This window comes from Vibrio sp. R15-SG3-ISO1B, from assembly GCF_059833835.1.
The window spans coordinates 1-45577 of the sequence record NZ_JCBDGG010000016.1; the positions used below are offsets into that span (position 1 = coordinate 1).

At 49.8% G+C, this 45577-nt stretch carries 43 protein-coding genes and 1 riboswitch; of the genes, 30 read left to right on the top strand and 13 right to left on the bottom strand.

The window, feature by feature from the left end; all coding sequences use genetic code 11:
- Positions 1-22 precede the first annotated feature (22 nt).
- The gene (locus tag AC6R0S_RS04920) at positions 23-157 is read left to right on the top strand and encodes a helix-turn-helix domain-containing protein (RefSeq protein ID WP_500637374.1); all 135 of its coding nucleotides are present in this window, start codon (positions 23-25) and stop codon (positions 155-157) included.
- Complete coding sequence (luxU, locus tag AC6R0S_RS04925) at positions 157-501, top strand: quorum-sensing phosphorelay protein LuxU (protein ID WP_500632941.1); 345 nt, start codon at positions 157-159, stop codon at positions 499-501. The genes AC6R0S_RS04920 and luxU overlap by 1 nt, the downstream gene beginning before the upstream one ends.
- Here the strand turns inward: luxU and yvcK are convergent.
- Positions 487-1374 (bottom strand): uridine diphosphate-N-acetylglucosamine-binding protein YvcK, encoded by an 888-nt coding sequence (yvcK, locus tag AC6R0S_RS04930; protein ID WP_500637353.1) that lies wholly within the window; start codon positions 1372-1374, stop codon positions 487-489. The genes luxU and yvcK overlap by 15 nt on opposite strands.
- 170 nt (positions 1375-1544) lie before the next feature.
- Positions 1545-1685: riboswitch (molybdenum cofactor riboswitch) on the top strand.
- On the opposite strand from yvcK, the gene moaA reads away from it, so the two are divergent.
- The 5 genes from moaA to moaE all read left to right on the top strand — a co-directional run bounded on the left by moaA (position 1674) and on the right by moaE (position 4457).
- On the top strand, positions 1674-2663 hold the full coding sequence (gene moaA / locus AC6R0S_RS04935) for a GTP 3',8-cyclase MoaA (RefSeq protein WP_500637354.1): 990 nt from the start codon (positions 1674-1676) through the stop codon (positions 2661-2663). It overlaps the preceding riboswitch by 12 nt.
- A gap of 90 nt (positions 2664-2753) precedes the next feature.
- Positions 2754-3266: a molybdenum cofactor biosynthesis protein B gene (moaB, locus tag AC6R0S_RS04940; RefSeq protein ID WP_487903400.1), complete on the top strand. Its 513-nt coding sequence runs from the start codon at positions 2754-2756 to the stop codon at positions 3264-3266.
- A 9-nt stretch (positions 3267-3275) separates the two neighbouring features.
- Complete coding sequence (gene moaC / locus AC6R0S_RS04945) at positions 3276-3758, top strand: cyclic pyranopterin monophosphate synthase MoaC (RefSeq protein ID WP_334552727.1); 483 nt, start codon at positions 3276-3278, stop codon at positions 3756-3758.
- On the top strand, positions 3751-3996 hold the full coding sequence (moaD, locus tag AC6R0S_RS04950) for a molybdopterin synthase sulfur carrier subunit (RefSeq protein WP_334552725.1): 246 nt from the start codon (positions 3751-3753) through the stop codon (positions 3994-3996). The genes moaC and moaD overlap by 8 nt, the downstream gene beginning before the upstream one ends.
- Positions 3997-3998: 2 nt before the next feature.
- On the top strand, positions 3999-4457 hold the full coding sequence (moaE, locus tag AC6R0S_RS04955; RefSeq protein ID WP_500637355.1) for a molybdopterin synthase catalytic subunit MoaE: 459 nt from the start codon (positions 3999-4001) through the stop codon (positions 4455-4457).
- A gap of 13 nt (positions 4458-4470) precedes the next feature.
- On the opposite strand, the gene AC6R0S_RS04960 is transcribed toward moaE, so the two are convergent.
- Complete coding sequence (locus AC6R0S_RS04960; protein WP_500637356.1) at positions 4471-4731, bottom strand: hypothetical protein; 261 nt, start codon at positions 4729-4731, stop codon at positions 4471-4473.
- 150 nt (positions 4732-4881) lie between these two features.
- Between AC6R0S_RS04960 and AC6R0S_RS04965 the strand changes: the two genes are divergently transcribed.
- A complete protein-coding gene (locus AC6R0S_RS04965) occupies positions 4882-5298 on the top strand; it encodes a CBS domain-containing protein (protein ID WP_334552721.1) in 417 nt (138 codons plus the stop codon).
- A 300-nt stretch (positions 5299-5598) separates the two neighbouring features.
- The gene (gene udp, locus AC6R0S_RS04970) at positions 5599-6357 is read left to right on the top strand and encodes a uridine phosphorylase (RefSeq protein ID WP_334552719.1); all 759 of its coding nucleotides are present in this window, start codon (positions 5599-5601) and stop codon (positions 6355-6357) included.
- Between the two features lie 163 nt (positions 6358-6520).
- On the opposite strand, the gene AC6R0S_RS04975 is transcribed toward udp, so the two are convergent.
- Complete coding sequence (locus AC6R0S_RS04975; protein ID WP_334552717.1) at positions 6521-7333, bottom strand: hypothetical protein; 813 nt, start codon at positions 7331-7333, stop codon at positions 6521-6523.
- Positions 7334-7539: 206 nt separating this feature from the next.
- A complete protein-coding gene (gene metG, locus AC6R0S_RS04980) occupies positions 7540-9615 on the bottom strand; it encodes a methionine--tRNA ligase (protein ID WP_500637357.1) in 2076 nt (691 codons plus the stop codon).
- A 223-nt stretch (positions 9616-9838) separates the two neighbouring features.
- On the opposite strand from metG, the gene apbC reads away from it, so the two are divergent.
- The 3 genes from apbC (at position 9839) to AC6R0S_RS04995 (ending at position 14063) form a co-directional block, all read left to right on the top strand.
- On the top strand, positions 9839-10912 hold the full coding sequence (gene apbC, locus AC6R0S_RS04985) for an iron-sulfur cluster carrier protein ApbC (protein ID WP_500637358.1): 1074 nt from the start codon (positions 9839-9841) through the stop codon (positions 10910-10912).
- 198 nt (positions 10913-11110) lie between these two features.
- A complete protein-coding gene (gene udk / locus AC6R0S_RS04990) occupies positions 11111-11752 on the top strand; it encodes a uridine kinase (protein ID WP_334552711.1) in 642 nt (213 codons plus the stop codon).
- Positions 11753-11891: 139 nt separating this feature from the next.
- On the top strand, positions 11892-14063 hold the full coding sequence (locus tag AC6R0S_RS04995; protein ID WP_500632268.1) for an AsmA family protein: 2172 nt from the start codon (positions 11892-11894) through the stop codon (positions 14061-14063).
- A gap of 94 nt (positions 14064-14157) precedes the next feature.
- Here AC6R0S_RS04995 and cobO read toward each other — a convergent pair whose 3' ends face one another.
- Positions 14158-14769, bottom strand: coding sequence for a cob(I)yrinic acid a,c-diamide adenosyltransferase (cobO, locus tag AC6R0S_RS05000; protein WP_500632267.1), 612 nt, complete (start codon positions 14767-14769; stop codon positions 14158-14160).
- A 259-nt stretch (positions 14770-15028) separates the two neighbouring features.
- Here cobO and AC6R0S_RS05005 point away from each other — a divergent pair, with 259 nt between their 5' ends.
- The 3 genes from AC6R0S_RS05005 (at position 15029) to AC6R0S_RS05015 (ending at position 16784) form a co-directional block, all read left to right on the top strand.
- The gene (locus tag AC6R0S_RS05005) at positions 15029-15823 is read left to right on the top strand and encodes a family 16 glycosylhydrolase (RefSeq protein WP_500637359.1); all 795 of its coding nucleotides are present in this window, start codon (positions 15029-15031) and stop codon (positions 15821-15823) included.
- A 110-nt stretch (positions 15824-15933) separates the two neighbouring features.
- Complete coding sequence (locus AC6R0S_RS05010; protein WP_334552704.1) at positions 15934-16182, top strand: DUF3297 family protein; 249 nt, start codon at positions 15934-15936, stop codon at positions 16180-16182.
- Positions 16183-16322: 140 nt separating this feature from the next.
- Complete coding sequence (locus tag AC6R0S_RS05015; protein WP_500632265.1) at positions 16323-16784, top strand: low molecular weight protein-tyrosine-phosphatase; 462 nt, start codon at positions 16323-16325, stop codon at positions 16782-16784.
- On the opposite strand, the gene AC6R0S_RS05020 is transcribed toward AC6R0S_RS05015, so the two are convergent.
- The 3 genes from AC6R0S_RS05020 to sodB all read right to left on the bottom strand — a co-directional run bounded on the left by AC6R0S_RS05020 (position 16781) and on the right by sodB (position 18879).
- Positions 16781-17443, bottom strand: coding sequence for an SDR family oxidoreductase (locus tag AC6R0S_RS05020; protein ID WP_500637360.1), 663 nt, complete (start codon positions 17441-17443; stop codon positions 16781-16783). The two genes, AC6R0S_RS05015 and AC6R0S_RS05020, sit on opposite strands and share 4 nt — an antisense overlap.
- 219 nt (positions 17444-17662) lie before the next feature.
- Entirely contained in the window at positions 17663-18172 is a 510-nt protein-coding gene (locus AC6R0S_RS05025) for a VC2046/SO_2500 family protein (RefSeq protein ID WP_334552698.1), read from the bottom strand.
- 122 nt (positions 18173-18294) lie between these two features.
- Positions 18295-18879, bottom strand: coding sequence for a superoxide dismutase [Fe] (gene sodB / locus AC6R0S_RS05030; RefSeq protein WP_334552697.1), 585 nt, complete (start codon positions 18877-18879; stop codon positions 18295-18297).
- Between the two features lie 340 nt (positions 18880-19219).
- Between sodB and AC6R0S_RS05035 the strand changes: the two genes are divergently transcribed.
- From AC6R0S_RS05035 to AC6R0S_RS05085, 11 genes are all read left to right on the top strand, one after another.
- Positions 19220-19555: a Grx4 family monothiol glutaredoxin gene (locus AC6R0S_RS05035; protein ID WP_334552696.1), complete on the top strand. Its 336-nt coding sequence runs from the start codon at positions 19220-19222 to the stop codon at positions 19553-19555.
- A 95-nt stretch (positions 19556-19650) separates the two neighbouring features.
- The gene (locus AC6R0S_RS05040) at positions 19651-21597 is read left to right on the top strand and encodes a DNA topoisomerase III (RefSeq protein ID WP_500637361.1); all 1947 of its coding nucleotides are present in this window, start codon (positions 19651-19653) and stop codon (positions 21595-21597) included.
- A gap of 311 nt (positions 21598-21908) precedes the next feature.
- A complete protein-coding gene (locus AC6R0S_RS05045; RefSeq protein WP_500626032.1) occupies positions 21909-23252 on the top strand; it encodes a carbohydrate porin in 1344 nt (447 codons plus the stop codon).
- Positions 23253-23414: 162 nt separating this feature from the next.
- Positions 23415-25415: a methyl-accepting chemotaxis protein gene (locus AC6R0S_RS05050; RefSeq protein WP_500637362.1), complete on the top strand. Its 2001-nt coding sequence runs from the start codon at positions 23415-23417 to the stop codon at positions 25413-25415.
- A gap of 288 nt (positions 25416-25703) precedes the next feature.
- Positions 25704-26711: a LacI family DNA-binding transcriptional regulator gene (locus AC6R0S_RS05055; RefSeq protein WP_500632261.1), complete on the top strand. Its 1008-nt coding sequence runs from the start codon at positions 25704-25706 to the stop codon at positions 26709-26711.
- A 39-nt stretch (positions 26712-26750) separates the two neighbouring features.
- Complete coding sequence (locus tag AC6R0S_RS05060) at positions 26751-27995, top strand: extracellular solute-binding protein (RefSeq protein ID WP_487903507.1); 1245 nt, start codon at positions 26751-26753, stop codon at positions 27993-27995.
- An 88-nt stretch (positions 27996-28083) separates the two neighbouring features.
- A complete protein-coding gene (locus AC6R0S_RS05065; RefSeq protein WP_420378211.1) occupies positions 28084-29049 on the top strand; it encodes a carbohydrate ABC transporter permease in 966 nt (321 codons plus the stop codon).
- A 2-nt stretch (positions 29050-29051) separates the two neighbouring features.
- Positions 29052-29948, top strand: a complete 897-nt coding sequence (locus AC6R0S_RS05070) for a carbohydrate ABC transporter permease (RefSeq protein WP_334552683.1) — start codon at positions 29052-29054, stop codon at positions 29946-29948.
- A 13-nt stretch (positions 29949-29961) separates the two neighbouring features.
- Entirely contained in the window at positions 29962-31311 is a 1350-nt protein-coding gene (locus AC6R0S_RS05075) for a GH1 family beta-glucosidase (RefSeq protein ID WP_500637363.1), read from the top strand.
- A complete protein-coding gene (locus tag AC6R0S_RS05080) occupies positions 31311-32402 on the top strand; it encodes an ABC transporter ATP-binding protein (protein WP_500629012.1) in 1092 nt (363 codons plus the stop codon). Before AC6R0S_RS05075 ends, AC6R0S_RS05080 begins: the two co-directional genes overlap by 1 nt.
- Before the next feature lie 86 nt (positions 32403-32488).
- A complete protein-coding gene (locus AC6R0S_RS05085) occupies positions 32489-34900 on the top strand; it encodes a glycoside hydrolase family 94 protein (protein WP_500637364.1) in 2412 nt (803 codons plus the stop codon).
- A 39-nt stretch (positions 34901-34939) separates the two neighbouring features.
- Here AC6R0S_RS05085 and AC6R0S_RS05090 read toward each other — a convergent pair whose 3' ends face one another.
- The gene (locus tag AC6R0S_RS05090) at positions 34940-35890 is read right to left on the bottom strand and encodes an aldose 1-epimerase (RefSeq protein ID WP_500637365.1); all 951 of its coding nucleotides are present in this window, start codon (positions 35888-35890) and stop codon (positions 34940-34942) included.
- 66 nt (positions 35891-35956) lie between these two features.
- On the opposite strand from AC6R0S_RS05090, the gene AC6R0S_RS05095 reads away from it, so the two are divergent.
- The 4 genes from AC6R0S_RS05095 (at position 35957) to AC6R0S_RS05110 (ending at position 41692) form a co-directional block, all read left to right on the top strand.
- Positions 35957-39049, top strand: a complete 3093-nt coding sequence (locus AC6R0S_RS05095) for a GH116 family glycosyl hydrolase (RefSeq protein ID WP_500637366.1) — start codon at positions 35957-35959, stop codon at positions 39047-39049.
- Between the two features lie 167 nt (positions 39050-39216).
- Positions 39217-40233 (top strand): LacI family DNA-binding transcriptional regulator, encoded by a 1017-nt coding sequence (locus AC6R0S_RS05100; protein ID WP_500637367.1) that lies wholly within the window; start codon positions 39217-39219, stop codon positions 40231-40233.
- Between the two features lie 62 nt (positions 40234-40295).
- Positions 40296-41207, top strand: coding sequence for a histone deacetylase family protein (locus AC6R0S_RS05105; protein WP_500637368.1), 912 nt, complete (start codon positions 40296-40298; stop codon positions 41205-41207).
- A gap of 2 nt (positions 41208-41209) precedes the next feature.
- Positions 41210-41692: an NUDIX domain-containing protein gene (locus AC6R0S_RS05110; RefSeq protein WP_500637369.1), complete on the top strand. Its 483-nt coding sequence runs from the start codon at positions 41210-41212 to the stop codon at positions 41690-41692.
- A 76-nt stretch (positions 41693-41768) separates the two neighbouring features.
- On the opposite strand, the gene AC6R0S_RS05115 is transcribed toward AC6R0S_RS05110, so the two are convergent.
- From AC6R0S_RS05115 to AC6R0S_RS05130, 4 genes are all read right to left on the bottom strand, one after another.
- Entirely contained in the window at positions 41769-43037 is a 1269-nt protein-coding gene (locus AC6R0S_RS05115) for a DUF3526 domain-containing protein (RefSeq protein WP_500637370.1), read from the bottom strand.
- Positions 43034-44470: an ABC transporter permease gene (locus tag AC6R0S_RS05120; protein WP_500637371.1), complete on the bottom strand. Its 1437-nt coding sequence runs from the start codon at positions 44468-44470 to the stop codon at positions 43034-43036. Before AC6R0S_RS05120 ends, AC6R0S_RS05115 begins: the two co-directional genes overlap by 4 nt.
- 2 nt (positions 44471-44472) lie before the next feature.
- Positions 44473-45189, bottom strand: a complete 717-nt coding sequence (locus AC6R0S_RS05125; RefSeq protein WP_500637372.1) for an ABC transporter ATP-binding protein — start codon at positions 45187-45189, stop codon at positions 44473-44475.
- A 130-nt stretch (positions 45190-45319) separates the two neighbouring features.
- Positions 45320-45547 (bottom strand): diguanylate cyclase, encoded by a 228-nt coding sequence (locus AC6R0S_RS05130; RefSeq protein ID WP_500637373.1) that lies wholly within the window; start codon positions 45545-45547, stop codon positions 45320-45322.
- Between the last annotated feature and the right edge of the window lie 30 nt (positions 45548-45577).

Sequence of the window (45577 nt, forward strand, 5' to 3'; positions counted from 1 at the left end):
GCATGAGATTTTTCCGTTATGGTTGACTGAGAAAAACGCCATTGAGCAGGCGATCGCCGCATGTGATGGCAATATCCCGAAAGCCGCAGGGTATTTGGATGTCAGCCCGTCAACGCTCTATCGAAAATTACAAGCGTGGAACGCTAAGGAAAGCTAATGGAACCTGTTTTGAATCAGGCTAAAGTCGATAAGTTGGCCGATGAAATCGGCCAAGAGAACGTCCCCGTGCTATTAGACATCTTTTTAGGGGAACTGAGCAGTTACATTGAGCATCTCTCCGATGACGGTGCAACGGACGTGTTAGAGTACCTTAAAGAGATCAGCCACGCGTTGAAAAGTAGCGCCGCCAGTTTTGGCGCCGATGCCCTGTGTCATCTCTCTACGCAAATAGATACCAAAGCCAAAACCGGGGCGGAGTTGGACGTAGAGCAATCAAAGCATGCCATGATTACTTTGTTGCACGAGACCAAGCAAAGTTACCACTCGTTATTGGTCAACTAAATGTTCAATGGCGCGCTGTAATTTCACCCGGTCGTGACGCCAGTCGCGATTGGGTGAGGCAAGGGGCGTCGTCACACAGTTCCACTCGCTGAGCTCAGGGTGAGGCGTATCACCGAGCACCACATCAATCCTACGCCCTTGGCATGCGCGTTCACACCATTCGAGTTTTTCCTTTAAGGACATTTTCCCCGCAGGACCATGCTCCTTGGATAAGTTTTCGACGAAAATCAGTGTCGCTTTGCGATTGAGCGCGATGGCTTTGCTTAATTCAGGCAGCAGCAACGGGGGCATAATACTGGTCAGAAAACTGCCAGGGCCAAGTATGATTGCATCCGCCTGTTCAATAGCGAGGACGCCCTCTTTCGTCGCCGGTACCTCAGGCTCTAAGTCTAAACGAATCAACTTATCTGGCATTTCATCGACACTGGTTTCACCGGTGACCCAGCGTCCGTTAGGTGCAAGGGCTTTCAAGTCAGAGGGGTGCTCAGACATGGGGATGATATTGACATCCACTTTAAGCATATTGCGAATGAGATTGGTCGCCTCTAGTGGGCGCACGGACAGGTTATCCAGTGCCGTGAGCATTAGATTGCCAAGGTTATGACCATCGAGCTCTCCCGCGCCTTTGAAGCGATATTCGAACATCATTGAGCTGATGGAGGGTTCGGTGATCAATTGGTTGATACAGTTACGAGTGTCGCCCCAGGCAATGCCGCCTTGGCAGTGGCGAATACGCCCAGTTGAGCCACCGTTATCTGTCGTCGCCACGATCCCCGTGGCGTTACTACCGAAATCTTTTAGAGCCGCCAACATGCGCCCTAGACCGTGACCGCCGCCAACTGCGACCACTTTTTTTGTATTGTATAACGTCATGTGTGTGTCATTGTTATTATCACTATGGACTACAATGTAGAGTAATCGAGGCGCCGCAAGTACTCAATAGTGGGTATTTTGGGCGCGAGATTCGGTTTTTTTACGCCAAAGGTAGAAAGGCCCACAAATTTTAAGTATTTTATCGCTTAGCTGCTGGTTCAAAACGGAATCAGTTGCCATAACTCCGAGCTTATCGGGCTAAGTTTTCAACAAGAGAATAAGCGCGCTAAGCCAGTGACATAAGGTCACAAGGGCTTGATTGGAAATGGTCATGCCTCCCGTGTTTGGAAAGGTGTTTCGTGGCGCAACAATTCGAAGATAGTTTTCAACGCAAGTTTTACTACTTGCGTCTCTCTGTTACAGATGTCTGTAACTTCAAATGTACCTACTGCTTGCCTGATGGTTATCAATCTGCGGGGCGTCGCAGCTCGTCTTTTTTATCGATAGAAAAGATCCAACGGGTCGTCAATGCGTTCGCCGAGTGCGGCACTAACAAGGTGCGCATCACAGGCGGAGAGCCCAGCTTACGTAAAGACTTCACGGATATCATTCATACCGTCTCAAGTACGCCGGGCATCAAGAAAGTCGCCACTACCACTAATGGCTACCGGATGGAGAAGCAGGTTGAACAGTGGAAGCAAGCCGGGTTAACTCACATTAACGTTAGCGTCGATAGCCTTGACTCGCGCATGTTCCACCAGATCACCGGTGAGAACAAGTTTACCCAAGTCATGGCGGGCATTGATAAAGCGTTTGAAGTGGGGTATTCGCAGGTCAAAGTGAACGTTGTGTTGATGAAAGATCTCAATGCGCAAGAACTGCCGGCGTTTCTCGCTTGGATAAAAGACCGGCCAATCCAGTTACGTTTCATTGAATTGATGAAAACGGGTGAGATGGATGAGCTGTTTCAACGACATCATGTCTCCGGTGTGGCGATTCGCAATCAGCTTATCGCCAACGGCTGGCTGCTCAAGGCTCGAGCCAGTAACGATGGCCCCGCTCAGGTGTTTATTCACCCAGATTACCAAGGTGAAATTGGTTTGATCATGCCTTACGAGAAGGATTTTTGCCAAAGTTGCAATCGTCTACGAGTCTCGGCAATTGGTAAATTGCACTTATGTCTGTTTGGCGAAGAGGGGGTGGATCTGCGAGATTTGCTCCAAAGTGATGGCCAACAAGCGGCGCTGACGTCGCGTATTCAGCAAGCACTTCAAACCAAATCCGTCAGTCACTTTCTTCATGATGGCAACTCAGGTGCTACACCTCATTTAGCCTCTATCGGTGGATAGTCACGTCAGAATGACGAAAGCGAAATTGTGATCACGGGGGGACACTCGTGATGGAAAAAAAACAACGTAAATTATGTGAAAGGTGAACAAATGGGTCACGCAGAAAGCAAATTTCAACCGGCGACAATCGCGGTGTTAACCGTGTCGGATACCCGTAACGAAGAAAACGATACCTCGGGACGCTACTTGGTCGAGCAAGCTCAAGAGGCAGGACACCAAGTGGTTGATAAGCAAATTGTGATTGATGACATGTATAAGATTCGTGCCATCGTCTCTCAGTGGATTGCGGATGAGTCAATCCAAGCGGTGATGATCACCGGTGGTACGGGGTTTACTTCTCGCGATAGTACGCCTGAAGCACTGAAGCCTTTATTTGACAAAGAAGTGGAAGGGTTTGGCGAGCTATTTCGCATGGTCTCTTTTGAAGAAATCGGCACTTCAACGATTCAGTCTCGCGCCATTGCTGGCTTTGCCAATCACACCGTGATTTTTGCCATGCCGGGTTCGACAGGCGCGTGTCGCACAGGCTGGACTAAGATCATCAAGCAGCAGTTGGATGCCAGCCATCGTCCTTGTAACTTTATGCCTCACTTATCAGTATAAGGGGATCGCATGAGTGAACTGACTCACATCAATGCTTCGGGTGAAGCGAATATGGTCGATGTGTCGAGCAAAGCAGACACAGTGCGCGAGGCGCGCGCTGAAGCTTTTGTTCACATGGCGCCAGAGACGCTGCAACTGATTCTCTCTGGAGAGCATCACAAAGGTGACGTGTTTGCCACCGCTCGTATTGCCGGTATTCAAGCCGCGAAAAAAACTTGGGACTTGATTCCGTTATGCCACCCGCTGCTCCTGTCCAAAGTGGAAGTACAGTTGGAAGCGCTGACCGAAAAGAGTCAGGTGCGCATCGAGTCGGTGTGCAAGCTCGCCGGTAAGACCGGTGTGGAGATGGAAGCATTGACCGCGGCTTCAGTGGCGGCGCTGACCATCTACGACATGTGTAAAGCGGTTCAAAAAGACATAGTGATCGGTTCGGTGCGGCTTTTGGAGAAAACGGGCGGAAAATCCGGGCATTTCAAGGTGGATTATGATTAACGTATTGTTTTTTGCGCAGACGCGCGAGTTGGTTGGCGTTGATACATTAACGCTCCCTGACCAATTTGACACCGTGGAGTCATTGCGTGCGCATCTTGCGCAGCAAGAGGGCAAATGGTCTCTCGCACTTGAAGCGGGTAAACTGCTCGCAGCGGTGAATCAAGCGATTGTCCCGCTTACCCATCCGCTGAAAGATGGCGATGAAGTGGCCTTTTTCCCACCAGTGACTGGGGGCTAACGATGACGGTTCGTATCTCTGTTCAAGCGGATGATTTTGATGTCGGTGAGGAGTATGGTCAGTTGGCGAAGGGCGCCAGTATTGGCGCAGTGGTGACCTTTGTCGGCAAGGTTAGGGACATGAACTTGGGCGACCAAGTGACCGGTCTTACCCTTGAACATTATCCAGGAATGACGGAGTCATCGCTGCAAAAGATTGGCGACAGCGCATTGGCGCGTTGGCCGCTGGATTGTGTGCGTGTGATTCATCGTGTTGGCGATCTTGATATTGGCGATCAAATTGTGTTTGTCGGCGTAACGAGTGCGCATCGCAAAGCCGCGTTTGAAGCGTGCGAATTTGTGATGGACTACCTCAAGACACAAGCGCCGTTTTGGAAAAAAGAGCGCACGAAAACCGATACGCGTTGGGTGGAATCGCGTGAGTCCGATGCGCAAGCCGCACAGCGCTGGCAACAACCTTAGTTGATGCCTTGCTCTACCACTGATTGATTTGATGAATCGTACCCCGGCGCTGCTTTTTGGCAAAGAACAGCGCTTTGTCAGCTGGAAGTACTTGGTACTGGTCCAGCCCGGCAATGACTCTTGGTTCATGGTGATGCGTCGTATCGCGTCCACCCCACGCCTCCACATAGACGCCCGTTTTGCTGATTAAAAAGGTCGGCTCAGGCAAAGAGGCAAACACCGTATGCATCAACGCGGGGTTCACTTTCATCAATTCAGTCAACGTTGAGTTCACGGGCTCATACCTCTCCATCGCTATCACTAATTACAGTTTAGTCATTAAGTTGAGGGTCGGTGGAAAAATGCGCAGCGCCATTTGTGAAATCAAGAAATTAGACGACAATATATAGTATGACCCGCCCAGAGCACGGACAAGGAGACGCAGATGGAATCATTAAAGGTCAGAGACTATATGACGTTACAAGCGGTGACATTTACCCCCAATATGTCGTTGAGTGCGGCGCTTGAAAAGGTGATGAACTCAAATTATCTCGGTGGGCCCGTGATTGACGAGAGCAAAAAAGTGATTGGTTTTCTCTCGGGCCAAGACCTGTTGGATAAGCTCATCAAGGTGAGTTACTACTGCCAAGATACCCATATCGTATCGGACTGTATGAGCAAGGAGGTACTTTCAGTGACTCCTGAGACCTCTATTATCGAGTTAGCGGATATGATGAAGGTCGGTAAACCTAAGGTCTACCCTGTCATTGATAATGGTCGATTGGTTGGGATCATCACGAGAAGAGATGTATTACGCGCGATCGGTAAAACCATCAACGACTGCTTTAAGCATCCGGTTTAATTTACGTCTCGCCGTTTATTTCGCTCTCGGAGGCATCGCTGTCGACCTCGGGGTGATGGCCGTAGCGATGAGAAAACGTGAGATCAAACGGCGGTTTTATGTGCAAAATTGACGATATTGCGCATTAAAGTGTGATGCAAAACGGTTTATTGTGAAATTGAATGTTTTGTTGCTCTATTATGTGTGATCTAAGTCACTCTATATTGCTGCTGACTTGGTTAGAGTAGCCGGGTACCTAAACAAATGTAAGAACAGGCCGCCACCCATTCGATGAGCCTGTCACTATAAGGAGCCTCCCCTATGTCTCAAGCTGTTTTCCACCTTGGTGTTACGAAAGATGATCTTGCTGGTGCGACACTCGCGATCATCCCTGGCGATCCTGCACGTGTGCAAAAAATTGCTGAAGAGATGGATAATCCCGTCTTTCTCGCCAGTCACCGTGAATACACGCTGTACCGCGCTGAATTAGAGGGCAAGCCTGTTGTTGTGTGTTCAACCGGTATTGGTGGCCCATCGACTTCTATTGCGGTTGAAGAGTTAGCGCAGTGTGGTGTGCGTACCTTCCTACGTGTTGGTACCACTGGTGCAATCCAACCGCATGTGAATGTTGGCGATATGATTGTTTCAACCGGCTCTGTGCGTCTCGATGGTGCCAGTCTGCATTTCGCGCCTATGGAGTTCCCAGCGGTGGCTGATTTTGATGTGGCAACAGCGATGAAAGCGGCGGTAGAAGAGACAGGTGCAACGGTTCACATGGGTGTCACGGCTTCCAGTGATACCTTCTACCCTGGTCAAGAGCGTTACGATACCTTCTCAGGTCGCGTGGTGAAACGTTTCCAAGGCTCGATGAAAGAGTGGCAAGATATGGGCGTACTGAACTTCGAGATGGAGTCAGCGACCTTATTGACGATGTGTGCAAGCTCTGGCCTAAAAGCAGGTTGTGTGGCGGGTGTCATCATCAACCGAACTCAAAAAGAGATCCCTGATCACTCTACGCTAAAAGAAACCGAAGCACGCTCGATTAAAGTTGTCGTCGAAGCGGCGCGCAAAATGCTCTAAACAATGCTCTAAGTAAAAATGCTCTAAGTATCAGAGTTCTTTAGCGCATATTCGCGTTGAGCAAACAATGATGAAAACGGCCAGGTCTTATCACCTGGCCGTTTTATTTATTTAAAATAGATTGGCAACCATAGATTTTGCTAAAACGTGTATCGTTAGCCGTTCACGCTATCGCTACTCGAGGAAGTGGCAGATAGAGTGTTTCCGTCATGTCCGATAACACTTGGTCATAGACTTGCGAGATGACCGCAGACACGTCACTGGTCAGTTCATACAAGGCTTCTTCTGTCCAATCTAGCTCCTCGCTAATGGCGATTTCAGTCAGGTCACGCATCGCGGCACTGCTGGCTGGCGAGGCAACACTCAATGGACTGATGATCGACAGTTGGTTAAGTTTACGACGCGTTTTGTCACAATAGTATTTAACGCGCAAGCGACCATCAATAGTATCGATTTCTGGAATGCACAAACGCAGTTGAGTCAGCACTTCCATACTGTCGAGGATTTGTTGCCAGTTCATGTGGTACTCATCACTGAGATCTTCACGCTCAGACTCAATCAACCATGCAATCGCGACTTCATCCATCAAGAACATGCAGTGACGAATGGTTTTACCGTGGATGACTTGGTTGCGAATCACGGTTCTGTCTTGCCACTCTTTATGCATGCCTTTGAGTTTTAATTGGAAAATTCGGTACATGGGTTTGTTGTCAAAGGGCGCGTTGGCCACCAAGCCATTGGTGATATCGACCATTTGATCGTAGAGCGCTTCAATCTCTTCCAGCTCACTATCCGTCACCTCCTTGGTTAACGCTAAGTGGGTCGCGCTACGATGTTTGCGGCTAAGCAACATCACCTGTCGCAGCAAGACCAGTGTTTCAAACTTGCGCTCTAAAGTGCTTTGACGCTTTTTAGAGAAGTAAAGCATGACAGCCAATACGGCTATCGATAGAACCACTGAGATCAACACAAACATAACGTACTCCTTGTACTCGCCTACTACTAAGTGGGTAGAGCAGGAACAGTGCCAACTTATAAGTTGTTTAAATACAGTGGGTTACATTCTGTAGGGCGAAGGGGTTGAACGGTTTTGGTGCAAAGTAAGCCCTAATATTGTGATTGAGGGCACAAAAAATCCCCGCGGACGGTGTCACGCGGGGATGAGTGATACGAGCCTGGTGATTACATCACGCGCATACCTGGCTGTGCGCCTTCATGAGGCTCAAGAATCCATAGCTCGCTGCCACCAGGGCCTGCTGCTAGGATCATGCCTTCCGACATACCAAATTTCATCTTACGCGGCTTAAGGTTCGCAACCATCACGGTGAGTTTGCCTTCAAGCTCTTCGGGTTTGTAAGCAGACTTAATACCAGAGAAGACTTGACGAGTTTCACCGCCGATATCGAGCTGGAACTTGAGCAGCTTGTTGGCTTTTGGCACTTCTTCGCAAGAGATGATACGAGCGATACGCATGTCCACGGCGGCGAATGCATCAAATTCAATCTCATCGGCGATAGGATCTTTATCCAGCTCAGTTTGGCTCGCTTGGTGCTTCGCCGCTTCTGCTGCTTCCTTCGCTGCCACTTCGGCTGCCGCATCTTCTTTAGACGCTTCCACCATCGCTTCCACTTTCTTCGGATCAATGCGATTGAACAGCGCTTTGAACTTAGTGATTTCGTGATCGGTCAGCGGTGACGCGACCCCTTCCCACGTCAGCTCTTCGTTTAGGAAGGCTTCAGTGCGTGCAGCGAGCGCAGGCATCACAGGTTTTAGGTACGTCATCAATACGCGGAATAGGTTGATACCCACAGAGCAGATGTCTTGCAGCTCTTGGTCTTTACCTTCTTCTTTCGCAATCACCCACGGCGCTTTCTCATCGACGTATTGGTTTGCTTTGTCAGCAAGGGCCGTGATTTCGCGGATTGCGCGACCAAATTCACGGCTCTCATAAAGCTCTGCGATGCGAGAAGCCGCTGCCGCGAACTCGTTGTATAGTTCTGGCTCTGCAAACTGTGCTGAAAGCTTGCCGTCAAAGCGCTTGCTGATGAAGCCTGCGTTACGTGATGCTAGGTTAACAATCTTGTTCACGACGTCAGCGTTCACGCGCTGAGTGAAGTCGTCAAGGTTGAGGTCGAGGTCATCGATGCGGCTGTTGAGCTTCGCCGCGTAGTAGTAACGTAGACACTCTGGATCTAGGTGATCTAGGTAAGTAGCTGCTTTGATGAAGGTCCCTTTAGACTTAGACATCTTCGCGCCGTTAACCGTTACATAGCCGTGGACGAATACGTTGTCTGGCTTGCGGAAACCGCTGCCTTCAAGCATCGCTGGCCAAAACAGAGAGTGGAAGTAAACAATGTCTTTACCGATAAAGTGGTAAAGCTCTGTTGTGCTGTCTTTTTTCCAGTACTCGTCGAAGTCGAGATCATCACGCTTGTCACACAGGTTTTTGAACGAGCCCATGTAGCCAATTGGCGCATCTAGCCAAACATAAAAGAACTTGTCCTTTTCACCTGGGATCTCGAAGCCAAAGTAAGGGGCATCGCGTGAGATATCCCACTGTTGCAGGCCTGACTCAAACCACTCTTGCATCTTGTTGGCGGTTTCAGCTTGAAGAGAACCAGAACGTGTCCACTCTTTCAGCATGCTTTCGAACTGAGGCAAGTCGAAGAAGAAGTGCTCAGAATCTTTCATGATGGGCGTCGCGCCAGAGACCGCTGATTTAGGAGCAATCAGTTCCGTTGGGCTGTAGGTTTCACCACAGTTGTCACAGTTATCACCGTACTGGTCTTCGGATTTACACTTCGGACAGGTCCCTTTTACGAAACGGTCCGGAAGGAACATCTCTTTCTCAGGGTCAAACAGTTGAGAAATGGTACGGCTAGAAATAAAGCCGTTTTTCTTTAGCTCTAAGTAGATGTGTGACGCTAGCTCACGGTTCTCTTCTGAGTGTGTGCTGTGGTAGTTATCAAAGCTAATATCGAAGCCAGCGAAGTCTTTTTGGTGCTCTTCACTTACGGCAGCGATCATCTCTTCTGGTGTCATCCCCATCTGTTGTGCTTTTAGCATGATTGGCGTGCCGTGAGCATCGTCAGCACAGATGAAGTTTACAGTGTTGCCACGTAGGCGTTGGTAGCGTACCCAGATATCGGCTTGAATGTGCTCAAGCATGTGACCTAGGTGAATCGAACCGTTAGCGTACGGAAGGGCACAAGTTACCAGCAGTTTCCTTGGATCAAGGGTTCTTGGATCGTTTGCCATACTTAATATTCGCTTCTTAAGGAGTAGGAAAAAAATAGACGGTAATACTACCTTATCCCACCAGTGACTCCAAGGTATCTAGTTGCTCAAACACCCAGTTTTTTCAGGGTTCAGTCAGGACCTCGGGAGTGATAGCATGTGCGGTGCTATCCTTCTGTACAAGGAGCGTGTGTTTTCTGCGCGCCCTCCGCCAGTTCAGTGGGTCTTATAACAAGGAGCATTCATGCAGCAGTTTACTTCCAAGCAAGCGCTATGCGACTGGCTTAATCAGTTTCAACATCCACAGCTTGTGGCCGATTGGGCCTCAACGCCACATCTCGTTCATGTCGCCGCCGACCAATGTCAGATTCGACTGCCGTTTTCTTCGCGCTCTTTGCCTAGTGAACTCAATACTTGGATTGAAGGTCAGATAGAGCGCGGTCAAATACAGCGTTTCCCGTATTCTATCCAAATCGATGTGAAACCGCTCAGCACTCATGTGAGCGCGGAAGTGAAAGGCGTGAAAAATATCCTTGCCGTAACCTCAGCCAAAGGCGGTGTGGGAAAATCGACAACGTCGGTCAACTTGGCGTTGGCGCTCGCCGCGACAGGTGCCAACGTCGGTTTGTTGGATGCGGATATTTATGGGCCATCAGTGCCGATGATGATTGGTCAGCAAGACGCTAAGCCACAAGTGAGAGACAACAAGTGGATGCAACCTATCAAGGCGCACGGCATCGTGACGCAATCTATCGGTTATCTGGTCTCCAAAGACGAAGCCGCGATTTGGCGTGGGCCGATGGCCTCTAAGGCGTTAGCTCAGCTGTTGAATGAGACCGAATGGCCAGATTTGGACTATTTAGTGGTCGATATGCCGCCGGGTACGGGGGATATTCAACTGACGCTGGCGCAGCAAATCCCCGTCACCAGTGCTTTGATTGTCACCACACCGCAAGATTTGGCGCTCGCCGATGCACGTAAAGGCGCGGCGATGTTCAATAAAGTAGAGGTGCCAGTTGTCGGCTTGGTCGAGAACATGAGTTACCATATCTGTTCTCATTGCGGTGAGCGTGAGCACATCTTTGGCGCAGGCGGCGCAGAGAAAATGGCGCAAGAATATGGTTTGGATCTGCTCGCTCAAGTGCCGCTGCATATTGCGATGCGTGAAGACATCGATCAAGGCGTGCCTACGGTGGCGGCAAGGCCAAACTCAGAGCACAGTCAAATCTACCTTACCCTTGCCGAAGCGATCACTGCGCGCATGTATTGGCAAGGTGAAGAGCGCCCTGCGGCAATCCAATTCACCATGGTCGAGTAACCCTCACTCGGTGTAATCGATTGCTTGCGTTTTTCTCCCTTCAAATGCGGTTTTGTTGCGAAGTGTGACTAGCAACAAACCGCGCTTCTCCCTATAATCAGGCGGTTTAACCAATTTACACTGATATGCATGCGTCTATTTGCACACTTGCTAATATTAGTGAATATGACACCAATTCAAACATCGAGTGCAAGAATAATGTCTGAGAATAATCAATGTGTGATCGTCGGTATTGCTGGCGCGTCTGCTTCTGGGAAAAGTTTAATCGCAAGTACGATTTACCGTGAGTTGCGTGAGAAGGTGGGCGATCATCAAATTGGTGTGATTACGGAAGATAGCTACTACAACGATCAAAGCCACCTTAGCATGGAAGAGCGTGTAAAAACCAATTATGACCACCCAAGTGCGCTAGACCATGACTTGCTTTGTGACCATCTAGAACAGTTGATCCGCGGTGAAGCGGTGGAAGTCCCTGAGTACAGTTACACTGAGCATACCCGCTTAGATAAAACCACCACGTTAACCCCAAAGAAAGTCATCATCCTTGAAGGCATTCTTCTCCTGACGGACCCGCGTCTGCGCGATTTGATGCATGCGACGGTCTTTATGGACACGCCGCTTGATATCTGTTTGCTGCGCCGCGTGAAGCGTGATGTGGAAGAGCGTGGTCGTACGATGGATTCCGTTTTGAAGCAATATCAGAAAACGGTTCGCCCGATGTTTATGCAGTTCATTGAGCCTTCTAAACAATATGCGGACATCATTGTGCCTCGTGGCGGTAAAAACCGTATCGCCATTGACGTGTTAAAAGCGCACATTGCAAAACTTTTGAAAGCATAATCCCCGCGGGGTTTATTTTTTTAGCGAGAAGTGGCACTTTAAGTGCCACTTTCTTTTTATGGCGACAAGTATTTGTTCAATCACGACTTATACTTGGGGAAGTCCTAAAATTGTCTCTTACTTAGCAAGGATAATGCTGATGAAGAAGTTACTCATAGCCATAGCGGTCGTCGTTGTGGTCCTCCTTGGCGGGGTGGTTGCATTGGTAACCCTCGTCAATCCCAACCAATTTAAACCCCTGATTGTCGAACAGGCCAAAAAGCACACCGGCTTAGATCTGGTCATTGAGGGGGATATCAGTTGGCAGTTTTTCCCATCGATTGGTTTTGAGCTCGGTAAAACTGAACTGAGAAACCCAGCCGGGTTTGATAAACAAAATCTGTTTAAAGTCGATTCAGTGGGTATTGATGTCTCGGTCATGCCGCTATTTAGCCAGCAGCTCAACATTGGAAAACTTCGCCTCGATGGTGCAGAGTTCGCACTGATCACGCGTAAAGATGGCTCGACCAATTTGGATGCTTTGACTCAATCGTCATCTTCATCGCAACCGGCGACTCAAACCCAGAGTACGGCAGGGGACGTAGCAAGCTCAACCAGCAGCGAGCCGTCGTCCACCGAAACAGAAACTGGGGCCGCTTGGAGCATCAATCTCGCTGGCGTGAGCGTCAGTAACGCCGCTATTGAGATCCAAGACCTGCGCACAGGTAGTTTTACGAAACTGTTCGATGTGGCATTTAACTTGTCTGAGTTTGCCTTCGAACAATGGAGCTCGGTGACGTTTGCAGCGAAAGGTCAAAACAACCAGCAAGTGTTTGAAACCAAGGGTGACCTTGAGCTCAAATTAGCCCCCGGGTTGCGTGATTATGCGTTGCGCAATATCAACCTAGATAGTCGTTTTAGTGACCCAAGCACCAAAATGGAATCCATTAAGCTGGCGTTAGAAACGTTTCAGTTTGATGCGGTGAATCCGTTGACTTTCGAGATCAAAGGCCAAGCCGCTGATATGGACATCGATATGACGGGCGCGGCCAAACTGAGCGTTGATAAAGCGATGACGCTAGTGCAAGTGAATCAATTCACGCTCGACGGTCAGTTGCAAGGCGAGAGCCTACCTCAATCCCCTATGGCTATTGGCTTGTTATCGGACATACGTTTTGATCTCACTAAGAGTCATCTGAGCCTTGTGCTGAGTAAACTGACTGCCAATGCATTGCAATTTGATGGCAAAGCCGACGTCACCTTGGCCGAAATCGCGAAAGTGCGCTTTGCGCTTCACAGTCCAAACATCGACTTGGATGAATTTCTTGGACTAGGCGAAGCCAGCTCAAATCAAGGCGAATCTTCCGACTCATCTCAATCGACGTCAAGTTCTTCACCGCAATCAGGCACGTCACAAGCGGGGACGTCAGCTGCGAAACAACCGAGTGCAGAAGTAGAACCTGACTTGTCAGCGTTGGCCAATTTGGACGTGAAGGGTGACATCACCATCGATAAGTTCAAGGCCAACAACGCCAAGATGGAGAAGGTGAGCACAAGCTTCTCGATTGACCGAGGTGTGGTTGATTTGAGCGCTTTTACCGCCAACCTCTACCAGGGTAGCGTCACAGCCACAGGACGGTTGGATGCGCGTAAGAGCCCAGCGACCTACAGTGCCAAAAAGCAGATTCGCGGCGTGAAAGTTCAGCCTTTGCTGGTGGATGTGGCCAACACTGATCAGTTGGAAGGCACAGGTAACATTGATGTTGACGTTAAAGGTAACAGTTTGACTCCAAGTGGTATTCAGCAAAACCTTGTTGGCACGATAGGAATAAGTTTCACCGATGGTGCGGTCAATGGGATCAACGTTGCGCAGTTGATTCGTGAAAACTACGCCAAGATCAAAGGTCAAAAAGTGGAAGCCGCAACGGGTGTTAAGAAAACCGACTTTAGTGCGATGAAAGCTACGTTAGTCCTTAACAAAGGCAATGTATCGACCAACGATCTCACCATGCAATCCCCTCTGCTACGAATCCGTGGTCAAGGCGGAGCGAACTACATCAAGCAGACAGTGAACTTTACCGTGAGCACCTCAGTGGTTGGTTCTTTGGAAGGCCAAGGTGGTAAAGATATCGATGAGCTGAAGGATGTCACGATTCCAATTAACATCTCCGGCTCGTGGGATGCGCCTAAGTTCAAGTTAGTTTTTGATGATGTACTGAAGCAAAAAGCGCAGAAAGAGATTGACCGTGGCTTAGAGAAGTTAGACGGGAAAATCAAAGACGAAAAAACCAAGGAAGCCGTCAACAGTTTGATCAAAGGTTTGTTCAACTAACCTCACAGTGCACCACAGCAACAAACAAAAAGCCTAGCTCGCGATTGTCGCTATGAGCTAGGCTTTTTTAAATCCCAGTAATGGGAAAATCGTGTTACCAATCCACCCCTTTGAGGGCTTTGACACCGGATTCAAAGGCGTGCTTGATGTTTTTCACTTCTGAGACGGTATCGGCCATCTCAATCAAACTGCGATGGGCACCACGCCCGGTGATGATCACCGATTGCATTGCTGGGCGTTGCTCGAGTGCCTCGATCACTTCATCGAGTTCAATATACCCATAGCTCACCATGTAGGTGAGTTCGTCAAACAGAATCACATCCAGTGATTCGTCTTTGAGCATGCGCTGGCACTCTTTCCACACCACTTGCGCCGCTTCGGTATCAGTGGTTTTGTTTTGCGTTTCCCATGTAAAGCCTGTCGCCATCACTTGAAACTCGACGCCGAGTTTTTCCAGCAGGTTGCGTTCGCCGTTCTCCCAGGTTCCCTTGATAAACTGCGCGACAGCACACTGTTTACCATGACCGACCGCGCGAGCAATTGTGCCAAACCCTGAGGTGGATTTGCCTTTGCCGTTGCCCGTGATGATGAGCAACAAGCCTTTCTCTTCTTGTGCCGCTGCAATTTTCTTATCAACTTGTTCTTTGACTTTCTGTTGACGCTGTTGGTGTTTTTGCTCTTTGTGAGAAGGTGCTTGGTCTGACATATCGTTACCTTGTGATCATTCCTTTGCTCGCCATCATAGCGGACAACGCAAAGGGAAAAAACCGTCATCGACTGTGGTTACTCTCTCTCGTGATATCACATTTTGAGAGGGAGAAGTTTCATCCTGCTGGGATAGATTTCATGCCGCCAATCTAAAAAGTGTCGCTGTTCAAGATATGGATAACAAATTGAATTTACGAATGTTGTACCCCTTAGCCACGGTGTATAACCAAGATGTATTTTGAGAAGGAGGCACAGAGATGATACACCCGACTTGGCAACGATACGCGATGGCCGCAGCCCTGAGTTTTATCGCACTTAACACACAAGCTGACGTGTCCAATCAAGATACCTTGGTTCAGTCTGGGCGGTTAAATACGACGTCTGTTCCACTCTATGGCGCAGAAGTATACAGCCATGACAAGGTCACCTTTGGCAAGTTCGTAATGAGGTTGAAGTTGGTCTCTGAGCCCGGCGTCGTCTCGTCTTTTTTCACCTATGATAATGAATCTTGGCAAGGCGGCATTCCTTGGCGTGAGATAGATATCGAGGCGATCGGCAAAGCGCCCAACCAACTGCAAACCAATCTCATCACAGGCGCCCTTGGCGAGCGGATTCACTCCGAACATCTCCATCCCGTGCCACTGAATACCTTTCAGGAATATACGCTCATCTGGACTCCAGATGAAATCACTTGGTTGGTCAATGGTGAGGTGTTGCATCGCGTATTAGCCAAGGACTCGCAACAGGTGATAGACATGCGAGACAGCCCGCAAAGTTACCGCATGAACCTTTGGGTCTCTGAAGCGGCGGATTGGGTGGGTAAGTTTCAGCCTGAGCAACTGCCACTCACCCAGCAAGTGGACTGGATGGAGTACTACCGCTATCAAGATGGGCAATTTGAGAAGGTGTGGCGTGATGATTTTGATCGTTTCGATCACACGCGCTGGGGAGCAGGGGATTGGTCCTTTGAATCGAATCTGGTTACCTTTCATCCCGATAACGCGTTTGTCGACAATGGTCTGTTGCACCTTCGCTTATCCAGTGGCGAGTAGTTGAGGCGCCGACAAGCGGTATTCTTACCCTTTGTCTTGATGTGAGAGTTGAACCCGCCTAGCGTCTCAACTAGAATCCACGTTTTGATTACTACTATTAGGTCACAAGTATGAGCGATACCAACGCCAAACCTGAGTTACCGGATCACCTATCAGGCAACCCACGCAGCCCACATCACATCGCTGAGTGTTTTGAACACCAAATCGGCATTCGCCTAAATGGCAAAGAGCGCACCGATGTGGAAGAGTACTGCATCAGCGAAGGCTGGGTAAAAATCCCATCACCGAAAGCAAAAGATCGCTGGGGTCAACCGATGCTGATTAAACTCAAAGGCGAGGTTGAGGCTTACTACAAGTAAACCGCCCCTATGAGAATTCGAAAGAGTGAAGCCCGTGCTTCACTCTTTTTTTATCTGCGCGTATGGTCTTGGAATCGACGGTGTGTTTTCCTAATGAGAGAAAACGCCGGCACATTGGTCAACTGAAAAGGAAATCCATCATGAACAGCACTCAGTGTTCCTCCATCCTTGTCGTCTGCATGGGCAATATCTGTCGCTCTCCGACGGGCGAAGCGGTGCTCAGAGCGAAAGCAAAAGAGCTAGGCGTTGAAGTGGAGATAGACTCGGCAGGAACCATCGGTTACCACCAAGGTCATGCGCCGGACCCACGTGCCCAGGCGGCAGGGAAGAAGCGGGGATATTCGTTTAAAGGGATTCGAGCACGGCAAGTAGAGCCCAATGATTTTGCTCGCTTTGATCTCATTTTGGCGGCAGATAGGGACAACTTAGCCGATCTTCAAGCGCAGTGCCCACGTGAGCATCAACATAAGCTCAAACTGTTTCTCAGTGACATTGATGCAGACGTGGATGAAATACCTGACCCATATTATGGCGGAGATGAAGGGTTCGAGAATGTGCTCGATCTGATTGAGCAAGCGAGCGAGGCCATTTTGCAACGCTAAGCGGCCATTACGCGTCCACTGAAGTAATCATTGGCGACGATATACTCGGTATTGCGGATCAGCTCGTCGTGAATCTCCGACCAATGAACATCGTCAACATCATAGCTGGGTACGACACCGCCAACGCGAATGTTGAAAGGCGTTAGCTCTTTAGCCCAGCTTTGGGTAAATCCGGTCACCATGGAGGTGGCGTTGTCGAAGCCAGATAAATCTCGATAATCCGCATGGGCGATAACGTTGACGATTACCCCGTTTTTCTTTTCCATCCTCATTCGCTCTGCGGTAGCTTGGCCGAAGCTAAATAGCGTCGCTGCCATGTGGGAAAGCTGCTGAGTAAAAATCTCGCGGCCGCTCTGTTCAAGAATGGTCGGCATAGCATGGCTAGTGATGGCGTTGATCAACACATCGGGTGAGTGACCTAACGTATCATCCATGTAGTGAAACAGATCGTGAATGGCATCGACACTGTAATCAACAATCGCACAGGAGTAGATCTTAGTGGAGATCTGCTGACAGCTTTGCACTGTTTGTTGCAAGCGAGCGGAGTTTTTGTCGCACAGCACCAAGGTGGCACCTAGCGATGCGAAATGAGACGCGAGCGTACCACCAAGCTGAGAGCCTGCAGAAGTAATTAATATTACTGCATTTTTTATATCCATCGCTCGCCTTCCTTCTCGTCATACTTGACTACTTTGTTCATATAGCATGGTAGATTAACTGTTACTTATATGTGAATAACTTCAAATAAGTTGTGCGCATCTTTGAGCAGAGCGTGTTTCTTTGCGGTGTTTCACACTCTCTAGTTGAACGGGTGAATATGTATACAAAATGAGACAACGAGAATGTGATCCTGCGTCAATAGCTAGGATGTTAACCCATTAAGTTTGTAGGGAAATTTGGAACTGACGTTGAGCGTGGATCAGCTGATTGTAGAGATCGGCCGGCATTAGCTCACGCGGTGTTTGTTCTGCCAGTTGACGCCTCTGGTGACCAGAAAGGTTGTGATAGACCTCTTCAGGAAGGTCATGTGTCTCTTCGGGTAAATAGGTCAAGGTTTCCGGTGTTAGGTAGTGGGACAACTTGGCACTGGCGAGACCACTGGAGTGAAACAGCGCCGCTTGCTGCGCGGAAACTGCGTATGAGCTTTGATCCGAACGCAGAGTTTGTGGAGACGGCAACTCAAATCGACGGCGCAGAGCTGCTTCACTGCTGTCAACCGTATCGATTTTTTCCACTGGCGTTGTATCGCGGACATCATCAGAGAACAAAGAGAGAATCAGCGCAAAATCGGCACGGCGACCTTCGTGCACCGCATGATTAATGCCAGTGCCAAACTGAAGCTCGTTGATGACGCTCGCTTTGTCTAAGGTATGAATCGGGGTGTGCATATGTCCTCGCTTGATGTCTATGTAGCGGCGAGGGGGCAAAAAGCTTGAGAGCAGGTATGAAAAAAGCCAGCTGACTGCTGGCTTTTTAGGCGACTAAATTCCAATCCTTTCGGGGGAAGGGATTATTTTGCTAGGTTTTCTGCAACGAAGTCCCAGTTAACCAGTGCCCAGAAACCGTTCATGTAATCTGGACGAACGTTACGGTAGTCGATGTAGTACGCGTGTTCCCATAGGTCAACCGTCAGTAGTGGCGTGGTGCCTTCTTCTGTTAGTGGCGTCGCTGCGTTTGACGTGTTCACGATATCTAGTGAGCCGTCAGCTTTTTTCACAAGCCATGTCCAAGAAGAACCGAAGTTGTTGATTGCCGCATCAGTAAACTTCGCTTTGAATGCGTCGAACGAACCAAAGGCTGCGTTGATGGCATCGGCTACTGCGCCTGTTGGCTCACCACCCGCGTTTGGAGCAAGACAGTGCCAGTAGAAGGTGTGGTTCCAGATCTGTGCAGCGTTGTTAAAGATGCCGCCAGAAGATGTCTTGATGATCTCTTCGAGTGTTTTGCCTTCGAACTCAGTACCTGGGATTAGGCCGTTGAGCTTAACCACGTAGGTGTTGTGGTGCTTGCCGTGGTGGAAATCTAGGGTTTCTGCTGAGATGTGTGGTTCTAGTGCGTCTTTCGCGTAAGGAAGAGCGGGTAGTTCAAATGCCATTGCTCGATTCTCCATTGATTTGAAAGGGTTAGCCCTTTCGATTGCTTCCAGTGTTATTTATTATTCACAGCTTGCACGCGGCTTGCTGTGGTCAATGTGCTGACTTGCGTTCTAGTTTAGCAAGTTTTTACTTTATTAAAAGAGTTATTCGGATCCGATCACTGCAAAATTCTCGTCATGAGCCCGTCGGCTTTTGCAAGACACCGCATTGTGCAAACAGTGTCGCATTCAAGCCCAAATCTGTGCAAGGATTAAATCCCTTCTTATTGTAGGCTTTTTATTCTGCGCTAATGGTTTAGAATGTCCAGAATATTTGCAGTAACTCCATTAAGAGGAAGCAATGGAAACTATCGATAAAATCAAACAGCAAATCGCAGAAAACACGATCCTTCTTTACATGAAAGGTTCCCCAAAACTACCAAGCTGCGGTTTCTCATCTCAAGCAGCGCAGGCTTTGATGGCTTGTGGCGAAAAATTCGCTTACGTAGATATTCTACAAAATCCAGACATCCGTGCAGAACTGCCAGCGTATGCGCAGTGGCCAACGTTCCCACAATTGTGGGTAGAAGGTGAGCTGATCGGTGGATGTGACATCATCATTGAGATGTTCCAAAAAGGCGAATTGCAGCCACTGATTAAAGAAGCCGCGGCGCGAGCAGGCAGCGACGAAGAGTAATACTGGTTATATTTACAGTTTTTCTTGATTTGTAAGGGCGACATTGGTTAATGTTGCCCTTATTTTTTGCCATTTGACTCGCGTCTAAACTCCCTATGTCCCGTCTGTTTATTGCTGAAAAACCCAGTCTTGGCCGAGCGATCGCGGCAGCGCTGCCTGGCCCAAAGAAAAATGAGTCAGGCTATATTCGTTGCGGCAATGGCGATGTAGTGACCTGGTGTATTGGCCACCTGTTAGAGCAGGTCGAGCCAGACAGTTATGACGAGCGCTACAAAAAGTGGAATCTCGCTGACTTGCCTATTGTCCCGTCACAGTGGCAACTCAGACCGAGAAAGTCCGCCAGCAAGCAGCTCATAGTGGTCCGTAAGTTACTGAAAGAGGCGCAGCAGATCGTCCACGCTGGGGATCCAGACAGAGAAGGGCAATTGCTGGTGGATGAAGTGATTGAATACTGTCGCGTCCCACAAGGTAAGAGGACGTCGATGCAACGTCTGCTGATCAGTGACTTGAACTTACCGGCCGTTAAACGTGCGCTTAGCCAAATGCGCAGCAACCGTGACTTTATCCCCCTTTCTGTTTCCGCGTTGGCGCGTTCACGCGCCGACTGGTTGTATGGGATGAATATGTCGCGGGCCTATACCTTGTTGGGGCAAAAAGCGGGCTATCAGGGCGTTTTATCCGTTGGGCGCGTTCAGACTCCGGTACTCGGCCTAGTGGTGCGCCGAGATGAAGAGATTGAGCAGTTTGTACCTAAAGATTATTTTACGTTGCATGCGTTGATTCCCTATCAGCAGGGGGATCAGGCGTTTGATATTCGCGCGAGTTGGAAGCCGAGTGAAGCCTGTCAGCCTTGGCTCGATGAAGAAGGCCGAGTATTGAGCCGCAAGCTGGTTGAGAACGTTGCAAGCCGTATTGCCAATCAGCCCGCGACAGTGATGGAGTCCGAACAAAAGCAGACTAAACAGTCGGCGCCGCTTCCTTATTCGCTCTCTGCACTGCAAATTGACGCCGCCAAGCGTTTTGGTATGAGCGCACAACAAGTGCTTGATACCTGCCAATCTTTGTACGAAAAACATAAGCTCATCACCTACCCACGCTCCGATTGCCGCTACCTGCCGCTTGAGCACTACTCGCAGGCGCGTTCGGTCTGTGATGCGATTGCCAATAACGCCAAGGATCTGTCCACGGCGGTGGAGGAGGCGAATCTCTCCTTGAAGTCCAAAGCATGGAATGACAGCAAGGTGGATGCGCACCACGCGATTATTCCGACGCCTAAAAAAGCGTCAGTCAATGCGCTCTCTGCAAGTGAAATGAAAATCTATCAGCAGATTGCTCGCCAATATCTGATGCAGTTTTACCCTGCAGCTGTGTATGCCGAAGCCAAGTTGGTGTTTGAGATCGCCGGCGGTGCGTTTGTCGCCAAAGGTCGACAATTGGTCTTAGCGGGGTGGAAGGCACTGATGGGCAAAGTGGATGATGAGGATCAAGGCGTTGAGACGGTGCCACCGCTGGCGAAAGGAGAAGTGCTGACCTGTCGAGAGGGAGAGATCAAAGAGAGAAAAACAGAGCCGCCGAAACATTTTACCGAAGCCACGCTACTGCAAGCGATGACAGGCATCGCCCGATTCGTTGAAGACAAAGCATTAAAAGCCATCTTAAAAGAGACCGACGGGTTAGGCACCGAAGCCACTCGAGCCGGTATTTTGGATACGCTGTTTAAGCGTCAACTCCTCACCCGCCAAGGCAAAGCCATATTGAGCTCCGCCGCCGGGCGCGGGCTAATTCACGCCTTGCCAAGCGAATCCACCTACCCTGACATGACCGCCCACTGGGAGCACCAGTTGCAAGGTATGGCCGAGCGAAATCAAGCCTACCAACCTTTCATGCAAGCACTCCAACAGAGCATCGACGGATTGATGCAGCAGGTCAAATCCGGTGACGTGCCGCCATCGCTGCGTCATTTACCTAAGGTTGAGCGTCCGGTCTACAAAAAGAGACGTTCTTTTAAAGGCAAATCACCAAGAGCGAAGAAAAGCAGTTGAGCGAGAATGAAATCTTTCATAATGTCGAAAGTTTTCATTCGAGTTGTTTTTTGTTCGCCTGTTTGTCGACTCGTTTTCGTGACAAATTTCGCCAAATCTCATGAAATGAAACCGATTTCATCCTCGCCTAACCTGAAAAACAACGTCATAACTCTATGAAAGTCTTGTTTTAATTTTTAAATCTCTTGAATAGAACAGTTTCATGACGCTTATTTCAATAATCGGATGTGAAGTCGGCAAATATTTTCAAAGGTTTCATTGCTTATTATTTCCCTGAATTAAAACAAACCTAAATTAAATAGGGATATAACATGAAACATTTTAGAGTTTTACCAATAACTTTAGCGGTGGCTTCCACTCTCGCTTCTGCCTCTGTCCTTGCTGCGGAAACCGATATTTCGGCATTAGAGCAACGTATTCAAGAATTAGAGTCTAAGCTGGTTGAAATTGACTACGTCAATGACCAACAACAAGCTGTGTTGACCCCAGATACGCAAGTGCCTCAAGGCATTATCTTCTCAGGTTACGCACGTTATGGCGCGCACCACTCGTCAGGCGACAACCGTTATGTCGAAGTGGGCAGCAGTGGTCGCTCTCTTGGCCGTTTGGGTAACGAAGCGAACGGTGGTGAAGTTCAATTAGCCAAAATCTTCCAAGCAGACAATGGTGCCAAATGGGATTTGGTTTTCATGGTGGATGATTGGAACAACGACCAATGGGGTTCATCAGGCGGCGTGAATTTGAAGAAAATGTATGCCGGCGTCACTAACATTTTTGAAAGCCAACCAGAGCTCTACATGTGGGCGGGTCGTGACTTCCATCAGCGTCCACAACAAGGTTTGAATGATTACTTCTGGATGTCTCATGATGGCCAAGGCGCGGGCTTCAACAACCTAAACTTGGGTGGCGTGAAGTTGGATATGGGCTTTGTTGGTGCAGTGGACAGCTCCGACGGGGCATTAGGCAACGATGCAGGCCGCTACGCTATTACGTCAAAGTTACATGGAATCAATTTGGGTTTCGGCAATCTAGACCTTTACGCGAACTATGGTTTTGCTTCTAGTGAAGCCAACAGCTCAGCGAGTGAGGAAATCGTGATTGACGAAGATGGCGACATTGTTGTGAAGAAAAATCCTGCAGTAAACGTTGAAGATGAAACCGCTTGGCAAGTCGGTGCCGTACTTGGCCTAGGTAGCTCTAATAAGTTAGTGATGAAATACGCCGATGGCGCTGACAACTCGGTATTCGAGCTAGCAGGTGATAAGCAGGTCTTCTACGCAAGTGTCGAAGGGGGCTACAAAGCGTCTGAGCAATTTATTATCGATTACTTAGTGTCGTACAAAGATATTTCAGGTGCTGATACCGATGAGAAAAGCGAATACGCCGGTATCGTTCGTCCACAGTATCAATGGGATGACGTTCATTCAACATGGCTAGAAGCTGGTTATGCGATGGAAGATTGGGACGATGGCAGTGAGAAAACCGGTTGGAAAGTGACATTATCTCAAAACGTGTCACTGGGAGGCTTGCCTTGGAGCCGTCCGATGCTGCGCTTCTATACAACAGTTGGCGATGTAGAAACGACTGGCTCAGCGGGTGATAAAACAACCGCAGACACCGTGGCTGTCGGTGCCATGTTCGAAGCGTGGTGGTAAGCCTAGGGTAATTTACTGTCCAACTTATTGGTCCCACAAGGCAGATTGGTGGGACCGGGTCGACCAGCCAATTTAACTCCAGTTTGGGCACAGTTTTGTGCCCATTTTTTATCCTTGTCAAACACCGAAGTGTTCTAGATTCGGTCAAGAACGGGTGAACCTATGCCATTTCAAACCCTTGTGTCACGCCTCTATTTGGGCTTTATCTGCTTGATTGCGATTATGGTCGGATCGGCGTGGCTCTCTGTACACAGTAGCCAAGATGTCACAGATAAGATGGAGTCGATTACACGTGATACGACGCCATTGATGTTGCGCTCTGCGCAGTTGACCATCGATTTTCTTAATATCAATCGTAGTCTTACGCCCTTTTTATCGGCTCAATATTTGGATGAGTTGCCCCCTTTTGAAGAGCGGATAGCCGTCAATCGAGATGTCTATCTGAGTCAGTTGGAGTGGTTTGAATCGGCAGCGCAGCATCAACCTCAGCTCATGCCATTCCTCACACCCGTCAGAGAACAAGGGCAATTGGCGCTCGGTGGTTTGGAAGCAGTGATGGGTGCCTATACCGATGTGCTTGATGCGCAAGATCGCAGTGACTATCTTCAATCTCAATTCCAACAACTGATGACGCAGTTGAGTAACTCGCTTCAACGTGCGCGTACACGAGCGCAATCAGAGTCAGCTCAGCGAGCGTTGGATGGAGTGACCAGTCAAGTGTCGTTGCTGGGCAATGAAGCGAATGAGGTCTACAAGCAGAAAGACATGACAGAGCTGCGCTCAGTGGCGCGACGTTTTACGACGCGTCAACGTTATTTGGAGGAGAGCGAACAAGCCTTAACCGCGGTTGCGCCAAAGGTCTATCAAACGCTAGAAGGTACTTTACAGCGCCTAAAGCTACATGCGTTTTCTCAAGAGGGTGCAGTGCATTGGCACCTGCAAACCGTAGAGCAGGCAGAACAATTGCGACAACTACGTCAGGAATTGGAACAAGCCATTGATCGCCAGCTCGAGCATATCGATGGCTTGTCACGCTTTGCCAATCAGGTCGCCAATGACTTGTATGAAGAGGCAAAATCGGCCACCGAGGCAACACAAACCTTGTTTATCGGCATCTCGTTTGGCTCTATCGTTGTTGCGCTTGTGTTGGGTTTGAGTTTTGCCAGTATGGTGCGCAGGCCAACACGGCTCTTACTGGGGGCACTCGATGCCATCGCGCAGAAAGATCTTACGTCTGATGTCGATTATTCAGCCCGCAACGAGTTTGGCCAGGTGGCGCAAAAGGTCAATGTCGTGGTGCGTCATCTGTCGGAGATGATTGAGCGTATTCGTCAATCCAGTGCGCAGGTCAATGAGGCATCACTCTCCAACCAAACCATTAGCGCAGAGCTCAATCAAGCGATCAGTCAACAGACAGAGCAAACGCTATTGGTAGCGACGGCGATGGAGCAAATCGAGTGCTCGGTGACAGACATCGCGAGCTCAGCAGAGCAGACGCTCTCCCTCGTCACTGGCGCCGTTGAGCACTCCCAGCACGCGCAGACAGAGATGAATAGCAATGTGGCGATGTTGGAATCGCTCTCTGAAGAGCTTAACCAAGTCACTGAAACTATTGGAGTACTGGAGGCTGAAAGTGCCAGCATTGAGTCGATATTGGAGGCTATATCCGGTATTTCAGAGCAGACCAATTTACTTGCGCTGAATGCGGCGATTGAAGCCGCGCGCGCCGGTGAGCATGGCCGAGGGTTCTCTGTGGTGGCCGATGAAGTGCGGGTTTTAGCAGCGCAGACCACCAGCAGCGCCAAAGAGATTCAAAACAAAATTGAGCGATTGCAACAGCGCTCGGATCTCGCTAGTCAACAAATTGCCAGTTGTTTGAATGGGATGGGGCAGAGCATGCAGCAAACCGAGCGAGTCAATGCGCGACTGCATGAAGTGCATAGCCGATTGGATCAGGTCTCTCAGCGCAGCCATCAAATCGCGTGTGCGACAACGGAGCACCAGTCGGTGGCCAGTGATGTCACTAAGAACGTCAGTCACATTCACTCCTTAGCAGAGCAAAATTTAGATCGCTCACACCAACTCGCGACTCAAGGAAAAGAATTGGAACAACTGGCGCAAGTGCAATTTGAATTAACGGCCAGCTTTATATTGCGCCATTAATTTCACTATTAAGTATTATATTAGAGAGGTATTTGCCTCTCTTTTTTTATTTTATGCCCCATAAAAACACATGCTATTAGGCTATTTTCTGGCCTGATAAATAAAAGATGTGTGGTTATTTCATGAAACTGTTTCATGGCGACGATTGAAACTGTAGCGGCTCTCTATTTTTCCAAAACCGCCATTTTTTTCCAAAAATTAGTGTGATGACACTCACTCATTCCTCCCTTCAACTACGGAATACTCAGCCTGTAAGCGGTTTCAAGTCAAAGCAGTATTGAGGTTTCAGTGGCAACAATTAAACACGTTTCCGAGCATGCGGGGGTTTCTCAGGCGACGGTATCTCGAGTCATTAACGGTACCAGTCGCGTGAGTCACGACAAGAAGCTCAAGGTGGAAAAAGCGATCAAAGAGCTGGGCTATCGTCCCAATTCGATTGCTCAAGCCTTAGCGTCGAGTCGTACCGGTAGCGTTGGGATTGTTGTACCGGAGCTAGGTGGGCCTTTCTTCTCGGGCATTCTCCATTGTCTAGAGGAAAACCTGCGCCGCTTTGGTTATCACGCAGTGGTGACAGCTGGCTCAAACACGGAGCAGGGGCAACGTGAGTCAGTGGAGTTTTTGCTAGGACGTAGGGTCGATGCATTAATTCTTCATGTTCAACACCTGTGTGATGACTATCTGATCGCTCTGGAAGAACAAGGGATTCCTGTTGTGTTAGTGAACCGTTTTATTCCAGAGATGTATCAGAGCTGCATCGATATTGACAACGAGTTGGGGGGCAAACTGGCGACTCAATATCTTTTGCAGCAGGGGCACACCGAGATTGCTTGTATCACAGGGCCTTTGGATAAGTCAGACGCACGGGGGCGTTTGCAGGGTTACCGAAGTGCACTGGAGGAAGCAGGCTTGGAGTACAACGAAGCGCTGGTCTCGGAGGCAGGGTTTACCGAAGAGACCGGTGTTATCGCCACCAAAAAACTGCTCAAGCGTCGGTGCCGATTCAGCGCGATTTTTGCGTCGAACGATCACATGGCTTTTGGTGCATTTGAGGTGCTACGCAGCGCAGGTTTCTCTATCCCGGAGGAGGTGTCGCTGGTGGGATTTGACGATAACATTTTCGCTCGTTACCTCACCCCATCGTTAACCACAATCAACTTCCCCATTGAGCAAATGAGCATTGAGGCCGTACAGCTCACCTTGCAAAAACTGAACAAAAACAAGCGTGATGTGAATTTCAAACTCAACCCCGCGTTGGTAGTACGAGATTCAGTCAAGGACCTAAACAGTACCCTATAGCACTCGTTTAAACACCAATAACAAGATTAAGGATAAGACATGAAATTTAAGACCTTAGCGCTTTCGAGCGCGGTTGCACTCGGGCTTGCTGCCACAGCGACAGCAGCAGACAGTCAAATTCGCTTTGATGGATTTCCAGATTTTGACAGCAGCTTAAAAGTGCTTCTGCCTGAATTTGAAAAAGAGTCTGGCATCAAGGTCGACTACCTGATGAACAACCATGGTGACCACCACACCAAGTTGACCACCAACTTGGCAACAGGGTCGGGCGCAGGTGATGTGATCGTAGTCGATGTCGAAAAAATCGGTCCGTTTGTTGCTTCTGGCGGTTTGGTGAACTTATCTGAGCAATATGGGGCAGACAAATACGCCGATCGCTTTGCGCCTTATGCATGGACACAAGGCAAGGGCGGTGATGGTGATGTCTACGGTATCCCTGTCGACCTAGGCCCAGGTGTGATGTACTACCGTACGGACATTTTTGAAAACGCCGGTATTGATGTCAATGAAGCCATTAAAGATTGGGATTCTTACATCGCGGCGGGTGAAAAACTGAAAGCACAAAATGTCCAGTTGATTGCCTCTGCAGCGGACGTTGCGCAAGCGATTATCTTTACAACTGTGCCGGAAGGCGAAGGTCTGTACTTTGATGCCAAAGGCGAGCCTGTGGTGACGTCTGAGCGCTTTGTTCATGCGTTCGAAGTGGCGAAGCAGATCCGTGACAAAGGCTTAGATGGCCGTATCTTGGCATGGTCAAACGAGTGGTACGAAGGTTTCCGTAATGGCACATTCGCCACGCAGTTGTCAGGTGCTTGGCTATTGGGTCACCTCAATAACTGGATCGCACCAGACACCGCCGGTAAGTGGGGCGTATCGAACCTACCAGATGGCATCTACGGCAGCTGGGGCGGTTCATTCCTTTCTATTCCGACACAATCGACTAAGCAAGACGAAGCGTGGAAGTTGATTGAATACATGACGACTAACCGTGATGTGCAGCTCAAACACTTTGAAACTATTGCTGCGTTCCCAGCGAACGTGACGACCTACGATGACGATCTGTTCCAAGAAGAAGTGGCCTTCCTCGGTGGACAGAAAGCGCGTTTGTTGTTTGCTGAAGTGGCGAAGAACATCAAGCCAGTGGCGCCAGCAAAAGGTGACCACGTCGCGCGCTCTATCATCTTAGAAAACGCGTTGATGGAAGTGCTGGATGAAGGCAAAGACATCAAAACCGCACTGCAAGAAGCAGAGCGTTTGATCAAGCGTCGTACGCGCAACCTGTAAGTCAACGTTTGTTTTAAGTTTGGGAGACGCAACTCTGCGTCTCCCTAGGTAAGAGGTCGTTACTATGAATCAAGCAGCGAGCAGCGCCATGGAAACTTCAACCGGTCAGAGTCTTTTTTCTCGCCTAAATTTGAAAGCGCTTACACCGTACGGATTCCTATTGCCGTTTTTGATTATTTTTTCTGTATTTGGGATTTTCCCGTTACTTTTTTCTGTTTATCTCTCGTTCCATGAGTGGAACCCAGTCGAAGGACTCGGCGCGATGCAATATGTGGGGTATGAGAACTACTACATCGCATTGACCGACCCGTGGCTTTGGCGCTCATTGAAAAATACGTTGTGGTTAGCCATCACATCCGGTGTGGCTCAGCACCTTGTCGCCATTCCTGTGGCGTACATTTTGGTGTCAATGGGTGACCGTCTTCGTCATTGGTTAACGTCAGCGTATTTTCTGCCGTTTATTACCTCAACCGTTGCGGCATCGCTGATCTTCTTCAACATGTACTCGCCAAACTCCGGCATCATCAACCAAACCTTGATGGCGTTGGCTGACAGTTCTCTGTTTGGCTGGGCGTTCAGTTGGGTCAATGAGTACCAGCCGATTCGTTGGTTAGATGATGCGACTATGGTGAAACCATCGATTGCCATCATGGTGTTTTGGAAATACACCGGTTTCAACATCGTGCTCTACACCACAGGCTTGATGACCATACCCAAAGACATCCTAGAAGCTGCCCGTATGGATGGCGCCAACGCGCTGCGCCGTTTTTGGAACATCTCACTGCCGATGATTCGTCCGTTTGTCTTCTTCGCGGTCACCATGACCATCATCGGTAACCTACAGCTATTTGAAGAACCGTTCGTTCTGACACGTGGTACTGGCGGTACGGGTCAATCGGGCCTCACCATCTCTATGTACCTCTACAAAGTGGGTTGGGAATGGCTAGAGATGGGCACCGCTTCGGCGATTTCCTGGCTGCTGTTTGCCTTGATCGCTGCGTGTACCACGATTCAATTCTTCTTCTTCGGTAAAAAAGGCTTAGGGGAGCAATAACCATGACGACTCACTCTGCGACTTCGCCAGTGTCGATTTGGGCAGCCATCAAGCCCAGCGACCGAGCGATTGAAATTTTCACTAAGGTGCTGATGGTCGTATTGGGCATCATTCTGATTGTCTCTGCGATTGTGACGGTGTTTCCGTTTGTTTGGTCAGCGCTGTTATCCACACGCGACCGCACCGAGATCTTTGGTTCGGGTATCAGCTTTGCCATCGGTGACAGCTTGGCGATCAACTACGCCAAACTGCAAGAGATCATGCCTTTTTGGCAAGCGATGTTTAACTCGATTTATGTCGCCTTTCTAGGCACCACGATTTCGCTGCTGTTTTGTAGCATGGGGGGCTATGCCTTCGCTGTGTTCAAGTTCCGCGGCAAAAATATCCTGTTTGGCATGTTGGTTGGATCCATGATGATCCCGCCCGTACTGAGCTTGATTCCCTACTTTATGATCGTCAAGTTCCTTGGCTTGCTTGACAACCACATGGCGGTTTGGCTGCCGTTTACTACGACGCCGTTTGGTATTTTCTTGATGCGTCAGCACGTTGTGGCCTCGATCCCGAAAGAGTTGCTTGAAGCGGCTAAACTGGATGGAGCGGGGGAGTTTAGAACTTACTGGAGCGTGGTTTTGCCATTGATGAAACCAGCGTTGGCAACATTGGCTATCGTTCAGTTCGTCTTCTTCTGGAATATGTTCATGCAGCCGTTAGTTGTACTGACTACGCCAGAAAACTACGTGATTACTCAAGCCCTGCGCAGTGTGCAAGGGATTCCTAATACGCCATGGGGCGCGGTGATGCTGGGGACCACCATTTCCATTTTGCCTTTGGTGGTGACGTATCTCTTCGCGTCAAAACAGATGATCAGTGGCTTAACGTCGGGTGCAGTAAAAGGTTAGATAAGGTAAGAAAATGAATAAATATCAACTTCCAAGTGACTCAAAATTACGCAGTAAGGAATTTGTCTTTGGTGTGGCGACCTCGTCTTACCAAATCGAAGGTGGCATCCATGAAGGCGGTCGTACGCCCTCTATTTGGGATACCTTTTGCGCCGTGCCTGGCAAAGTCGACAATGGCGACACCGGCGCTGTAGCCTGCGATCACTACCATTTATGGAAACAAGACATTGAGATGATTCATAGTCTCGGTGTGGATGCTTACCGCTTATCCATGGCGTGGCCGCGCATTTTGCCACAAGACGGCGTGGTCAATGAGCAAGGATTGGCGTTCTACGAGCAGATCATCGATGAGTGTCATGCTCGTGGTTTAAAGGTCTATGTCACACTCTATCATTGGGATCTGCCTCAATACCTTGAAGACAAGGGCGGTTGGTTAAATCGTGAAACCGCTTACAAGTTTGCTGAGTATGCTCAAGTTGTCAGTGAGTATTTTGGCAACAAAATTGATGTTTACACTACGCTTAACGAACCGTTTGTTGCCGCTTTTCTCGGCTACCGCTGGGGAATTCATGCACCGGGTATCGAAGGGGACAAAGAGGGCTTTTTAGCGTCTCATCACTTGATGCTTGGCCACGGCTTGGCGATGCCAATCCTGCGCGCCAATGCACCCGCCTCTTTGCATGGCATTGTATTTAACGCGACGCCGTCTTACCCACTAACGCCAGAAGACCAAGGCGCGGCGGATTACTGTGAAGCGGAGAGTTATCACTGGTTCATGGATCCGGTACTCAAAGGGGAGTACCCAGCGGTGGTGATGGAAAAACATGCCGCTAATATGCCGATGATCCTCGATGGTGATTTGGCAGTGATTTCAGCGCCGGTGGACTACGTTGGCCTGAACTACTACAGCCGCAGCGTTGCCCGTTACAACGAGCAAGGTGAGATTGAGACCATCAAGCCGCAAGAGTCGGAGTACACCCACATTGGCTGGGAAATTTATCCGCAAGGTCTCACGGATCTCTTGGTGCGCTTTAAAGAGCGCTACGCCAATCTACCGCCTGTATATATCACAGAAAACGGCGCTGCCGGTGATGATGACGTCTGCGCGGGCCGCGTTGACGACACGCAACGTGTGGCGTACTTCCAATCGCATTTAGAAGCGGTCGACAACGCTATCAAAGCGGGCGTTCGCGTCGATGGTTATTTTGCGTGGAGCCTGATGGATAACTTCGAATGGTCATTTGGCTACCACCAACGTTTCGGCATCGTCCATGTCGATTACCAAACTCAACAAAGAACTTTGAAACAGAGCGCCATTGCCTATCGCAATATGTTGCTAGAGCGCGCTGAGGAGAACAACTAATGGCTAAAGTAGAATTTCGTAACATTAAAAAATCGTTTGGTGATGTGGACGTGGTAAAGCACTTCGATTTTACCGTCAATGATGGTGAGTTTGTGGTGTTCCTTGGCCCTTCTGGCTGCGGTAAATCGACCACGCTGCGCATGCTCGCGGGGTTGGAGAGCATCTCGTCTGGCGATATTTTTGTCGGCGACAAGCTGATGAACAAAATCGATGCCAAAGATCGTGATTTGGCGATGGTGTTTCAAAGCTACGCGCTCTACCCGCACATGACGGTGTACGAGAACATCGCGTTTGCCCTCAAACTAAAAGGGATGAAAAAGCCAGACATCGACGTTGAAGTGCGCAAAGCCGCCAAAATGCTCGAGCTCGAACCTTTGCTTGAGCGTAAACCGAAAGAGTTATCGGGCGGTCAGCGCCAGCGTGTGGCCATGGGGCGCGCTATGGTTCGTACACCTAAGGTGTTCTTATTTGATGAACCGCTATCGAACCTTGATGCGAAGCTTCGCGGTGTGATGCGTGAAGAAATCAAGCAACTGCATCGTGAACTGAAAACCACCACGATTTACGTGACCCACGATCAGATTGAGGCGATGACGCTCGCCGATCGCATCGTCATTCTTAAAGATGGCTATGTGGCGCAGGTCGGTACGCCAACCGAAGTCTTTAAACGCCCTGCCAACAAATTTGTTGCGCAGTTCATCGGAAACCCGTCGATGAACATGTTGGATGCGAAGTTGATTGAAAAGCAAGGGGCGTTCTTTGTTGCCCTTGGCGACGTTGAGATCCCGTTGCCAGAGCGTTTTAAAGCGCACGCGTCGAAAAACCTCGCACTGCACTTTGGCGTGCGCCCAACCGATATCCATTTGCGTGCAGAGCAAGTGGACCACGACCGCGTGCTGCCGATTCCTGTCACCATTAAAGACAAAGAGCTGCTCGGCGCCAGCATTTTGCTGAAAACTGAGGTCAGTGGTCAGCCTTTGATGGTTGAAACCCAAGCGGCAGAAGTGGATGTGAAGGATTTGACTTTATACCTCGATCTCGACGCGATTCATCTGTTTGACGCGCTGAGCGAAAACTCGCTCGCAAGTTAAGGCTGCTACTCACGGCGAATCTAATTCGCTTTATTACACGATTTAATGATTTGCTCCCTCGGTTTGGGGGAGCCAGGGATAGTGACATGAATTTCGGATATTTTGACGACAACAACAAAGAATACGTCGCCACCACACCATGTACGCCAATCAAGTGGTGTAACTACATGGGCACACTCGAGTTTGGCGGCTTGGTCGACAGCAATGGCGGCGTGGTATTGTGTAAAGGTGACCCAGCCCTCAACCGCATCACCAAATACATCGCTCAGTTGCCTAACTCAGAGTTTAAAGGGTCGACCTTATACCTAAAGGTGAAAAACCGCCAAGGCGATGTTCAGGTGTTTTCACCCTTCTATACGCCGACGCTCAAACCTCTCGATAAGTTTGAGAACCATACCGGGCTGTCATACACCACCATCATCGCCGAAGGGTATGGGGTGCGCTGTGAGGCGACCTTCTTTGTACCCAAAGATGCGCCCGTCTTGCTCGAAGACATCCGAATCACCAACATCAGTGACGAGGCTTTGCACGTAGACGTCGTGCCAGTGTTTGAATTTACCCATTTTGATGCCCTTAAGCAGCTCGTCAACGCGGACTGGGTGCCGCAAACGATGACGCTCAACGCGCATCAACAGGCGAGCGGTCATACCGTCTTAGAGCAATACGCATTTATGAAGCGCGATTATGCCGTTAACTTGATGACCGCTGACAGAGTAGCGACCTCATTCGATGGCGACCGCCAAGTGTTTCTCGGTAATCACGGTTATGGCAGTTGGGCCGCGCCAGAAAAGCTGTTTGCAGAGGAACTGGGCAACAGCGAGTGTTTACGTGGCGACAACATCGGCGCGCTCAATTTGCGTTTGGGTTGGATGGAGCCTCAAGCGAGTGAGCGCACCGTCGTGCAACTGACGCAAATGACGAGTTTGGCTGAGGCCGCGCCCATGCTGGAGAAATACCGCGATCACGCCCAAGTGGATAAAGCCTTTGCTGAGCTAGCCGATCATTGGCAAGCTTACCTGGCGACCGTTCAGGTAGAAACGCCCGATCCGGCGATGAACTCGATGCTGAACATCCACAACCCGCGTCAGTGTCATACCACTAAGAACTGGTCACGTTACTTGTCTTTGTATCAGCTTGGCTATGGTGCACGTGGTATTGGTTTTCGTGACTCATCACAAGATACCTTGGGAGTCATTACCCATATGCCGGAAGAGGCGCGTGAGTTTATTGAGCGTCTTTTATCGGTCCAAAACCAAGATGGCTCCGCGATGCACCAGTTCTTTCCCTCTACGATGGAAGCCAATGCCGGTGACTCGCGAGAAGAAGAAGACCGACCGGATTACTATGGCGATGATCACTTGTGGATCATTTATGCCGTCACCCAATACGTCAAAGAGACTGGCAACGGTGCGTTTCTCGACAAATCGATCCCGTTTTATCAAAAAGATAAACAGGGTCATCCGCTTGAATCTGCCTCAGTGTGGGAGCATTTATGCCGAGCGATAGAGTTCACGCGCAGCAATACCGGTCAACATGGATTGCCACTACTGGGTTTTGCAGATTGGAATGACACGGTTAACTTACCCACTGGCGCCGAGTCGATGATGGTCGCCAACATGTACGGTAAAGCGCTGTTGGATATGCTTGATTTGTGTCGCTTGCGGGGTGATGAGCAACGTGCGCAGCAATACCAAGCCCAGTACGAGCAGATGAAATCCACCGTCAATGAGTGTGGATGGGATGGCGAATGGTTTATCCGTTATTTTGATGAGCAAGGCCAGCCGATTGGCTCACACATCAACGCGCAAGGGCAAATCTACACCAATGGTCAAAGCTGGCCAGTGATCTCTGGGTTTGCTGATAGCGAGCGTGCCACCACGGCGCTGAATTCTGTCCACTCGAAACTCAATACCGCCAACGGGATTAAGCTGTCAACACCAGGCTATAACGGCTTTGATCCTAACTTAGGTGGCGTCTCGACGTATCCACCTGGGGCAAAAGAAAATGGCGGCATCTTCCTGCACGCCAACCCTTGGGTGATGATTGCTGAGGCGAAGATGGGCAATGGTGATCGAGCGTATCAGTACTATCGTCAAATCAATCCTGCCTCGAAAAATGATGTGATTGAGACATTCGAATCGGAGCCCTACTGTTACCCACAAAACATTCTGGGTGATGAGCATCCGCAGTTTGGATTGGGACGTAATGCTTGGCTATCGGGCACTTCGTCTTGGACTTACGTCGCGGGCACACAGTGGATTTTGGGCGTAAGACCAGACATCGATGGATTGATCATCGATCCCTGCATTCCCAAAGCGTGGCCAGAATTTCGTGTGACTCGACAATTTCGCGGCGCCACGTACCACATCCATGTCGATAACCCTAACCGGGTGAGTAAGGGGGTGGCTGAGTTACGTGTCAACGGTGAACGTGTCGAGGGCAATAAAGTGCCCGTATTGGCGGCGGGTGACCACCGCATTGAGGTGACGCTAGGCTAACCAATGCTCGGGGAGGTTAGCCTCCCCGACGATGGTACATCAGCGCCGTGGCTGATAGTGCGCGTGGCATTGCCACTCAAACTGCGCGGTTTGCTCGGGGTTAAGTTCCAATAAACCGATGTGATTGTTAAACGCATCAGCAGGGCATGACATAGGTTCAATTGCAATACTCGGCTCCGACGCTGGCGTGTAGAGCTGAATAAAAGGGTAATTTGCCCCTTGCTGGTAGTCGAGACGGGCTTGTTGATCCGCTCGGGTTAGGGTTAGCGATTGATCACTGCTTTGATGAAATCGATAGCAATGATTGAGTGTGACATCGGCGAGCGTCGTTGGGCTACTGAGGGCGGTGTTGCTCGTGTATTCGCCGGTGGGTAAATCATCGCGGTGTACGACCTCTTGATGAGGGCTTAGGCTCAGTTGGCACTGCGCCAGTGAATCACCGAGCGAAAAATAAGGATGCCAAGCATCGCCATAAGGGAAAGGGGATTCGCCGGTGTTGGTGATCTCGGTATAACAGCGAAGGCGGCCAGTCTCATCAATGTGATAGCAGACGTCGAGCCGGAAAGCGAACGGAAAACCGTCGGCAAGATGGTCGGTCTCATAGCGAAAACGCGCCGTGGCGAAGTGCTCTTGTGCATCGGTCTCAACCACATGAAACGGTTGATTGTAAAGTAGGCCATGTACGGCATGTTCAGACCAAGGAAAGTTCGCCGGTAATCTGTAGTCATGCCCTCGGTAGTGATATTGACCGTTTTTTAGGCGGTTAGGGAAGGGAAACAGTTTGGCACTACGAGAGAAAAAAGGGTGAGATTGAATCACATTTTGACTGTCTTGGTAGCCAACAATAAATGAGAAAGGACTATGATTGACCCGATATTGGTTAATAATGGCACCAAAGTCTTGAATAATTTCGACGCAGATGCCGAGTTTTGAATTTAAGAGTGTTGTGGAGTGAAAATCTCCAAATTTCCCTTTAACGATTTTAAACATATTAATATCTCCTTTGAAGAGGATATTAATTGATGAATATAAATATTCAATGTTGGTTTTCACATTATGATAAATAAAATTCCATACACTTCATATTTTGGTCCATCGGACGTTCTGTGCAGTAAAGGCAACGCCGCTGAATTTATCCAGCCTTGGTATACGCCTATCTCAACCACCCCTGAAAATACGGGGATGGCGGTGGGTGGTATTGGCAACACTTTCACCTTAACGCCGCAAGGTAAAACGCCAAACTTTAGTTTCATTCCTGGTATATTTATTGATTGCCAAGAGGATGATGTCTATTTCAACGATTTCTATATTTCTGTGATGGATGAACATCACGTTGAGAATCTGGACATATCGGATTTTTCTGAAGCGAAACTGTATTTAAATTACTATCCGGCGATATTTTTACGTGAGATATCACAATGTAATAATAAAGATGAGCTACTATCCTTAATTAGGGAAACCATTTTGTCTGGTCAGTTCTACTTGATCAACAAAGAGTACTTCCTACGCTGGAATATTGAATTTAGCGCCGCAACACACCAGGCAATTCAGGCTGACGAGACAAGCGTTGAGGCTCAGCTACTGGTCGCGATCGACTTTTTTAATGGTTTGTTGGTTAATAGGTCGACCCACGCGTGGTCATTGACACCGCAACGCGGCGCAATGGTGCCCTCTGTTGACGCCAGTCGAGTGCATTATCGGGCGCTGTATCCGTTGGCGGAGTATGACTATCATGGACTCTGTGATATTGAGTTAACTCGCCAAGTGGTCTCTCCTGTGGTCAAAGATGCCCCAGAACTTTGCAGTCTACCTTTGCACTGGAACCAATTTCAGCTCACCAACCGCAGCAATAAAGCTCAGTGGGTCACCGTGGTCCAGCCGCTGAATAACTTGATGGGAGCGACCTACCAAAAGGCACGAGATGGCGTACAAGATTCCTGTTGTCACTTGGTGCAAAACCCGATTGGGCATCAGCATCAACCGATTGTGCTTGATCAAGGTGAGACGCAGTTCAGTGGTGTGCGCTTGGCGTCCAACTCACCGTATGCCAGTGATATTGAAGGCGAAGTGATTTACGGCGTTCAAGCGTCAGCGAGCACAGTTCAAGCGGGCAAGATAACCGTGTCGCTTAAGTCACAGGTTTACGCCAGCAAGGCGCAGCAACAAGTATGGCGTGCACTGCATACAGGGCGAACCAATGATCATTTTGACCGCGGTATCTACAGTGGCCGTGAGCCACTCAGTGCTCTAGTTTGTGTTCAGGTGAAGCTTGAGCCGGGTGAAACGCAATCGCTGCGTTTCGCGCAAGTGATGGATCACAGCAAAATCCTTCTCGACGGTTGGCAAAGTCACAAAGCGTACGCTCGCTACTTCCCTGAGCCATCGCGCGCTGAAACGATATTAACCCAGACCTTGCCTAAGCTTTCAGAGATAGAGCAGCGTATTGTCACCCAGCAACAAGACTTTTATGACCAGGCAGTGGCCAAGTTTAGTGGCCAAGAGAGTGCCCTGCGTTACGCGACGATGGCGATGAATAGCCTCTCGTTTCTAGCGGAATCAACCGTGTGGGACGTCGAAGATACCTTGCTGGTCAAAGAGTGTGTCGATTATCCCTTCTTTAACTCACTGGATGTTTATTTTTACGGTTCGTTCTCACTGCTGTATTTGTTGCCACAACTCGATGGGGCGGTGATGAAGCATTTTGCGCGGGCAATTTTAGCCAGTGACAATACTCTGCGGCGCTATTGGGAGTATGAAGACAAACCTTACGCTGAGCTGGTTGACGAAAAATACCAAGGGACACGTGCCGAGCGCGGCGCGGTGATCCACGATCTTGGCAGCCCTTACGATATTCAGCCAGATGCCTACAGTTGGCATAACGTCAAAGAGTGGAAGGATCTCGCACCTAAATACATCCTGATGGTCTACCGCCACTGGCAGAAAACCGGCGATCAGGCGGTGGTGGAACAGTGCTGGCCGGCGGTGAAAGAGAGCATCGAGTACCTCAGTCAACTGATTGGCCCCGGTGAGGATCTACCTTTGACGCGTGGCACGGACGATACGTTTGATAACCTTTCGTCTCATGGCATCTCTATCTACTGTGGTAGCTTATGGGCAGCAGGGCTGCGCGCGGCAGCTGAGTTAGCTCAATGTGTTGGTGAGACGGCGGTGAGCGAGGGTTACAATGAACGTAGCGAGCGCGCTTTGGCAACCCTCGAACGTGCCTTATGGGATGAGAAGCAAGGCTATTACCACTTTTTCGTTACGCCGGTCCAAGCCAAGCATCTGACAGGAGAAGGTTTGGCTGAGCTACAAGGATTGGGGTTAGCGGTGAGTGGTGACGCAGTGGACGATGCCGCGGTGTTGAACGCGTATCTTGATGAGATCGACGAGGCGAGTGACGATGGCCAAAGGGCGCAGCGTAAAGTGAAGAAGCAGCGGTTATTGAGCCGCGTACCCACCGCCTTTACCCCTCAGTTTGCTGAGCTGGTGGAGGATTCAGATAACAGTTTTGGTGATGCGTTACTGGCTGACAGCTACCTGCAATTGGTGGGGCTACCTCGCTTGTTTGCGCCGCAGCGGACTGAGCGAACTTTGGATTTTATCTACCAAACTAACTTTGTTGCCAACAGTCCTAAGCTGGGGGTGGCGAATATGACCTTAGCGGACGGGCGTCCTCACGAGGCATTCCAAGCGCAAGATGTCTGGATTGGTGTGCAATTCAGTGTTGCCACCGCGCTGCGTTTGGCGGGTAAGCAAACGCAAGCGGAAACCTTGATGGATACCGTCTATCAGGCGCTATACCAAATGGCGAAGATTCCTTTCGCCGCGCCAGAGGGTTTCAATTGCTCGGTCGTGGTGACGCCAGAGTCGATGGCGCAGCGATTTGACATCGATAAGACTCGCGCTCAGCAGTGGGTATCGTATTTGCAACACTTAGGTCATCTACTTAGCGATGGGCGTGTGAATCCAAATCTGACGGATGATGCCGATGCGTTTATTCGCTCTCTCGCGTCTGACGAGTTTGCTGCTAAGGATAATTGGCCGGATCACGCTGAGTTGCATAAGTGGTTACTCAGCACGGGGTTAAAGTACACCGCAGGGCGATACTTCAGACCGGGAATGATTTTCGCTTATCTGTACCAATAATGAGGGACGCGCATACGTGGGCGCAGGCAGAGCGATGTCATATCTGGTTGCCATTGAGTTTTGCCTGAACCTCACAAAGCCGCAATCGTTGGGATTGAGTACACGACTCAGTCCCATTATAGTTCAGCCACTTACGGTGAGTGACTCATGATGAGCCGAGCAACCTTATGACAAACAAGAAGAAAAAATCCCCCACGGTGTACGATGTCGCGACGTTGGCTGGCGTCTCGCCTAGTACGGTGTCGCGTTTTTTAAATCGCACCACCTATGTTTCTGATGACAAGAGCCACAAGATCGAGCAGGCGATCACCACGTTGGGCTACAAGCCCAATTTTCATATGCAGCAAAGCACGACTCGTCGCTCGATGACGATTGGTGTGCTGATTCAGCATCCAGACAGTCCTTACACCAGTCGTATTCTCAATGACATGGAGAACGTATTGCTGGCGCAAGGCTACTCCTTGGTTTTAGCGACTGGACATTGGCAAAATAAGCTTGAGGTTCATGCGCTTGAGTACCTGATGAAAAGCAACGTCGATGGCATCATCATTGTGACGGGCAATTTGAGCGAGCAGTCGATTCTCACCACGGCGAAATCCATTCCGGTTGTCGCGGTAGGTTATGACATTCAAGGGGAGAACGTTCGCTCCTTGAATCTAGATAATGTACTGGGCGGATATATTGCAACGTTGCACCTGTTGCAACTTGGCCATGTGAATATTGCCCACATTAAAGGGCTCTCCAGTCAACCAGATTCGGGGGCACGCTTTGCCGGTTACAAGAAAGCGTTAACTGAAGCGCAAATCAAACCCAATCCAAAATTGATCAAACAGGGCGATTTCAGCTCTGAAACAGGGTATGAGAAAACGGTTGAGCTAATTGAATCTAAAGTGCATTTCTCTGCGTTGTTTGCCGCTAATGATCAAACGGCCTATGGCGCAATGAAAGCCCTAACTGACCACGGTTTTAGAGTGCCAGAGGATGTCTCCATCGTCGGTTTTGATGATTTGCCCACCTCTCAATACTTTACGCCCGCTTTAACAACATTGCGTCAGCCGATTGAAGAGATTGGCGCCGTCTCTGCGCGTTCGATGTTGAACTTGTTGTCAGGTGAACGACATGAGACTCGTTTACCACCGATAGACTTGATGATTCGACAATCCACCAAGTCCATCTATCGATAGTCGTTTTCCCTGCGCCCGTGAGCTGCTAGCATGGGCGTTATGGTTACGTGTTTGTTGTCCTCATGATCCCCCTGATATACCACCCGATCTACTCCGATTTACCCTTGCCTGACGGGCATCGCTACCCGATCAACAAATATCGCTATCTGTATGAGGCGATACGCAAGCAAACGCCTTGGCAACACCGTATCGATTGGGTGACGCCCAGTGCCATCACGATGGAGGAAGCCGCGCGTACCCATTGCGGCCAATATCTTGATCTCTTGTGTCGCGGCGCACTGCCTGCTGCCAAAATGCGACGTATTGGCTTTCCTTGGAGTGAGCAACTGATCACTCGCACCCTCACTTCGGCAGGGGGTACCAGTGCAACGGTGGATGCGGCGCTAGAGCGAGGCGTGGCGATTCATTTGAGCGGTGGCTACCATCACGCGCACTATGATTTTGGTAGCGGGTTTTGTCTGATCAACGATTTGGTGATCGCGGCCAAACGAGTCTTGACCAATGAGCATGTGGATACTGTGCTTATTGTTGATAGCGATGTGCATCACGGCGATGGCACGGCGACCTTGTGTCGAGATGAGGCGGAGATCATTACCCTATCGTTTCATTGCGATAAGAACTTTCCGGCGCGCAAACCGGATTCTAATCTCGATGTGGCGCTTTCAAAGGGCACAGACGATGCGACATTTTTAAGTCACTTTACTAGCGTGGTTGAGATGGCTGTGAATCTGCATCAGCCTGATTTTATTCTCTATGATGCCGGTGTGGATATTCACCAAGAGGATGAACTGGGGTATTTTAATGTCTCAACACAGGCGATATATCAACGAGATAGAGCTATGTTTGAAGTAGCGACGAGGCGAGGTGTGCCGATTGCCTGCGTTGTCGGTGGTGGTTATCGCACTCGTCATGAGGATTTAGTGCCGATACACATGCAGCTGATTCAAGCTGCAATGGATGTTTACAAGGATTAGTCATGGAACACAGGATACGTGCCGCGGGCATACTGGTCGATCAAGGCGCCGTGTTGTTGCTCAGAGTCAACGATTTTACCGGTGAATACTGGATACCGCCGGGTGGCGGCATGGAATCGGTTGACCGCAGCACTAAGGCGTGTGTTGAACGTGAATTCGCTGAAGAGACAGGGCTGAGCGTGAAAGTGGGTGAGCTAGTGTGCGTGCGAGAGTTTCTGGAAACGGAAAACCATCGCTACCATGCCGAGTTCTTTTATCACATCACGCATTATCAAGGCACTCCGAACTTAGAGAACCTTAAAGGGCTGAATGACGAGCAGTTTATTCAAAGCGTCGAGTGGGTGCCGATTGAACAGTTGGCAGAGAAGCGTCTCTATCCAGTGGAGCTTAAACACAAGTTGTTGGCGCTGATTGAAAGTGAACACTACGCCATGCATCTCGGCTCTTACATTCAAGGATCGTTTGAAGACATTAATCAGCTTTAACTGAGCAGATTTATGAAAAAGGCGCAGGCAAGTGATTGCTCTGCGCCTTTTTTGTCGCTCATTGGCTGAGTGAGCTTTAACCCTCGTCAGAGAATACCGGCATGGCCTTAAGTTCATCATGGCTAAATGGTGCGTCGCCAAACAGCAGCGGGTAGTAGAAGTGTCTGAGCGATTGGTGGAAATTGCGCACACGTTGCTCATAGCGCATGCTCGCTTTAACATCGGTGTTCGCCAGCGATGTCATCCAACGTTGGGTGAGCGTTGAAGGCGAAAGCCACGCTGCATAGCCAGCGGCGGCATCACGTTCGCGTAGCGTTTGGCGATACGCTTGTGACAGTGGCGCGGCTTTTTGATCGCCGACTTGCTGAAACGCGTAGTACCATTTCCATTCAAACAGAGATTGCATATCGGTTGCTTGCGCCCATTCTGGGTGGGTAGTTAAGAATGACGCCCAAGTATCAGAAAAGGGTTTGTCCCACGCACCGTTTACCTCTTCGCGTTGCAGCAGTACGATGTCGCCGCCACTTGGACCTGTGATGGTGTGGTTAATCACGCTATCACTGACCACGGGCACCACCACCGTCGAGGCTAACCAAATACCAAGCAAAGCTGAGGCAATGCGCGCCGAGCGCTGACCTTTCTGTGTGAGTGTTTTTCCGATGAGTAAGGTCAACCATGCCCAAAACGCGAGGTGGACAAGCACGATGGCCATCACCGCGAGGACTTGGGTGATGGGCACTGCCATCGTCCATGCACCAAGACCAAAGGGGAGCAACAGTGCCAGCGCGAGCCCCGTGCAGTGAATCAACGCACGCGCCGCCCATAGCGAGCCTTGACGTTTAGCGCTCACTAACAGCAGATCGTAGCGACCCGCTTCGCGCTCTCCCGCCCGTAAATCATGGAGCAACAGAATCACAAACAGAGGCAGTAGTATGCTGACAATAAACGCAAAATCGAAAAAGCCTGCCAAGGAGAGTTCCGGGTTTTGTGCGTCGGTTTCGTAGATCTGCCCTTCGAGCGCTAGCATGCGGATGCGGTGCTTCCAAGACGTCACATCACGCTGGCCCATGGCAGCAAAGGCAAGCGGCTGAGGCTCAGAGTAGGTGAGGTGGAAGCTGTAGTAAGCGGCGCTGCCGTAGTCGTGCTGCTCGGCGAGAATGTGTTCGCGCTCTGTGGCATCCTTTGCCTGCAAGCGAACCAAGGTCTCTTGCTGCTCACGAATTTCATTTACGCCACTAACGATGGCAAAGCTCGTCAGGGCAAACACAACCAGCAAAAAGCCGACAACGTAACCTTGTTTAGCGAGAAAACGGGTTTCACGGATGAGATCCGTTAAAGACATCATGACATCAATCTCCTAGTCGCGAAACGGATAAGGCCCGCCAGAATCAGTAACCAAAGTCCCATTTGCAACGCATATCGCAGACTTTGGGCGAGGCGGGCGTTGGGCGCTTGTGGCGTAAAAGTAAAAGAGGAGAGCACTTGCCAGTGGTGAGCGTCGACGCGCGCGGCTTTGGCTGTCGCGTCGTCTTTATAGCGGTTCACGTCAGTTTGGTAGTCAAGATCGTGCAGGTGGACGTGGTTTAGGGCTTGAACGAACTCAAAACGCAGATCTTCGGCTTGGCGTAAAAAGCGATGGTGCGTTTCCAAGTTGGTACCGGCCAGCATCATCGAGAGATTAGCCATGGAGACCGTTGGCGATAACCACCCAAATTGGCGCGCAATGTTCGCTTGGTTTTGCTCTTTGTCCATGTTGTCTTCGGCGTAGCGATTGAGCACCTTAGTCAGTTTCTCTTCTGAATACGCGGCGACGGCGCCGCGAAAGTTGACTGGCAACTCGGCGATGTCGTCCACTTGGTATTGCTCAAGGAGATCGCGTTTGAGTTTTTCAAAGGCAGGGTCAGCGGCGTTGTGTCCGTCGCCAAGCTGACGCAGCTCCTCAATCACGCCAAAATCTGTCTCCAATTTGCCCATCGCCGGCGCCAGTGTGGCGGCACTTGAACTGGCAATGCGTGGCATCAACACAGCAAATACTACCCATAGGATAATCAATATGGCGAAGCTGGCGTGACTGCGTTGACTCATGCTCGAGACCCACAGCACCAGCGCGCTCCAAATGACGATGTAGCCAAGGTAACCGGCGATAAAGGCGCTGCTGGTCAAAATACTTTCACCCTCGCCAATGGCGAGCAGACTCGCAACAATCAAGGGTAATAACATGACGACTCCGGCCAAGACCAGTGCCAGGAACTTACCACTCAGCAGTTGACGAGCGTTCACCCCTTGCGTGATGAGTACGGTCAAGGTACCGGCCTCTTTTTCCCGTGTGACGCAGCTGTAACCGACCAAAACAATCAGCAGTGGCAACAGCACCTGGACCAAAAAGGCAGGAGACAGAGAACTAAAGCGTGTCATGCCGCTAGACTGGTTTTGCTCAGCGAACATCGCGGTGTTTTGGCGGTGGCCCTCAAGAAAAATCGCATGACCCGTGTACGCATCAACGCCAGGATCCAGTGCACTCAATGGTGTGGGATTACGAAACACGTAGTGACCGTAATGGACCATTCGATGTGGATGACGGTCAGGTTGGGCCATAAATTGGGATTCAGAGTACTGCTGAAGTTGGCGACGCTCAGCATCGGCGTGTTGTGTCTCAACATGATTGACCACCACAGATGCCAGAGTGAGTAATACGCCGATCACCAGCACCGTAGCGGCGACTTTGCTACGACGCCAAAAACGCCACTCATCGAACAGAATAAGGGAGAGAGTTTTCATGCTTAGCCCCTTTGTGCGAACGCGGCGTGGACTTGCTCGGTGTCGATGCTGCCTTGTTCTGATCGCTCAAATACACCGACAATACGTCCTTTGTCCAATAGGCCGATTCGGTCGGCCACTTGGCATGCGCCGTAGACATCGTGGGTAACCATAAACACCGTCGTGCCTTGTTTAGCAAGCGCACTGATCAACTGGTTGAACTCGTCAATGGCTCTTGGATCTAGGCCTGATGTTGGCTCATCAAGAAACAGCACGGGCGCTTCACGCAGCAGCGCGAGGGCGATCGCGGTTTTTTGTCGCATTCCTTTGGAATAGCTGGAGAGACGTTGATGCCAGGCATTGGGCTGGAGCGCCACTTGTGCAAGAGCTTGTTCCACCTCAGGAAGTGAGCGAGTGACGCCCGAGAGAGACAAAAAGTAGTCGATGTTTTCAAGGCCGCTTAAATGCCCATACAGCATGACGGATTCAGGCAAGTAAGCGACTTTACTACGAATCTCATCAATATGAGTGGTGGTTGAGAGACCGAGTACCTCGGCATGGCCTGATGATGGCGTGACGGTGCCTAAAAAGGTTTTGAGCGTTGTTGATTTGCCGGCGCCATTGCCACCGAGCAAAGCAAAGACTTCCCCTTGTTGGACGCTAAAGTGAACATCATTGAGAACCGGATTGTGTGCGAACTCGACGCACAGAGCGTTGGCGACGACCACGGGTTGTGTCATGGGAGTTCTCCAAGTTGGTTAATGAGAATTGGTCGCAAATGTTATGTTGTAACGTATTTGCAATCAAGTGGATTAAGTCCACATTCTCATCGTTATTTATCGACTCTAGGGATACCGTGGCTCGAAACCATCAGTCAGAGGCGATTACGACGCGGTTGCGTCCTTGGTCTTTGGCTTGATAGAGCGCATGATCAGCGCGAGAGAGAAGGGTGTTGATGTCATCGCCATTGTGGTATCTGGCGACACCGATACTGATGGTCAATGCGGGAATGTCGGTGAAGGAGAAGGTCGCGACGACATCACGTAGTCGCACAACTTTTCCTATCTTGCTTGTAAATCGCGCTAGCGAGCTGAGCATTTCGTTTGGTCGCTAATCGACGATATTTAG

Excerpts from the sequence above, each read along its gene's own strand:
- luxU (WP_500632941.1), top strand. The coding sequence starts at position 157 with ATGGAACCTGTTTTGAATCAGGCTAAAGTCGATAAGTTGGCCGATGAA.
- yvcK (WP_500637353.1), bottom strand. The coding sequence starts at position 1,374 with ATGACGTTATACAATACAAAAAAAGTGGTCGCAGTTGGCGGCGGTCAC.
- moaB (WP_487903400.1), top strand. The coding sequence starts at position 2,754 with ATGGGTCACGCAGAAAGCAAATTTCAACCGGCGACAATCGCGGTGTTA.
- moaC (WP_334552727.1), top strand. The coding sequence starts at position 3,276 with ATGAGTGAACTGACTCACATCAATGCTTCGGGTGAAGCGAATATGGTC.
- moaD (WP_334552725.1), top strand. The coding sequence starts at position 3,751 with ATGATTAACGTATTGTTTTTTGCGCAGACGCGCGAGTTGGTTGGCGTT.
- moaE (WP_500637355.1), top strand. The coding sequence starts at position 3,999 with ATGACGGTTCGTATCTCTGTTCAAGCGGATGATTTTGATGTCGGTGAG.
- AC6R0S_RS04965 (WP_334552721.1), top strand. The coding sequence starts at position 4,882 with ATGGAATCATTAAAGGTCAGAGACTATATGACGTTACAAGCGGTGACA.
- udp (WP_334552719.1), top strand. The coding sequence starts at position 5,599 with ATGTCTCAAGCTGTTTTCCACCTTGGTGTTACGAAAGATGATCTTGCT.
- AC6R0S_RS04975 (WP_334552717.1), bottom strand. The coding sequence starts at position 7,333 with ATGTTTGTGTTGATCTCAGTGGTTCTATCGATAGCCGTATTGGCTGTC.
- metG (WP_500637357.1), bottom strand. The coding sequence starts at position 9,615 with ATGGCAAACGATCCAAGAACCCTTGATCCAAGGAAACTGCTGGTAACT.
- apbC (WP_500637358.1), top strand. The coding sequence starts at position 9,839 with ATGCAGCAGTTTACTTCCAAGCAAGCGCTATGCGACTGGCTTAATCAG.
- udk (WP_334552711.1), top strand. The coding sequence starts at position 11,111 with ATGTCTGAGAATAATCAATGTGTGATCGTCGGTATTGCTGGCGCGTCT.
- AC6R0S_RS04995 (WP_500632268.1), top strand. The coding sequence starts at position 11,892 with ATGAAGAAGTTACTCATAGCCATAGCGGTCGTCGTTGTGGTCCTCCTT.
- cobO (WP_500632267.1), bottom strand. The coding sequence starts at position 14,769 with ATGTCAGACCAAGCACCTTCTCACAAAGAGCAAAAACACCAACAGCGT.
- AC6R0S_RS05005 (WP_500637359.1), top strand. The coding sequence starts at position 15,029 with ATGATACACCCGACTTGGCAACGATACGCGATGGCCGCAGCCCTGAGT.
- AC6R0S_RS05010 (WP_334552704.1), top strand. The coding sequence starts at position 15,934 with ATGAGCGATACCAACGCCAAACCTGAGTTACCGGATCACCTATCAGGC.
- AC6R0S_RS05015 (WP_500632265.1), top strand. The coding sequence starts at position 16,323 with ATGAACAGCACTCAGTGTTCCTCCATCCTTGTCGTCTGCATGGGCAAT.
- AC6R0S_RS05020 (WP_500637360.1), bottom strand. The coding sequence starts at position 17,443 with ATGGATATAAAAAATGCAGTAATATTAATTACTTCTGCAGGCTCTCAG.
- AC6R0S_RS05025 (WP_334552698.1), bottom strand. The coding sequence starts at position 18,172 with ATGCACACCCCGATTCATACCTTAGACAAAGCGAGCGTCATCAACGAG.
- sodB (WP_334552697.1), bottom strand. The coding sequence starts at position 18,879 with ATGGCATTTGAACTACCCGCTCTTCCTTACGCGAAAGACGCACTAGAA.
- AC6R0S_RS05035 (WP_334552696.1), top strand. The coding sequence starts at position 19,220 with ATGGAAACTATCGATAAAATCAAACAGCAAATCGCAGAAAACACGATC.
- AC6R0S_RS05040 (WP_500637361.1), top strand. The coding sequence starts at position 19,651 with ATGTCCCGTCTGTTTATTGCTGAAAAACCCAGTCTTGGCCGAGCGATC.
- AC6R0S_RS05045 (WP_500626032.1), top strand. The coding sequence starts at position 21,909 with ATGAAACATTTTAGAGTTTTACCAATAACTTTAGCGGTGGCTTCCACT.
- AC6R0S_RS05050 (WP_500637362.1), top strand. The coding sequence starts at position 23,415 with ATGCCATTTCAAACCCTTGTGTCACGCCTCTATTTGGGCTTTATCTGC.
- AC6R0S_RS05060 (WP_487903507.1), top strand. The coding sequence starts at position 26,751 with ATGAAATTTAAGACCTTAGCGCTTTCGAGCGCGGTTGCACTCGGGCTT.
- AC6R0S_RS05065 (WP_420378211.1), top strand. The coding sequence starts at position 28,084 with ATGGAAACTTCAACCGGTCAGAGTCTTTTTTCTCGCCTAAATTTGAAA.
- AC6R0S_RS05070 (WP_334552683.1), top strand. The coding sequence starts at position 29,052 with ATGACGACTCACTCTGCGACTTCGCCAGTGTCGATTTGGGCAGCCATC.
- AC6R0S_RS05075 (WP_500637363.1), top strand. The coding sequence starts at position 29,962 with ATGAATAAATATCAACTTCCAAGTGACTCAAAATTACGCAGTAAGGAA.
- AC6R0S_RS05080 (WP_500629012.1), top strand. The coding sequence starts at position 31,311 with ATGGCTAAAGTAGAATTTCGTAACATTAAAAAATCGTTTGGTGATGTG.
- AC6R0S_RS05085 (WP_500637364.1), top strand. The coding sequence starts at position 32,489 with ATGAATTTCGGATATTTTGACGACAACAACAAAGAATACGTCGCCACC.
- AC6R0S_RS05090 (WP_500637365.1), bottom strand. The coding sequence starts at position 35,890 with ATGTTTAAAATCGTTAAAGGGAAATTTGGAGATTTTCACTCCACAACA.
- AC6R0S_RS05095 (WP_500637366.1), top strand. The coding sequence starts at position 35,957 with ATGATAAATAAAATTCCATACACTTCATATTTTGGTCCATCGGACGTT.
- AC6R0S_RS05100 (WP_500637367.1), top strand. The coding sequence starts at position 39,217 with ATGACAAACAAGAAGAAAAAATCCCCCACGGTGTACGATGTCGCGACG.
- AC6R0S_RS05105 (WP_500637368.1), top strand. The coding sequence starts at position 40,296 with ATGATCCCCCTGATATACCACCCGATCTACTCCGATTTACCCTTGCCT.
- AC6R0S_RS05110 (WP_500637369.1), top strand. The coding sequence starts at position 41,210 with ATGGAACACAGGATACGTGCCGCGGGCATACTGGTCGATCAAGGCGCC.
- AC6R0S_RS05115 (WP_500637370.1), bottom strand. The coding sequence starts at position 43,037 with ATGATGTCTTTAACGGATCTCATCCGTGAAACCCGTTTTCTCGCTAAA.
- AC6R0S_RS05120 (WP_500637371.1), bottom strand. The coding sequence starts at position 44,470 with ATGAAAACTCTCTCCCTTATTCTGTTCGATGAGTGGCGTTTTTGGCGT.
- AC6R0S_RS05125 (WP_500637372.1), bottom strand. The coding sequence starts at position 45,189 with ATGACACAACCCGTGGTCGTCGCCAACGCTCTGTGCGTCGAGTTCGCA.
- AC6R0S_RS05130 (WP_500637373.1), bottom strand. The coding sequence starts at position 45,547 with ATGCTCAGCTCGCTAGCGCGATTTACAAGCAAGATAGGAAAAGTTGTG.